The following is a 56328-nucleotide window of genomic DNA, read 5'->3' on the forward strand; positions in this document are numbered from 1 at the left end:
GGCCACGGAACCTCGGGGTCGGTGCCGAGAACTACGCTGACGTCATGACCTCGCAGCCTCCGCGGCGACCGGCCCCCTGGCAGCCCGACGCCCCTCCTGCGCCCACGCCCGCCGGCGTCCGGCCTCCTGGTCCGCCCGCGGGGTGGCCGGCAGCCCCGTATCCGGGCCACCCCGGTGGCCCGGCCCCGCAGCCGGGTTTCCCGGCGACGGCGCCGGTCACCTACGCGGAGTTCTACCGCACGCCCCGCAACCGCTGGTGGAAGGGATTCACCAGCATCCTCGTCCTCTGCGCCGCGGTGCTGCTGTTCTCGATCGTGCTGACCTTCGGCGCCATGGGGATCGACCTCGTCCTGGGCTCCACCACGATGGACGACCTCGCGAGCGGGCGGATCACCATGACGCCGGTGCTGCTGCTGGCCAGCAATCTCACGCTGGTCCTCTCGGCCGTCGTCGCCCTGCTCCTCCACCGGTACCTGCACCGGCAGCCGGTCGGTACCCTGCACTCGGTGCTGGGCCGCTTCCGCTGGGGCTGGTGCGGGCGGGCCGCCCTGGTGGTCGTCCCGCTGTTCGTGGCCTACGTGGGGCTCGTGGCGCTCGTCGAGGCGCCCGGCCCGCTCTCCCTGGACGCGACCGCGTGGGCCTTCCTCGCGGTCGTCCTGCTGACCACGCCCCTGCAGGCGGCGTCCGAGGAGTACATCTTCCGCGGCGTGATCCAGCGCGCGGCCGGGTCATGGGTCTCCGGGACCGTCCCGTCCCTCGTGGTCGGCACCGGCGTGAGCGCGGTGCTGTTCTCGATCGCGCACTTCGCCACCGACGTGTGGCTGATCGTCTACTACCTGGTCTTCGGGATCGCGATGTCGCTGCTGAGCCAGGCCACGGGCGGGCTCGAGGCCGCCTCGCTGGTGCACGCGGCGAACAACGTCATGCTCTTCCTGGTGGCCACCGCCGCGGGCCAGATGAGCGAGGGGCTCGACCGCTCGGCCGGTGCCGGCGGCCCGTTCATGCTGGTGCCGATGCTGGTCATCTCGGCCATCGCCGCGGTCCTGATCGTCCTCGCCCGCCGGCGCGGAGCGGCCCACCGGGCCGCCCCGCCGGCGACCGCCTGAGGCCGCGGTCCGGCGCACCGGCCGGGAGATGGCTGGGAGTTCGGGGGCGTCGCACGGTGGCCCGGACGGCCGGTCGATAGGCTCGGATCCGTGACCGGACTCCGTGGAGCGGCCCTGCTCGAAGTGCTCAGTGCCGCCGCCACCAACACCGGTGTGGCGCTGGTGGTGGCGGCCCTGCTCATCCGGTGCCTCTACCTCGGCTGGCACCGGACCGAGGCCCTGCACGTGCTCACGGACGGGGAGTCCTGCCTGCGCTGGCACACCACCCGCTACGAGATCCACGAGGAGCCGTGGCCGGACCCGCCGGCGCCCGTTCCCGCCCCGGGGGCCGAGGTGACGGTCTACTACCGCGTCCGCGATCCGCGCCGGTGGGCGCTCACGGCCCCGTACCGCATGACGCGGTGGCTGTTCTGGACCGGCGCCGTGCTCACGGTGGTCGGACTGCTCCTGCCCGCGCTGCTCGGCTGAGCGGTCAGCGCACGGCCCTGTTGCGTGCTGCCTTGTTGCGTCCGGACAGGCTCTCGGCCACGCCGATCAGCAGGACCGCGGCGATCACGGCCACGATGAAGCCCAGGACGTTGAGCTCGAAGATGTCGCCGGTGCCCAGCGCGCTGGCGATGACGCCGCCGATCACCGAGCCGGCCAGGCCCAGCAGCAGCGTGGCGATCAGGCTGAGGTTCTGCCTGCCGGGTTTGATGAGCCGGGCGAGGGCGCCGATGACGAGTCCGGCAACGATGAAGCCGATCATGGGGTCTTCCTTCTCAGGTCGGGGGTCCCGGCGGCGACGGGGGTTCTCCTGCAGTGCCGCACCCCGATACTACGCATACTGCCGATTCCTCCGCACGGGCCGGGACGGGCCGACCCCGCGGCGGGACGGTCCGGCGCACGTCCTCGATAACTCCCGGACCGGGCGATACGGTGAACGGCGTCACAGCCCAGCCCCGAGACCGGAGGTCGTCGTGAAGATTCGTGGAGCCGTCCTGGAGACCATGGAGGCCTCGGCCCCGTACGCCGAGTCGCAGCCGCTGCGCGTCGAGGAGCTCGAGCTCGGCGAGCCCGGGCCCACCGAGCTGCTCGTGCGGATCACCGCCGCCGGGGTGTGCCACTCCGACCTCTCCGTGGTCAACGGCAACCGGCCGCGGCCCCTGCCGATGCTGCTGGGGCACGAAGCGGCCGGCGTCGTCGAGCACGTGGGCGCCGACGTCACCGACCTGGCCGTGGGTCAGCACGTGGTGATGGCGTTCCTGCCGCGCTGCGGCGAGTGCGCCGCGTGCCGGACCGAGGGGCTGCTACCGTGCACGGTCGGGTCGAAGGCCAACGCCTCCGGCACCCTCATCGAGGGCTCCCAGCACCTCACCTCCGCGTCCCGTGGGAACGTCTACCACCACCTGGGGGTCTCCGGGTTCGCCACCCACGCCGTGGTGGACCGCCGCTCCGTGGTGCCCGTGGGCGAGGACGTCCCGGCCCCCATCGCGGCCGTCATGGGCTGCGCGGTGCTCACCGGGGGAGGGGCCGTCCTCAACGCGGCGCAGGCCACTCCCGACGACGCCGTGGCCGTGGTCGGTCTCGGCGGCGTGGGACTCGCCGCGGTGCTGGTCGCCAAGGCCGTGGGCTGCCGCCGGGTGATCGCCGTGGACGCGCTGACCGAGAAGCTGGAGCTGGCCAAGGAATTCGGCGCCGACGAGGCGCTCACCCCGGACGAGCTCGTGGCGCTCGAGGACAAGCCCCGCGTGGTGATCGAGGCCGCCGGGCACCCGCGGGCGTTCGAGACCGCGTTCAACGCCACCGCCGTGGGCGGGGTGACCGTCACCGTGGGCCTGCCGGCACCCGGCGCGATGTCCCAGATCGAGCCGCTGAAGATCACCGCCGAGGCCCGCCAGATCATCGGCAGCTACCTCGGCTCCGCCGTGCCGGCCGTGGACATCCCCAAGTACGAGCAGATGTGGCGGGACGGCGCGCTGCCGCTGGAGAAGCTGATCACCTCGCACATCACGCTGGAGCAGATCAACGAGGCGATGGACGAGCTGGACGCGGGGCGGGCGGTGCGGCAGGTGATCGAATTCTGAACCTCGCCGTCCGCACCTCTAACTGAGCGGCGCTACCGTGCTCGCTGCGGAAAACACCGTGGTGGGCATTGGGCGCCGCAGTTTCCAGACGATCGACATGGGCTTGGATCCTTCGTGCGATACGTAGTCGACAGGACCCAAAAACACATATGGCGAGGTGCCCGCCTCCTGCGTCGGAGATTCGCGGACGAACAGCATGATGTGGCTGTCTTGCGCGGTGTGGTGCTGATACCGCTGTCCCGCTGCGGACTCCGGAGTGGTCTGGTTCTGCGACTCCCAGTGGAAGAGCGTCTCAGAGATCGCATAGTCCTTATACATGGTGTTGGGCGAGAAGTCCTTCTCCGACTTGTGGAGCGTGACGAGAAGCGCCTCACAGCGGGATGACGGAATCCAGGACACTCCTTCGCGCACGGTGCCGGGAGTGCGTTGTCCCTCTTCCCCCATGCCCAAACCGGCCAGAAGCTCTTCCCGGGTGTAGTGCGCATGGGTTTGCAGGGGGATGTCGGCATACCCATTACCCAGCGGTCGCGGTAGGTTGCGCGCGTTGTCAGCGGTGACGTCGATGAGCTGCGTCAGCTCGTTCCGCAGGATGGCGTGGGATCGCAGCAGATGGAGACCGATTTCCAGGTCGCCCGGCCCGCCGCTTTTCGGGCCTTGCGGCCAGAAGGAGTAGTAAAGCATGCGTGCCATTCGCTGCTCCCTGAGCGGCAGAGACAATACCGGCGGTGCAGCCAATTGAAGTAGGAGCTCATAGGACCGGAGGCGGGCAGGGTCATCCACATTGAGAAATGCCTTGGCGCGCTGCAACAAAGTAAGGACTTCAACCTCCTGATCTGCGGTGGGCCACAGCACATCGGGGACCAATCCACCGGCACGACGGAGGGTGTTCCAGGTTGTCGGCCGACCATCGAACTTGTTTCTCCGGTAGATGTCCGAGGCCTCCGAGAGGGAATCCGTCAGGTACTGACGCAGGGTGTACGACTCAGGCGCCGGTTGCTGCGCTGCCAGGTCCTTAATCTCGTCAATCACCTGCCTTGTGGTTAGGCGTAGCTGCCGCTTGACGTTGTTGAGCACCACGGACTGGGCGACCGTATCGAAGACGATCTGCGTGCCAGAGGGGAGAAAGGAAAAGCCGTCTTCCAAGTCCTTGGCCAGACGCGTCCGGCTCGACCCCGTTACGGCTCGGTATTTAAGATCGAATCGGAACTCTCGGTGCTGAAACCCAATGAAGTCCAAAACGGTCAGTACCGGCTTGTCGGGAGCCAGTCGTAGACCACGTCCCAGTTGTTGCAGGAATAACGTGGAGGATTGCGTCGGTCGCAGCATGAGAATGGTATCGACTTGCGGAATATCGAGACCCTCATTGAACAGATCGACGGCAAAGACGGCGCGTACTTCTCCACGCTGCAGCGCCTTAAGCACAGACCGTCGCTCGTCGCTGGAACTCTCTCCAGACAGTGCCGCGGACGGCAGTCCGGACGCTGTGAACTTACGCGCCATGTACTCCGCATGTTTGACGGAGACGCAGAAGCCGATTGCTTTCATCCGGTGCGGATCGAGCACCTTGTCGTTGAGGGCCTGCAGGACCTTGGCCGTGCGTGCGTCATTGCCCGTGTACACGGCATCCAGTTCTTTGTCCTCGTACCGACCCCGCCGGAACTGAAGTGAAGACAGGTCGACGCCGTCTGAGACACCGAAGTAGTGGAACGGCGTCAGCAACTGCTGATCGAGGGCATCCCACAGGCGCAGTTCGCTGGCAATGCGGCCTCCAAAAAACTTCTCTGCGACGTTGACGCCGTCGCCGCGCTCTGGCGTAGCGGTGAGGCCGAGGAGTTCCTGAGGTTGGAAGTGCTCAATGATCTTGCGGTAGGTCGGAGCGTCGGCATGGTGGAACTCGTCGATGACCACCACGTCAAAGGACTCAGGCGCGAAGCGGTCCAGGCTCTTGGCATTGAGGGATTGAATCGACGCAAAGACGTGCTTGCCTCGTGCTGGCTGATAGCCGTCGACCATGAGTTCTCCGAAAGCGCCGTCACGCAGCACCGTGGCATAGGTCTGACGCGCCTGCTCGAGAATCTCTCGGCGGTGAGCCACAAAAAGCAGCGAGAGCTCGTTGAGGGCGCCTGCCTGTAGCCGACGATAGTCCAAGGCTGCGACGATGGTTTTCCCCGTGCCTGTCGCGGCGACCACGAGATTCCGGTGGCGGTCGTGAATGATACGCTCGGCCTCCAACTCCTGGAGCATTTGAGCTTGGTAGGGGTAGGGCTGGACATCCAGGTGCGCGATGGACACGTCCGAAGACATCCGCCCGCCGCCTTCAGCGAGGGCCCTCGCGAGACGCTCGCTGTCGTCGTCCGGGTTGTATTGCTCAAAGCTCTCCGACGCCCAGTAGCTTTCGAAGGTCGCCTCGAACTTTTGGAGGAGCGCCGGCGTCGCGACGGAGGAGAGGCGCACGTTCCACTCGAGGCCGTCGAGCATGGCGGCGTGCGACAGGTTCGAACTACCGACATAGGCCGTGCTGAAGCCGGTCTTGCGGTGAAACATCCACGCCTTAGCGTGGAGCCGCGTATTGCGGGTCTCGTAGCTGACACGAACTTCCGCGCCGTACTTGCGCGCCAGCGCGTTGATTGCCTTGGCATCGCTGGCACCCATGTAGACCGTGGTGAGTACCCGGAAAGGAACGCCACGGTCCTTCAAATCCTGCAGCTCCTTGTCCATGACGTGGAGCCCAGACCACTTCACAAAGGCGATCAGGAGATCCACCCGGTCGGCGCTTTCTAGCTCCTTCGCGATTTCCCGGCCCACTTGTGGCTCGTGGGGAGTGTTGGTGAGCAGTGCCGCGTCTGACAGGGGCGTTGCTGGCCTCTGCAAAGGCTTGCCGGCCTTTTGGGAGACGGCAATCAATTGGCGAGGACCTGGGGCAATGTAGAATGCTCCATCCGCTCCTTGGTCAAAAAGTTCAAGAATGCGATTCGCCTCGTCGACGCGATGCCCTGCTGGAACAGACTGCAGGTGCCTATGAATGCGATGCGCCAGGTAGCGGCTCAAGACATGGGGACTGTCCGCATCATCGACATCGTCGAGCGTCACCCTTTCGGGCGCCAACGTCGCTAGTTGCTGAGTAAGCTGCTCATCCTCGAGATGCTCGTACAAACCGGGTAAGAGTCGCTCGTTGGTAGTGGAGGGGATTGGGCGCATAGGCGCAGCCTAGATGCGATACATGGTCTGACTCCGTCGAGGACAGGCCTTCGAGTGTCGCGGCTACGGTGCCCGAACGGAATCTGGGAATTGCTCCAGTTCTGGTTTCCAGGGCCGGGTGATGTGCGTTGAGCGCTCATCCCGTAGTCGGGACGAGTCTGGGCACTTCCACCTATGCCATCCTGCAGATCGAGTCCGTAGCCAGTACGCACGGATGGCCACGCTCTAGGGCCACCGTGGAGGAATGTCCCCATAAGTGCGATCACGCACGGGGCGACACGTCACCGCTATTTGCAGTCGTAATGCGAAGATAGGAACACGCCCCCGACGGCGCCTCACCCCCCATTCTGGAGGCCCCCGATGCTTTTCGGACTTTTTTCCCGTGCCCGCACTGCTATTTCCTTATCGCCCGCTGCCGGTGGCCCGCACCGGGCGACCGCCGCCTCCGTGGTTGTGGCAGGACTGCTCCTCGCTGGTGGCGTGATGCCTGCAGAAGCCGCGGGTACCTACAGCGCCCCGTTGCGCACCGCGGTGAAGTCCCTGCCGGTGGCTGCGGAGAACAACGCCGGTTACGACCGGGATCGTCAGTTCGGGGACTGGAACGACGCGAACCGCGACTGCCAGAACACCCGGGCCGAGGTGCTGCAGAACGAGTCCAAGGTCAAAACCAGCTTCACCACCGCTAAGCGCTGCACCGTCAAGGGCGGGCGCTGGGTCACTACCTGGGACGGGCGCGTGCACACCTCAGCCACCACCGTGCAGATTGACCACACCGTCCCCGTCCACGAAGCGTGGGGCTCCGGGGCCCGGTACTGGACGAAGTCCAAGCGCGTGGCGTTCTACAACGACCTCGGGGACCACCGGGCCCTGAGCGCACAGACCTCCAAGCTCAACTCGGCCAAGCAGGCCCGCGGCCCCGAGGCCTGGATGCCGCCCAAGCACCGCTGCGCCTACATCGGGGAGTGGGTGGCAGTGAAGATCCGGTGGGGCCTCAAGGTAGACAGCGCCGAGAAGGCTGCACTGGCGCGGATTGCAGGCTCCTGCCCCAACGTCACTCTCACCGTCAGAAAAGCCTGATCGGCGAATGATGGCCGTTTCTGGGCGCCCTTCTCGCTGATTATCGGCGCGCTGGACACCTGCGTACCCAACACGGTGGAGCACCGGCGGAAGGCTGGGACGGTTCTCTTGGCCGCTTCGGCGAAGCGACCACCGCTGTATGGCATGGCCTGGAATCATGATCTCCACGACCACCCCGACCTCGAACACCCAGGAGAGCCCCATGGACGCCGTCGTCCTCGAACGCCAGCACGAGATCCAGGTCCGGCCCGTCCCCACGCTGCGCCCGGTGGGCCCAGGTGAGGTGCGCATCGGCGTGCACACCGTGGGCATCTGCGGCAGCGACATCCACTACTTCACGCACGGCCGGATCGGGCCCTACGTCGTCGAGGCCCCGATGGTCCTCGGGCATGAAGCCTCCGGCACGGTGCTGGAGGTGGGGGAGGGCGTGGACCACCTGGCCGTGGGGGACCGGGTCTGCATGGAGCCGGGCATCCCCAATCCGCGCTCGCGCGCCGCGCGGCTGGGCATGTACAACGTGGACCCGGACGTGCAGTTCTGGGCCACGCCCCCGGTGGACGGCTGCCTGCAGCCCGAGATCATCCACCCCGCCGACTTCACCTACCGGCTGCCCGAGCAGCTCTCGCTGGAGGAGGGCGCCCTGATCGAGCCCTTCGCGGTGGCGGTGCACGCGGTGACCAAGGCCGGCCTGTCGCCGGGCGACGTCGCGGTGGTGGTGGGCGCCGGCACCATCGGGGTGCTCACCGCCATCGCCGCCGCCGCGAGCGGGGCGTCCCGGGTGTACATCTCGGACGTGGCCCCGGAGAAGTTCGCCAAGATCGAGGCGTATCCGACCATCCACGCCGTGGACGTCTCCCGCCAGGACCTCCGCGAGGTGGTGCGCGAGGCCACCGACGGCTGGGGCGCGGACGTGGTCTTCGAGGCCAGCGGCAGCCCGCACGCGTTCGGCGACCTGTGGGAGATCCCCGCACCGGGCGGGACCGTGGTGCTGATCGGCATCCCGGTGGACCCGGTGCCGCTGGACGTCGCCGCCGCCCAGGCCCGGGAGCTGCGGATCGAGACCGTGTTCCGCTACGCCAACTCCTACCAGCGGGCCATCGAGCTCGCCGCGTCCCCGGCGGTGGACCTGGGCGCCCTGATCAGCGCCACGTATCCGTTCGAGGAGTCCGTGGCCGCCTTCGAGCGCGGCGCCGAGGGGCGGCCCACCGACACGAAGATCCAGATCCGGGTGGCCGGAGCCTGACCGTGGCTGCCGCCGCACGGAGCACGACGACGGAGGACCCCACCTCCCCGGTCCGGGAGCTGGTGATCCCGGACCCGTCGAGCTCCGTGCGGTGGCACGAGCACGACTGGCCCCACCCGCTGGCCCGCTGGCACTACCACCCCGAGGTGGAGGTGCACCTGATCCGGGAGTCCTCCGGGACGGTCATGGCCGGCGACTGGGCCGGGCCCTTCGGCCCCGGCCACCTCAGCATCATGGGCTCCCGCCTGCCCCACAACTGGATCTCCCACCCCAACGCGTTCTCGAGGCTGTTCGCCAAGGCCACCGGTGTGGGCTTCAACCGCACGGGCACCCGGATGCGGCTCACCGAGGCCTGCCGGCTGCTGCGCGGCACCGACCTGCCGGTCTCGGACATCTGCTACCGGGTGGGCTTCACCAACCTGTCCAACATCAACCGGCACTTCCGCGCCACCACGGGCACCACTCCGTCCCGGTACCGGCGGCTCGACGAGGTGTGAACCGAGCGGGGGCGTCGACGTCACGACTGCTCGTCGCACCGATGGCCGCGCCGCCAGACGGCACGCACCTGAAGGTCGTCATCGAGGGCCACCAGGTCGGCACGGGCCCCTGGGACCAGGCTGCCGAGGTCGTTTCGTCCGAGCAGGCGGGCCGGTGCTGCAGTCACCGCCGTGAGCGCCTCCTCGAGGGGGATGCCGACCTCGTGGACGGCGTACCGCACGGCCCGGTCCAGGGTCAGGGTGCTGCCGGCGATGGTGTCCTTGCCGGCCAGCGTCGCGCGGCCGTCGCGGACCTGTACCTGCAGCGGACCCAATCGGTACGCCCCGTCGGGTGCGCCCGCGGCCGCCATCGCGTCGGTGACCAGGACGAACCGGCCGGCTGCCTGCTCCATCGCCGTCCGCAGCACGGCCGGGTGCACGTGCACGCCGTCCGCGATCAGCTCGACCACGACCCGCTCCGACCGCAGCAGGGCCAGGGCGAGCCCGGGTTCGCGATGGTGGACGGCCCGCTCGGCGTTGAACAGATGGGTGGCCACGCTGACGCCGCTGCGGATGGCCTCGGACGCCTGGGCGTACGTCGCATCGCTGTGGCCCGCGGCGGCCACCACTCCGCGGCGGGTCAGCTCACGGACGGTGTCCAGGGCCCCGGGCCGCTCCGTGGCCAGGGTGACCATCCGCACGGCGCCCCGTCCCGCGTCGAGGACGCGTTCGACCTCGGCCCACACCGGGTCCCGCAGCAGCGTGGTGTCGTGGGCGCCGCAGTGGAGCTCCGACAACCACGGTCCCTCCAGGTGGATGCCGGCCAGCTCGTCCTCCTGGACCAGCCCGGCCAGGGACACCACCTGCTGCTCGAGCGCCTCGACCGTGTCAGTGACCAGGCTGGCCACGGAGGTGGTGGTCCCGTGCCGGCGGTGGGTGCGCAGCGCGGTCACCGCGGCGTCCGGCCCGTCGGTGTAGGCCGCGCCGCCTCCACCGTGCTGGTGCACGTCGACGAAGCCCGGCACCAGGGTGAGGCCGTCCAGGTGCTGGGCACGGTTCGGCGGAGTGCCGGCGCCTGTGCCCGTGATCCGCCCGGACGCGAACGAGATCCAGCCGGGCCGCAGGACGCCGTGGTCGTCCAGTACACGGTCCGCGGACAGGACCGCGGTGCCGTTGCTGCTCCCGGCCCGTGTCACAGGCCCTGCCAGGCGGGCTTGTTGCGGTAGGCGTCGCGGTAGTAGGCGGAGAGCTGCAGCCGGGAGGCCGCGGCCTCGTCCACGATCGCCGTGACGTGGGGGTGCAGTTGCAGGGCACTGCCCGGCCACATGGCCGTGACCGGTCCCTCCACCACCTGGTGGAGGGCCTCGGCCTTGGCACGTCCGCTGGCCAGCAGCACGAGGTGGCGTGCCTGCAGGATCGTGCCGATGCCCTGGGTGAGGCAGTGGTGTGGCACGGAGCCGATGTCGTCGCCGAAGTACCGGGCGTTGTCGCGCCGGGTCTGATCCGTGAGGGTCTTGATCCGGGTGCGCGCACCGAGGGAGGATCCGGGTTCGTTGAAGGCGATGTGGCCGTCCGAACCGACCCCGAGGATCTGCAGGTCGATGCCGCCGGCGTCCTGGATGGACCGTTCGTAGTCGGCGCACGCCCCGGGCAGGTCCGCGGCGAGGCCGTCCGGCCCCTGCACCCGCTCGCTGCGCAGATCGGTCGGCGTGACCACCTCGGTCTCGATCACGGTGCGGTATCGCTGCGGATGGTCCGCCGGGAGGCCGACGTACTCGTCCAGCAGGAACCCGCGGCACTGCGCGAGGGAGAGTTCATCGGTGGCGACCCGCCGGGCCAGTTCCCGGTACAGCTCCGACGGGCTGGACCCGGTGGCCAGGCCCAGTACCGCGTCCGGCTTCCTCTGCACGAGCGCACTGATGGCGTCGGCGGACACTTCTCCGACCGCGGCGGCGTCCGACACGATGACGACTTCCATAACGTTTCCCCTCACATGCTGCTTCGACGGACGCGCCCGGGTCAGTCCCGGGTTCCCACGGTGCTGGTCTCCGCCTGGGGGTTCGACGCGGCCTCACGTCCGTGGCGCAGCGACAGGAGTCCGCCGACGACCAGGCAGACGATCACGCCCGCCAGCGGGTACCACTGCCAGGCGAGCAGGACGTGCGGGACACCGTCCACGGCGAGCACCCACTTCTCCAGCACGAACAGGGTCATGGTCGTCGCCGCCGCGCAGACGAAGGCCACGTTGGCGTCCAGGGCACGGGCCCGCTTGTTGACCAGGCCGAGCACGAACGAACCGAGCAGAGCCCCGTAGGTGATGCCGGCGATCCCGAGCGCCAGGACCACGATGCTGCCCGAGTCGTCCTTGAAGAACGCCGCGGGAGCGATGAAGGCCAGGCCCCAGCCGACGGTGGCCCAGCGGCCGACCCGGAGTCCCTCACGGTCGGTGAGCGGGGTCTTCTTGAGCTGGGCGTAGACGTCGGTGACGGTGGAGGACGACAGCGCGCTGAGCGAGGACGACAGGGTGCTCATGGCGGCGGCGAGGATGGCGGCCAGGAGCAGGCCAGAGACCCCGGCCGGAAGGCCCTCCACGATGAACCTCGGGAACACCTCGTCGTTGCGGGTCAGGCCCAGCTGCTCGGGCGACTGCTGGTCGAAGAAGCCCCACAGCGCCAGGCCGACCGCCAGGAAGACGGCGAACTGGAAGAAGACCACCACCCCGGAGACGATGATCGCCTTCTGGGCCTCCGCCTTGCTGCGGCAGGCCAGCAACCGCTGCACGATGATCTGGTCGGCGCCGTGCGAGGCCATCGAGAAGATGGCGCCCCCGATGACCGACGGGATGAAGGTGGAGGCGTCGGTGAAGGGGTTGCCGGAGAGGACGAACATCTGGAGCTTGTCGGCGCCGGCCGCGTCACGGAGCCAGGTGAGCCCCATGCCGCTGGTGATCACGGCGATGGTGAGCAGGCCGCCGAACACGTACAGCAGCATCTGGACCACGTCGACCCAGACGACGGCGCGGATCCCGCCGATGAACGTGTAGGCGATCGTCACCACCGACAGGACCACGATGATCGTGAAGTAGCTGGTGTCGAGGCCGATGCCGTCGAAGATCAGCTTGAGCGGGATCGCGGCGGCCAGCACCCGGATCCCGTCCGCCAGGAGACGGGTGAACAGGAACGTGATGCCGGCGGTGGTCTGGGTGCTGCGGCCGAATCGTTTGCCCAGGTAGGCGTAGGCGGTGACCATCTCCCCGTCGTAGTAGCGCGGCAGCATCAGGTACGCCACCAGGATCCGGCCGAGCAGGTAGCCGAGGGCGACCTGGAGGAACGACACGTTGCCCAGGTAGCTCATCACCGGGATGCCGACCACGGTCAGCGCACTGGTCTCGGTGGCGACGATGGAGAGGCAGACGGCCCACCAGGGCAGGTTGCGCCCGCCCAGGAAGTAGTCGCTCAGGCCTTTCTGCTTGCCACTGAGCTTGAGTCCCAGGGCGGCGGTCGCGACCAGATAGAGGGCGATGACGGCCAGGTCCAGTACGTGCAGCATCACAGGTCTCCTTCGACTGATGTGGAGGGCTCGGGCCGAGTGGTCACCCGGAGTCGGTGGGGCAGGTGGGGCCGCGGTTCCGGCAGGATCAGCGGCCGTCTTCCCGGGGTGAGGCGACCGGCAGGTGTGGCACGGGACGCGCCCGTGCAGCTGGCCACGGTGGCGGGCAGGCCGTGCCAGGTGAGCCAGCCGAGCAGTGCCATCAGGGCGGCTTCCTTGGCGTCCCCGGGCAGGCCCGTGCTGTCGATCGGCTCCAGGACGACGCCGTCCCCCAGCGCTCGCCGCAGCTCGGTCATGAGCGCCGGGTTGTGGGTGCCTCCGCCCGAGACCACGGCACGGGTGACGCCGTGCCGGTGGCACTCCGCGGCCACCGTGAGCGCGGTCAGTCGCGTCACCGTGGCGATGACGTCGTGCGGGTCGAGGCCGGGACGGCTCGCCAGGGCGCGGTCGAGGTGCCCGGCGTGGAAGAGCTCCTTCCCGGTGGACTTGGGTGCGGGCTGTCGGTAGTAGGGCTCCGCAAGCAGGTCTTCGAGGAGCGGCTCGACGACGCGTCCCCGGCCGGCCAGGGCCCCGTCGCGGTCGATGCCGCGTGGGTCCCCGGTGATGCGCCGGGCCATGACGTCGATCAGTGCGTTGGCCGGGCCGGTGTCGTAGGCCACCGGGGGCGAACCGGGAGACAGGACCGTGATGTTGGCGATCCCACCGAGGTTCACCGCCGCGGTGGCTTCCGAGGCGTCCGCGAACAGCAGGGAGTCGAGCATGCTGGCCAGTGGGGCTCCCTGGCCGCCGGCGGCGACGTCACGGGCGCGCACGTCGGAGAGCACCGGGCACCCGGTGCGCTCCGCGATCCAGGCCGGCTGCCCGACCTGCAGGGTCCCCCGCACCACCCCGTCGGACAGGAGGTGCTGGACGGTCTGGCCGTGGGAGACGACCAGGTCGCAGTCGACCCGGTTGGCGTCGAGGATCCCCTGCACGGCGTCGGCGCTGAGGACGCCGAGCCGGCTGTCGACGTCGGCCACCAGGCTCAGGGGCACGGAGCCCAGCTCGAGCAGGCGCAGCAGGTCGCGGCCGAGGTCGGAGGGAAAGGGGACCTCGCCGTGGTCGAGCAGGTCCATGACCAGCTCGTCCCCGTCCTCCCCGCGGATCACGGAGAAGTCCACCAGTGCGACGTCCAGGGCGTCGGCGGAGGTCCCGGTCATCAGCCCGGTCACGATCATGACTGCTCACCCACCACGTGGCCCAGGTGCCCGCGGGCCGCCTCCAGGCGCGCCGCGGCCTCTGCGGCGGGCACCTGGAGCAGCAGGGCGGCGATCGCCGTCTTCGCGTGCCCGGACGCCTCGGCCAGGGCCCGGTCCGCTGCCTCGGACGACGCGCCGGTTGCCTCGACGACGATGCGGCGGGCCCGCTCCCGCAGCTTCTCGTTGGTGGCCACGACGTCGACCATCAGGGTGCCGTGCACCTTGCCCAGCTCGATCATCGTGATGGTCGAGAGCATGTTCAGCACCCGCTTCTGCGCCGTGCCGGCCTTGAGCCGGGTGGACCCGGTCACGAACTCCGGGCCGGTCAGCGTTTCGATCGGCTGGTCCACGGCCTCCGCGAGAGCCGTGCGGGCGTTGTTCGTGAGGCCCGCGGTGAACGCGCCCGCGGCACGGGCGGCCTCCATCCCGCCCAGCACATAGGGCGTCCGGCCCGAGGCGCTGATCCCGACCACCACGTCGTCCGGGCCGACGCGGGCCGCCCGGACGTCGCGGGCGCCGGCGTCACGGTCGTCCTCGGCGCCCTCGGCCGCCCGGGTGAGGGCGTCGTGCCCACCGGCGATGAGCGCGCGGACGACATCGGGGCCGACCCCGAAGGTCGGCAGGCACTCCGCGGCGTCCAGGACCGCGAGCCGGCCAGGGGTTCCCGCGCCCTGGTAGACCAGCCGTCCACCCGCACGCAGCCTCGACACGATGACTGTCAGGGCGGCGGTGATCTGTTCGGCGGCGGCCTCGACCGCCTCCGAGACGATGCGGTCGTTGGCGAGCTGGGCGGCCACCAGGTCAGCCGTCCCGAGCTCCTCCAGTCGCACCCCGGGTCGGGACGTCTCGGTGTCCAAGGCGGCCAGGTCTTCTCGGGGCCGTGGCGTGGGTGTCATCTCACGTCTCCTTCGTCGTGCCCGCAGGAAAGCATCCGGCGGTGCGGCAGGTCGGGGTCGGCGGCGATCAGATAGCCACCGCTGAGGGCATCGCCGTCGGCCGGCCGGCGGCTGATCCCAGGCAGCATCTGGTCCAGGTGCCGATCGAGGGGGTCGGTCAGCACCGGTCCGGCGTTCAGGAGCCCACCCGTCGTGGCGAGCTGCACCGGAGGGTCCAGGTGCGCGATGCGGACGGCTGCGGCCACCGACAGCGCGAGCTCGCGGGCCGCCTCGTCGCAGATCTTCTGAGACGCGTCGTCCCCGGACCGGGCCGCGGCGAACACGTCGCGGGCGAACGATGCGACCACGCGCGCGGGGTTTTCCGAGGCGTGCACCGTACGGGGCACCCGGCGCGGATCGCCCCATCGGGCGACTGTGCGGTCGAGCAGGACAGGGCTGCCGCCCCGGCCGTCGGCCTGTCGCAGCGCCTCGTCCAGCCCGGCGCGTCCGATGGCGTAGCCGCTGCCGGCGTCCCCGAGCAGGTAACCCCATCCGTCGACGAGGCTGTACGTGCCGTCGGCGGTCACGGCCAGGACGCTGACGCCGGTGCCCGCGGCGAGGACCACCCCCGCCTGCCCGGAGAGTGCGCCCGCGTGCGAGGTGATGGCGTCGCTCGTCACGATGACCTCCGCGCCGGGATACCGCGCGGCGAGCCCGGCTCGCAACAGGGGCGCGTGCTCGGCGGCGCTCAGGAGTCCTGCCAGGCCGGCCACCACCGTGTCCACAGGGCGTCCAGGGCAGGGGTGCGAGCTGCCTGATGCATCGGTGGCCTGTGCCATCCGCGACAGCGCCTGGTCGACGCCGCCCGGGTCGGCGATTCCTGACGCCCCGGGGGCCTCGCCGTGCCCGACCCGGTCGCCGTCGACCCACAGGCCCATCCGGCAGCCGGTCTTCCCGGCGTCGAAGACCAGCACGGTGCTCATCCGGTGGTCTCCTGCACGGGCGCAGCGGTCCGAGGCACCGTGAGCTCGGTGCGGATCTGGTACCGGTCGCCGCGGTAGATCGACCGCACGAACTCCACCACCGTGCCGTCCGCCGCCCACGAGGTCCGCTCGAACAGCAGCGCCGGTGAGTGGAGCGGAACACCCAGTTCTCGTGACTCCTCCTCGTCGGTCACCGTGGGCTGGATGGTCTGCACCCCGCGCGCGATGACTACGCCGTACCGCAGCCTCAGCAGTTCGTAGTAGGAGGCGTCCTCGAGATCGTCGACCGTCAGGCCGGGTACGACCGACTCCGGGACGTACAGCGTCTCGATGGACATCGGCTCCTCGTCGGCCAGCCGCAATCGGGTGGCGTGTACGACGTCGGCCGACGGCGAGACCTCCAGGCGTCGGCCGATCCGAGCCCCCGCCGCGCGGCGCTCGAAGGCCAGCATCCGGCTTCCCGGGCGCAGCCCCCGGGACAGCATGTCCTGTGTGAACGAGGTCGCGGCCAGTGCCGTGTCGAGCTTGGGGCCGACCGCGAAGACACCGGACCCCGGTCGCCGGCGCACCAGTCCGCCGGCCACCAGTTCGTCCGTGGCCCGGCGCAACGTCATCCGCGACACCCCCAGCTCCTGGGCCAGGTCGCGTTCGGTCGGCAGCTGTTCGCCGGCCGCCATGGAGTCGAGACGGTCCAACAGGTGGTCGCGGATCATGTGGTACTTGGTCACACCAGCCATTGAGCCAGCATCAGCCTCAAATAACAAGACCTTTGGTCTAAAAATATGGCCCACTGGTCGAGAAACATGACTGGACACTGTCGCTCATGAGGCCGTGGAGCGGCGCTCCTGCCGGCGGACCTGGTTCGGTGCGCCAGGTCCTCCGCGCCGGTGCGAGGATGGTCCGCATGTACTGGCGTCCGCGGAACCCGAACCGCTCGACCGACCGGCCGGGCCCGCGCCGGCTGCCCCGGCGGCTCGTGCAGCTCTACGCCGGCCTGGTGCTCTACGGCATCACCATGGCGCTGTTCGTGCGGGCGGAGCTCGGCGTCATCCCGTGGGACGTGCTCCACCAGGGGCTCTCCCGGCAGCTCGGGGTGAGCATGGGCACGGTCGTCATCGCCGTGAGCCTGCTGCTGCTCCTGCTGTGGATCCCGCTGCGCGAACGGCCCGGCATCGGCACCGTCAGCAACGCGGTGGTGGTGGGGCTGGTGCTCGACGCGACCCTGGCGGTGCTGCCCCCGGTCGAGTCGCTGCCGCTGCGGGTGTTGTTCGTGCTCGCCGGCGTGCTCCTCAACGCCGTGGCGACCGCCGCCTACATCGGCGTGCACCTGGGGCCCGGCCCGCGGGACGGACTGATGACCGGCCTGGTGCGGCGCACCGGAGGATCGGTGCTGATCGTGCGCACCTCGATCGAGGTGACCGTGGTGCTCGCCGGGTGGCTGCTCGGCGGCACCGTGGGCCTGGCCACGGTGCTCTACGCGCTGGCCATCGGACCGCTGGTCCAGGTGCTGATGCCCCGGATGAGCGTCCAGCTGGGCCGCTGACGTCGCCGCCCGAGTCGCAGGGACCGCGGCCCCTGTCGGTGCCGCGGTCCGGGGCGCCGGACCTACGGTGCCGAACGGACGATCCCCGCAAAGGGTGGCGGAGGATCGCCGTGGGGAACAGAATGGCCCTGCCGCCGGGGAACTGCCCCGGCCGCGCCTCGTCCGTGGGGGAACGGAGACGCACCATGCACCCAGGAACTCGATCACTCGCGCGCCGCAGCCCGTGGCCTGCCCGCCGGGGGCGCCTCACAGGGGCTCTCCTGGCGCTGCTCCTCGCACTGGCTGGTTCCGGCGCGGCCACCGCGGCGCCGTCCTCCGCCGTCGAGGCCACCGATCCGGCGGTCATCCGCCTCCAGGCTGATCTGCAGGTCCTGGCCGCCCAGGTGCCGGGGGAGCTGGGGCTCGTGCTCCTCGACCCGGCCGGTGCGGAGGTGGTGTCCCGCAACCCGGACCGCTCCTTCACCAGCGCCAGCCTGTACAAGCTCTTCCTGGCCCATGCGGTCCTCGACCGGGTGGACCAGGGCCAGATCGCGCTGACGGACACCGTGCCGGGCACGACCTTCACGGTCCGGGAGGCCGTGGAGCGGATGATCACCTGGTCGGACAACGTCTCCGGCGCCGCCCTCGGGCGATGGCTGGGGTGGCACGAGGTCCAGGCGTTCGCCCAGGGGCAGAGCTTCGAGTCCACGACCTACGACCCCGACACCGGGGTGGCGGGGACCGTGGCCATGACCACCACGCCGGACGACGTCGCCGACTTCCTCGACCGGCTGCGGACGGGCGAGCTGCTCGCCGAGCCGTCGACCACCCTGCTGCTCGGCTTCCTCACGGCCCAGGAGCTGGACTACGCCCTGTCCACGGGACTGTCCCCGGACGTGGAGTTCGCGCACAAGACCGGCCTGCTGATCCAGGTCTCGCACGACGCCGGGCTCGTCCGGCTGAACGGCAAGGAGTACGTGGTGGCCGTGCTGACGGACGGCTGGTCCGGCTACGACGACGCCAGGCCCTGGTTCCGGACGGCCGGGCAGGCGATCGACGCCTACGTGCACGCGGCCACGGTCTGACCTGTCCCCGTCCGGCGCTCGCCGGATGCGGCGGCGCTCGACCGGCACCCCGGCCCGTCGCCGGGCCGGGTGGGCGTGACCGCAGGCCCGCCCGCGACAGCCGGGGCGGTCTCAGCCGCGACGGATCCTGGGCGCCGGGGTGGTGCCGCAGGTCGCCGCCCGGAGCGCCGACGGCAGGACGCGGTCCGGCTGCAGGATCTGCTGCGGGCCCCCGGCGCGCAGCCACTCCCGCAGGGCGTGGAACCGGCGGTGGTCCTCCAGGCCGCTGAACCACGCGAGCGGGCCGATCTGATCGTTGGGGCCGTCGCGGCGGGCCACGGCGGCCACGCAGGCCAGTTCGCACCGTCCCAGGCAGGGTGAGTTGATGAGCACGGCCCCGGGGGTGGCCCTGATGGTCGAAACGATCTGCTGCTCGTGGTCCTCTCCGTCGGCCAGGCGGCGCAGGCCTGCGCAGCGGGATCCGGTGCACCAGGCGAGCACCGGTCCGCTGGCGTCGGCCGGGGTCCTGTTCTTCAGCGCCCTCCGGGGGCGGGCTGTGCGGCGTGACATGGGTGGCTCCTTCCGAGGCCGTGGCGGCCGGTGGTCACCTGGTGGGCGCCCGTCGTCGTGGTCCGGCTGACGGGCGCCCCTGTCAGGAACGCGTCGGCTCAGTGGTCGTGACCCTCGTGGGCGTCCCCTGCGTGGTCGTGGTCCTCGTGCCCGACCTCCGCGGTGGCGGGGGACTCGGGCTCGCCGTCGACCACGGCGATCTCGGTGGGCGTCTCGGGCAGGTCGAAGCTGTCCACCACGGTGCCGGCGGCGATGTCCACCACGTGCAGCTTCTGCGCCGCGGCGTCGGTGACGTAGGCGCGGTCCCCGGCGACCTTGACGGCCGGGCCGGGCTCCTGCCACTCCTCGGGCTCCTCCCAGGGCTCGACGACGGCGACCTCGTGCAGCACGTCCCCGGTGTCGGCGTCGAGGATGTTCAGCTGCCCGTCGTAGGTGAGCACGAGGGCCTCGCCCTCGGGCCCGCGGGCCAGGGAGCGGAACCAGTAGGCCGAGCCGACGTCGACCGTGCGGATCTCATCGGTGCGGGTGTCGATCAGCCCGATCCGGGTGGGGCGCTCCTGCTCGGCGTCCGCGTCGGTCTTGTAGTCGGCCAGCACGACCGGGGAGCCGTGGGAGCCGAACTGGTTGCCCGAGCGCTGGTAGTCCTCCTGGACGGCGACCTTGTGGAAGGCGCCGTCGCGGTAGACCACCGGGCCGTTCTCGCAGCCCAGGGAGATCACGTCGCCCTGCGCGGTGGGGGCGGCCGCGGCCTCGCCGTGCACCCCGGGGCAGTCGGTGGTCTCGGCCACGACCTCGCCCGCGGGCGTCACGACCTGGACGGTGTCGCGGCTCTCCTCGGTGCCCTGGGTGAGCAGCAGGTTCCCGTCCGTCAGCGGTACGGCCACGCCGTGGTGGGCCGCCTCGGTGGCGTGGCGCTCCACCTCGCCGTCCTCCACGGAGCCGTCGGAGAAGGCGGTGGAGTCCAGGACCTGGATGGCTCCGCTGCCGTCGGCGAACAGCGCGGTCTTCCCCTCGTGCACCACCACGTGCGCGGCCTCGGGGGCCTCGAGGGTGGTGTCCGTGAGGGCGGGGGCCTGCTCGTAGTAGTGGGAGTGGCCGCCGTGGGCCTGGTCGATCAGCCCGGTGTCGAAGAGCCGGAAGACGTCGCTGTCGCTGACCAGCACGTGCCGGCCGTCCCCGGCGTTGTTCAGCCGCAGGAAGCCCTCGTGCTCGGTGGTCCCGAGGATCTCCCCGGACTCGGCGTCGAGGGTCATCAGGCCGCCGTCGTAGCTCAGCACCACGCGGGGCGTGAGGGAGGCGACCTCCTGGCGTTCCGCCGAACCGCCCGAGGCGGACGGGGAGCTCGAGGCCTCGGCCGGGGTCGTCGCGGCGGCGGAGTTCTCGGCGGCGGGCTCGGCCTCGGCCGTGCCGGGGGAGCAGGCGGACAGCGCCAGCGCGGCGACGACGAGTCCGGAGAAGGTCAGGGTGCGGGACGATGTGTGCATGCTCGAACCATAGACGAGAATGATACCCATTCTCAATAAACATCGACGACGGATCGAGGCCGGTCGGCGTGCCGTTGTAAACTGCGAATGATAATCATTACTGTGAGACAGTTGACGAGTGCGACCCGAGGAGAGAGCGTGCGCAGTGCCGCCCGTGTGGAGGTGGGGGACCTCGAGGTCTCCGTGGCCGGACAGCCGTTGCTGCACCGAGTGGACCTCCGGGTGCAGCCCGGGCAGCGGGTGGCCCTGCTCGGGGCCTCGGGCTCGGGCAAGTCCCTGACGGTGCTGGCGCTGCTGGGACTGCTGGGGCCCCAGTTCCGCGTGCAGGGCACGCTGCGGGTCGACGGCCGTGAGCTGCCCTGGCGCCAGGCGCCGGGCCGGCGCCCCGGCATGGCGGCGGTCTTCCAGGACTCCCAGGCCGCGCTGAACCCCGTGGTGCGCCTGGACCGGCAGCTGCTGCCCGCCGTGGCCCGCCGCCGCCGGACCGGTGCGGCGGAGGCCGGCCGGGTCGTGGCGGAGCTGCTCCGCGAGGTCGGCTTCGAGGACCCCGAGCGGATCCTGCACGCCCATCCCTCCCAGCTCTCGGGCGGGCAGCGGCAGCGCGTGTGCCTGGCCCTGGCCATGGCCGCGTCACCGGACCTGCTGGTGGCCGACGAACCCACCACGGCCCTGGACATGATCAGTCAGCGCCAGGTCGTCGAGGCCCTGCGCCGCTGCACGGGGCCGGGGCGCAGCGCGCTGCTGTTCATCACCCACGACCTCGCGGTCGCCGCCGACCTCTGCGACGCGGTCGTGGTCCTGGAGCAGGGGCGGGTCGTGGAGGCCGGCCCGATGCAGCAGGTGCTCCGATCGCCCCGGGCGGCGTTCACCGCGGCCCTGGTCGCGGCCGCCCGCGCCGGCCTCCGGCCCGCCGCGGCCCCGCAGGAGCGGAACCTCCGCCCCGGTCTCCGACCCGTCGTGGCCCCGCAGGAGCCAGAACTCCGCACCGGCTCCCGGCCCGTCGCCGCACCGCTGGGCGCGGCCTCGTGACCCGGCCGGCAGGGCCGACGACGCTGCGCGGCACCGGACTCACCCGGACCTACCGGACCCGCTCCGGGGAGGTGACCGCGGTGTCCGGGGTCGACCTCGAGGTGCGCGAGGGCGAGGCGCTGGGCGTGGTGGGCCCCTCCGGATCGGGCAAGTCCACGCTGCTGTCCCTGCTCCTGGCCGTGGAGCGCCCGGACCGGGGTGAGGTCCTCTTCGACGACATGCCCCTGATCGGCCGGCAACGGATCCGGCGGGCCCGGCAGGCCGTGCAGTACGTTCCGCAGGATCCGGCGTCGAGCCTCGATCCGCGGCGCAGCGTCGAGCGCCAGCTGCTCGAACCGCTCCGGCGCTTCCGCGTCCCCGGCGACCACCAGCGCCTGGTCCGGGACGCCCTGGAGCAGGTCGGCCTCGGCGCCGAGCACCTGGACAGACGCGCCCACGAACTCTCCGGCGGCCAGGCCCAGCGCGTGGCCATCGCCCGGGCGCTGGTGACCCGCCCCCGGATCCTGCTGGCCGACGAGGCGGTCAGCGGCCTCGACCTGCCGCTGCGCAACCAGGTGCTGGAGCTGCTGCAGGACCAGCACGTCCGCAGAGGTCTGGGGCTGCTGTTCATCTCCCACGACCTCACCGCGGTCCGTTCCCTGTGCGAGCGCGCCCTGGTGCTCGACCGCGGACGGGTGGTGGAGGAGAGCCCGGCCGGCCGGCTCCTCGAGAGCCCCCGGCACCCGATCACCCAGGAGCTGGTGGACGCCGTCCCGCGGCTGCCCGCCTGAGCCCCCGTGCCCTGCCGGCCGTCACCTCGTGGGTCCCGCTGACCCCGCTCGCCCTGCTCCTCGCCGCCGCCCCGCCGCGGGTCCTGCCCGCGCTCCGCGCCCCTCAGCTGTCCGCTTCCCCGACCACCGCACGATCCACCGACCACCACGCCGAAAGGGCTTCCTGATGCCTCCTCGCTCCTCCGTTCCCACCCCCTGCCCCTCCCGCCGGGCCACCGGTCTCGGGCTGGCCGCCGTGAGCCTGCTGCTGCTCACCGGCTGCTTCGCCGATGGCTCCGGCGGGTCGTCCGCGGAGGGTGCCGGTGCCTCCTCCGACGCCCGGGTCGCACTCGCCATGCTCCAGCCGCCGCGCTCGGGGCTGTCCCCGCTCAGCGACGACGCGTTCAAGCTCTCCCGCTGGTCCACCGCCGAGACCCTGGTCCGGCTGGACGAGGCCGGGGACGCCCAGCCGATGCTGGCCACCGCGTGGGAGCAGGTCGACGACACCACCTGGTCCTTCACGATCCGCGACGGGGTCACCTTCCACGACGGCACCGAGCTCACCGCCGAGAACGTCGCCGCCTCCCTGGACCGGGCCGTGACGGCCGAGCCGGCCCCGCGCATTCTCGACGGGGTGGAGATGTCCGTGGCGGCGGAGGGCGACACCGTGCGGGTCACCACCGCCGAGACCGACCCGCTGGTCCCGCAGCGCCTGTCCAGCCCGCAGCTGTCCGTCCTCGCCCCGGCCGCCTACGAAGGGACCGCGGTGGACCCGGTGGGCCACGGCACCGGGCCGTTCGAGCTCACCGCGGTCGACGGCACCTCCGGCGCCACCCTGGAGCGCTACGAGGACCACTGGGACGGCGCCGCGGCCGCGGCCGGCATCGACGTGTCCTTCGTGCCCGACGGCACCGCCCGGGCGGCCGCGTTGCGCACCGGGGAGGCCGACGTCGTCGAGGCCGTGCCGGTGGGCCAGGCCGCCCAGGTCGAGGAGGACCTCCTGGAGGAGGTGCCGATGCCGCGCACGAACACCCTGTACCTCAATACCGAGGACGGCCCGTTCGCCGATCCCGCCCTGCGGGCGGCGGCGCGGGAGGCCCTCGACCCGCAGGGCGTCGTGGACGGGGTCTACGAGGGCCGGGCCGACGTGGCCGCCGGCCTGCTCGGCCCCGCGCTTCCCTACGCGGCGGCCGGCCGGGACACCGACGAGTACCGGCAGGTCCTGGAGGGCCGGGCGCAGGCCGCGGACCCGCAGGGCCGGAGGATCACCATCGGCACCTTCACCGACCGGGCCGAGCTGCCCGAGGTGGCCGTCCAGCTCCAGCAGCAGCTGAAGGCGGCCGGGTTCGAGGTCGAGCTGGAGGTGCGCGAGTACCAGTACATCGAGACCGACGCCCTGGACGGGGCCTTCGACGCCTTCATCCTCTCGCGGGCCACGGTGCTCGACTCGGGCGACCCGGTGGCCTACATGGTCAGCGACTTCGGCTGCGAGGGCTCGTTCAACATCTCCCAGTTCTGCTCCGAGACCGTCGACGACGCCCTCGCCGCGGCCGAGCGGACCGCGCCGGGTGAGGAGCGCCAGCGGGCGATCATGGCCGCCGAGGCGGCGATCCTCGCCGAGGACGCCGCGATCCCCATGCTCCACGAGCGGGTCATCCAGGGCGAGCAGAGCGGCGTGGCGGGCGCGGTGCGCGACCCGCGCGAACGCGAGCTGATCACCGCCGAGACCACCGTCGCCGAGTGAGCCGACGGGGATGGGCGGCGGCCCTGCTCTCCCGCGCGGCGGCCTTCGCCGCCGTGGTCGTGCTGATCGGCGCCCTGCCGTGGCTGTCGGGCAACAGCCCGGAGTACACGGTCCTGCGCGCCCGCTACGCCGACCGGCCGGCCACCCCCGAGGTGCTCGCCCAGATCCGCACCGAGCTGGGCCTGGACGGTGGCCCGGTGGCCGTCTTCGCCGACTGGGCCTCCGGAGTGCTCACCGGGGACTTCGGGACCTCCTGGATCAGCGGCCGCCCGGTCCTGCCCGGGGTCCTGGACGCCCTCGGCGTCTCCCTGACCCTGATGGGCGCCGCGCTGGCCGTCGCGCTGGTCGTGGCCGCTCTGGCGTGCGTCCCCACCGTGGTGAACGGGCTGGCCGGGCGCCCCTCCCGCGGGGCCGGGGCGGCGGCGGCCGCGCTGACCGCGCTGCCGGAGTTCCTGCTGGCCTCCGTGCTGCTGGTCGTCGTGGCGGTGTGGTGGGGCTGGCTGCCGCCCTACGGGTGGGCCGGCCCCGAGCACGTGGTGCTGCCGGCCCTGGCCCTGGGCCTGCCGGCGGGCGGGCTGATCGGGCGGCTGCTCAGCACCGCCCTGGCCGGAGCCTTCACCGAGCGCTGGGTGCACACCTGGGCCGTGGCCGGGCACTCCCGGGCCCGGATCGCCGCGGCCGCCGCGCGCCGGGCGCTGCCCGGGGTGATCGGGCAGATCGCCCTCGTCGTCGTCGGGCTCACCGGCGGCGCCGTGCCGGTCGAGGAGGTCTTCGCGATCCCCGGTCTGGGCCGGACCCTGCTTGGGGCCGCCGCCTCCCAGGACATCCCCGCCCTGCAGGCCGGGGTCCTGCTGCTGCTCGTCCTCGCCGCGGTCCTGGGCGCCCTGGCCGCCCTGATCCGCCGGTCGCTGCTGGGCCCGGCCGCCCGGTCCGGGGACCTGCCCGTCCCCGGGCCCCCGGCGGGCCGGGGGCGGTCGTGGTGGGTGGTCCCGCTCGTCTCGGGGGCCCTGCTGCTGACCCTGGTCGTGGCCGGGCTGTTCCGGGACCCCTACACCTCCGCCCACGCCCGGCTCGAGGCGCCCTCCTGGGCGCTGCCGCTGGGGGCCGACGCCTCCGGGCGGGACGTGCTGGCCCGGGTGGGCCACGGTGCCCTGGACACCCTGGGCCTGGCCCTGCTCGTGGTCGCCGCCTGCCTGGTCATCGGCCTCGTCGTCGGAACGGCCGGGGTGTGGTCCACCGGCCCGGTGGAGGTCACCAACGCGGCGCCGCCGATCATCGCCGGCATTCTCGTCGTGGCGGTGGCCGGCCCCTCGGCGGCCGGAGCCGCCCTGGCCGTCACCCTGGTCAGCTGGGCGCCCTTGGCCGCCCACACCGCCGCCCTCGTCGCCGAGATCTCGGCCCGGCCCTACGTCCGGGTGCTGCCCCTGCTCGGCGCGGGCCGGGCCCGCATCCTGGCCGGCACCGTCCTGCCCACCCTGCTGCCGGAGGTGACCCGGCACGCGATCCTGCGCCTGCCCGGCACCGCCCTGGCCATCGCCGGCCTCGGCTTCCTCGGCCTGGGGCAGCAGCCGCCGGCCCCGGAGTGGGGGCTGCTGCTGGCCGAGGGCATCGGCTACGTCGAGCGCGCCCCCTGGACGGTACTCGGTCCCGCCGCCGCCCTGGTGCTCGCCTCCGTGCTGGCCGTCTCCCTCTCCAGCGCCGACGTCGCGAGACGGGCGACCCATGACGGGGTGGGAACCGCCGCCACGGTTCCCGATCCGGACCCCGGCCGGGAGCTCGTGGGTTCCGCCGCGCCGGCGGGGTCGTCGGGCGGCTGAGCGCACCGGGGCCGCCGTGCCTGGGGGCACGGTGCCGGGCCTGCCGGTGCGTGCGGTGGGTCCGGCGTCCTGACGGCCGGCACCGGCGGCTCACGACGGGCGGGCTCACCGGGTCGCGGCATCCCGCCGACGACGAACGGCCGCTGCCGGACCGAGGTCCGGCAGCGGCCGTTCGTCGTCGTGAGGTTCCCCGGCTCAGCCCTGACGGGCCTTCATCCGCGGGTTCTTCTTGTTGATCACGAAGGTGCGGCCGCGGCGGCGGACCACCTGGGCGCCGGGGACCTTCTTCAGGGCGCGCAGCGAGTTGCGTACTTTCATTCGTTCCTCCTGGTGGTGCTGGTGGTGGTGCTGGTGGTCGGTCCGGTGGCGGGGTCCGGCACGGGCCCCTCGCGGTCAGTTCGGCGAGCTGATGCCGAACGGGTCGGTCAGTCCGGTGATCCCGGACCGCAGCTCCTCCTCCGTGAGCTGGCACGCGGTGAGCAGCGCGGTCATCTCGGCCGCGTCCAGGTCCGCGCCGGTGGCGGCCAGCACCGTGGCGTGCTCGGCTGGGCCGGCCGGCACCAGGTCCGCGCCGGCAGCGTCCGTGCCGGCCCCGTGCGCATCACGGAACCCGGGCCGGGGCTCCACCGGCCACGGCCCGGCGTTCTCCAGCCAGACCCGCGGACCGATCCCCTGGACGAGGATGCGGTGCTCCGGGACCACCGCCAGGCAGACGTGCCCGCGCAGCCAGCAGCAGCCCGCGGCCAGGGCGGACAGCGCGTGCCGGAAGCGCTCCGGGTGCAGCGGGCGCTCCACCCGGTGCACCACGGTGCTGAACGGTGAGGACGGCGCGCCCCGGGGCGGTTCCAGGCATCCGGAGGCAGCGCGGTGCAGGGCCTCGGCGGGACGGTGCCGTCCCGGGCGGACCTCCGCACCGTGCTCGACGACGTCCGCGTGCCGGGCCAGCTCCCGCAGCAGCTGGACGCCGCGGGCGCGCTGCTCGGCGTCGACGGGCACCAGGTCGGGGTCCGCCAGCAGCACCGTGTCGGCGAAGGCCAGCTCCTCGACGAGGAACTCCCCGCAGGTGCGCTCGTCCCCGTCCACGGCGGTGCAGCCAGCCTCCGCGAGGGTCTGTCCGTCCCAGATCCGGTCCTCCACCGCGGCCGGGGAGCAGGCGAGCACCGCCGACTCCACGACCGGCGGCCGGTCCAGCAGGTGCTGCAGGGCGCGGGTCGCCGTGGCGGCCGGCACCCCCGGCGACAGGCCCACGACCACGTGCTCCGCCCCGGCCTCCTGCAGGCGCGCGAGGGCCGGGACGAGGTCGAGGCGGACGGCGCAGCTGGGGCAGCCGTGCTCCAGCGGGGTCGTCTCCCGCTGGGCGGCGAAGCCCGGCCGGAGCGTCCGGCGGACCACCGTGCCGTCGTCGAGCAGGTCCTGCAGCACCACCACGGCGCGGGGGAGGGCCTCCGCGAGGGACGCGCAGGCACGCCCGCGGCTGAGGGCGTCCAGGGAACTGACCGTGACAAGGCGCATGCCCGCCACCTTACATAAGAACCATTCTCAAACAAAGGAGACCTGCCGGTCGCCGGCGAATTGACCATCGTTCTCATTTTCTTGAGAATGGGTCTCATGAAACTGCGATCCACGCCGGCGGCCCCGGCTCCGGGGAACGGCCCGGCCATCCGCACGGAGGGCCTCACCGTGGCGTTCGGCGCCACGCCGGTGTTGCGCGGGGTGGACCTGTCCGTGGCCGACGGCGAGGCCGTCGCCCTGATGGGCGGCAACGGCTCGGGCAAGTCGACGTTCCTCAAGGCCCTGCTCGGCATCGTGCCCGTCGCGTCCGGTGAGGCCCGGCTGTTCGGCGCCGACGTCACCGCCCGCCGGACCGTGCCGTGGTCGAGCATCGGCTACGTCCCGCAGCGCGTCGGCGTCGGCGCCGGGGTGCCGGCCACGGCGCTGGAGGTCGTGTCCGCGGGGCTGACGGGCCACCGGCGGCTGCGCCCGGGCGCCGGCGCCCGGCGGGTCTGCCTCGACGCGCTCGAGCAGGTCGGCCTGGCCGACCGGGCGCGCGAGAGCGTGGCGATCTTCTCCGGCGGCCAGCAGCAGCGGGTGCTCATCGCCCGGGCGCTCGTGCGGCGCCCACGGCTGCTGCTGCTGGACGAGCCGCTGTCCGGGGTGGACCAGGTCTCCAAGGAGGCCATGGCCCGCATCCTGGCGCGGCTGCAGGCCGACGGCACCACGCTGCTCGTCGTGCTGCACGAGCTCGGCGAGCTGGCCCCGCTGCTGGACCGCGCCGTGGTGCTGCGCCACGGGCACATCGTCCACGACGGCAGCCCCCCGCGGCCGGCCCCGGGGCACGACGCCCCCGACCACGAGCACCTGCACCCGCACGGGGACGAGCCCGCCGCCGTTCCCGCCGCCCCCGATCTCCACGGAAAGCCGCAGCGACCATGATCGAGACCTTCACCGCCATGCTGGCCAGTCCCCTGATGCAGCGCGGCCTGCTGATCGCCGTGCTGGTCGGGGTGTCCGCGCCGGTGATCGGCACCTACCTCGTGCAGCGGCGCCTGGCCCTGCTCGGGGACGGCATCGGCCACGTGGCCCTCACCGGGGTGGCCATGGGCTGGCTGGCCGGCTCCGCGGCCGGGCTCACCGCGCACGACGCCCTGGCCGTGCCCGGGGCGGTGGTCGCGGCCGTCGTGGGCGCGGTGCTCATCGAGGTCATGCGCACCCGGGGGCGCACCAGCGGCGACGTCGCGCTGGCCCTGCTGTTCTACGGCGGCATCGCCGGCGGAGTGCTGCTGATCGGGCTGGCCGGCGGGACCTCGGCGAACCTCACCGGCTACCTCTTCGGCTCCATCGCCACGGTCACCACCCTGGACGTCTGGCTCACCGCCGGACTGGCCGCGGTGGTCCTCGGCGTCGGGCTGGGCCTGCGCCCGGCCCTGTTCTCCCTGTGCCACGACGAGGAGTTCGCCCTCGCCACGGGGCTGCCGGTCCGGGCCCTGAACATCCTGGTGGCCGTCATGGCCGCCCTCACCGTCTCCGTGTCGATGCGCGTGGTCGGCGTCCTGCTGGTCTCCGCGGTGATGATCGTGCCGGTCGCCGTCGCCCAGCTGCTCACCCGCTCGTTCGCCGGCACCATGGGCACGGCCATGGCCGTGGGGGCCGCGGTGTGCGTGACGGGCCTGTCCATCACCTACTTCCAGCCCCTGTCCCCGGGCGCCATGATCGTGGTGCTGGCCATCGGCTGCTACGTGCTCGCCCTGCTCGTCCGCCCCCTCCTGGGGCGCGTGCGGCCCCACGGCGGGCCCCACGGTGCTGAGGGCGCCCACCACGCCGAGGACGACCTCCAGCTGAGAGGAGCATGACCATGTCCCGGACCACCCGGCAGCGCTCCGCCCTGACCGAGCTGCTCGACCGCACCCCCGAGTTCCGCTCCGCCCAGCAGCTCCACGCCATGCTGGCGGAGGAGGGCGAGTCGGTCTCCCTCGCCACCGTCTACCGCAACCTCAGCGCCCTGGCCGAGGCCGGGGAGGTGGACGCTCTCGCCGCCCCCGGTGGCGAGATGCGGTACCGCCGCTGCGCCCGCACCGAGCACCACCACCACCTGGTGTGCCGCCGCTGCGGGCACACCGTGGAGGTGGCCGAGACGTCGGTGGAGCGGTGGGCCGCCCAGGCAGCCCGCCGGCACGGCTTCACCGACGTCTCCCACGCGATCGAGCTGCACGGGGTCTGCGACGCCTGTCGGTCGGCTGGGCGCTGAGCCTCCCACCTGCGGTGAATTGACAACCGTTCTCACTTTTCACGAGAATCGTTCTCATGATCCCGTCTCGCGCCCTCATCGCCCCGCTCTCCCTGGCTGCCGCCCTCGCGCTGTCCTCGTGCGCCGCCGACTCCGCCGACCCGTCGGCGGCCACCGCCGGCGGTGGATCGGGGGAGGCGCTGACCGTGCAGGCGTCCTTCTATCCGCTGCAGTACGTCACCGAGCGCGTCGGCGGGGACCTCGTGCAGGTGGAGTCGCTCACTCCGGCCGGGGCCGAGCCGCACGACCTGGAGCTGTCCCCCGCGGCGGTCGACGGGCTGCGCACCGCGGACGCGGTGGTCTACCTCTCCGGGTTCCAGCCGGCGGTCGACGACGCCGTGGCCCAGGCGGCCCCCGAGCACGCCCTCGACGCGGCGCACGCAGGGGTGGAGGGCGAGGAGGCCCACTCGGTGGAGGAGCACGGGGCCGCGGAGGACTCCCACAGCGCAGAGGCCCATGGTGCCGACGCCCACGGCGAGGAGGGGCACGCCGAGGAGGCCGGAGGTGACGGCCACGACCACGGCGGGGAGGACCCGCACTTCTGGCTGGACCCCGAGCGGCTCGCCGCGGTCGCCACGGAGGTCTCCCACGAGCTGGCCGAGGTCGACCCGGACAACGCCGCCACCTACGAGTCCAACGCCGAGCAGCTGACCACGGAGCTGGCCGCCCTGGACGAGGAGTTCACCGAGGGACTGACCACCTGCCAGCGGGACACCATCGTGGTCTCCCACGAGGCCTACGGGTTCCTGGCGGACAAGTACGGCCTCGAGCAGGTGGGCATCGCCGGGCTCGACCCCGAGACCGAGCCCTCCCCGGCCCGGCTGGCCGAGATCGGCGAGGTCGTCGAGGCCGAGGGCGTCACCACGGTGTTCTCGGAGTCCCTGGTCAACCCGAAGGTCGCCGAGACCCTGGCGGCCGAGCACGGGATCGAGACCGCGGTGCTGGACCCGGTGGAGGCCCAGGCCGACGAGAACGCCGACTACCAGCAGGTCATGCGGGACAACCTCGAGGCGCTGCGCACCGCGCTGGACTGCGCGTAGGCGGCGGCGCTCCGCGCGGGTCCGGTCCGCGACCGCTCCCCGGCGGCGTAGCGTAGGACGTCCGGGATCGGCCAGCACACGGCCGTCCCGCCGAACGCCGAACGCCAAGGAGACAACGCCCGTGGAACCCCTGCCGCTGGAGCCCCTCACCCGATTCCTCGCCGTGGACCGCGCCGAGGACCTCTCCGGGCTGGCCTCGCGGATCCCCGGCTCGGGCTTCCTGTGCTTCTACCCCAACGACGAGGAGTACGCCGGCTTCGTCGACGGGACCGGGCGGCTCTGGCTGCGCGGCGACGACGCCAGCCCCGCCCGGGAGCTGCTGGAGGTGCTCGAGCCGCCGTTCCGCATCGCCTATCCGGTGGCCCCGGCCGTCACCGGCGACGAGGAGGCGGTGGTCGCCGCCGGGGTGCTGCAGACCCCCGAGGAGCTGGAGGACTACCGGACCCGCTTCGCCGACCTGGAGGGCGGCGTGGACCTCGACCACCAGGCCCACGCCGTGGACGCGAACGGCCAGCACTGGACCCTGATGGTCGGGCCCGACCCCGCGACGGTGCTCGCCCTGTGCGTCGGCCGCGACGAGGACGGCAACCCGTTCTCGGAGCAGATCCCCTTCGACGCCGAGTCCCTGCCGCTGCCGATCACCGTCGTCGAGCTCGACTGAGCACCGCCCTCCGGGCGAGACCGGGACAAGGAGCACCCGCCATGGCCCTCGACCGCGCCAGCGCGACCTTCCTGCAGGAGCTGGCCGACGCCACCCCGCCGGGCACCCCGCCGATGTGGGAGATGACCCCGGCGCAGGCCCGCGCCACCGGTGCGGACCGGCGCGCCCGCTACGGCCCCGGCCCGGACATGCACCGGGTCGAGGAGCACGTCCTGGACGGGCACGACGGCAGCGCCTTCCGGGTGCGCGTCCTCGTTCCCGACGCGTCCCCGGCCGCGGTGCTGGTCCACCTGCACGGCGGCGGCTGGGTCCTCGGGGGCATCGACGGCTACGACACGCTGGGGCGGCTGCTCGCCGCACGGTCCGGTGCGGCCGTCGTGCTGGTGGAGTACCGCAAGGCCCCGGAGCACCCGTTCCCCACCCCGGTGGAGGACAGCTGGACGGCCCTGCAGTGGGCCGCCGAGCACCGGGAGGCGATCGCCGGAGCCCCGGTGCCGCTGTTCGTGGCCGGGGACAGCGCCGGCGGCAACCTGGCGGCGGTGCTCACCCACCGGGCCCGCGACCGCCGCGGCCCGGAGCTGGCCGGGCAGGTCCTCGTGTACCCCGTCACCGACGCAGACCTGACCCGGCCCTCCTACCGGGAGCCGGAGCACCAGGCCTTCCTCCCCGCCGAGTCCATGCGCTGGTTCTGGGAGCACTACGTCCCCGAGGAGAGCGCTCGCGGACACCCCGAGGCCTCACCGCTGCGCGCCGGATCCCTGGGCGGCCTGCCGCCGGCCCTGGTCCTCACCGCGGAGCACGACGTGCTCCGCGACGAGGGCGAGGCCTACGCCCGGCGGCTCGCCGCGGAGGGCGTGAGCGTGGTGCACCACCGCTGGCCCGGCCAGATGCACGCCTTCTTCTCCCAGGTCAACATCCTCCCGGCCAGCGCGGAGGCCCTCGATCTCGTCGCGGCCCATCTGCGGGAGCGAACCACGCCGTAGCGGCGGGCCGTGCGGCGCCGATCCGCACCCGGCACCGTGCGATGTGAACGTCTTTTAATCGTTCGCGGGTACGCTGTCAAATATGTCGAACATCGGGCGTTTACTGGACATCGAATCCATCCGTCTCGACGAGTCGGTGGACGACTGGCGTGCCGCCATCACGTGTGCCGGCGGGCTGCTCGAGCGGCAGGGGGCGATCAGCGACGAGTACACCCGGGCCATGATCGCCGGCGTCGAGGAGAACGGCCCGTACATCGTCGTCGCCCCCGGGTTCGCCTTCGCCCACGCCCGGCCCTCGGAGGCCGTGCACCGCACGGCGATGTCCTGGGTCCGGCTGGCCCACCCGGTCGAGTTCGGGCACGCGTCCAACGACCCCGTGACCCTCGTCGTCGCCCTCTCCGCGAAGGACCAGAAGGAGCACCTGCAGGCCATGCGGCAGCTGGCCACCCTCCTCGCCTCGCCGGGGACCCGGACGACCCTGGACCGGGCGGCGACGCCCGAGGAGGTGCTCGCCCTGCTCACGGAGGACGCCCCGGCGTCCCGCCCGGGGGCGGCGGCGACCGGATCGGCGTCCTCGTCGACGGCGGAGGCGGCACCGGCCGCACCGGCCGAGCCGGCGCCCGCGGTGACGGAGGCGGCCACCGAACCGGCGACCGAGCCGGTCACGGAGAGCCGCAACAAGATCCTCACCGTCTGCGGCAACGGGCTGGGCACGAGCCTGTTCCTGAAGAACACCCTGGAGCAGGTGCTCGACCGCTGGGGCTGGAGCCCCTATCTCACGGTCGAGGCCACCGACACCATCTCCGCCCGCGGCAAGGCCAAGGAGGCCGACGTCATCCTCACCTCCGGGGAGATCGCCCGCGCCCTGGGGGACGTGGGCGTGCCTGTCAAGGTGATCGAGAACTTCACCAGCACCACCGAGCTCGACGCCGCCATGCGCGAGCTCTACGACGTCTAGGAGCAGGTACCCATGAACTGGCTCGTCAGCATCCCCGAGTTCCTGGTCAGCGAGATCCTGGCCGTCCCCGCGTTCCTCATCGGCATCATCACCGCGGTCGGCCTGGTGGCCCTGCGCAAGAGCACCGGGCAGGTCATCGGCGGCGCCATCAAGGCGACCCTCGGCTTCCTGCTCATCGGCGCCGGCGCCACCCTCGTGGTGGCCTCCCTGGAGCCGCTGGGCGTCATGATCCTGGGCGCCACCGGCGCCCAGGGCGTCATCCCCACCAACGAGGCCATCGCCGGGATCGCCCAGGCCGAGTACGGGGCCCAGGTGGCGTGGCTGATGATCCTCGGTTTCGCCGTCAGCCTCGTGCTCGCCCGGTTCACCCCGCTGCGCTACGTCTTCCTGACCGGGCACCACGTCCTGTTCATGGCGACGCTGCTGACCATCATCCTGGCCACCGCCGGCTACGACGGCTGGGTGACCGTGTCCCTGGGGGCCCTGCTGCTGGGCATCCTGATGGTGTCCCTGCCGGCCCTGGTCCACCCGTGGACCCGCCGGATCACCGGCGACGACAGCGTGGCCATGGGCCACTTCGGCACCGCCGGGTACATCGCCGCCGGCGCGGTGGGACAGGTGGTGGGCAAGAACAGCCGCTCCACCGAGGACGCGAAGCTGCCGGAGGGACTGCGCTTCCTGCGCGACTCCATGGTGGCCACCGCACTGTCCATGGCCATGATGTACGTGGTCCTCGCCGTGCTCTTCCTGGTCCGGGCGGGGTCCGAGGAGGCCTTCACCGCCTTCGAGGGCGGCGCCACCGGCGTGGGCAACTACATCATGATGTCGATCACCCAGGGGCTGCAGTTCGGCGTGGCGGTGGCCGTGATCCTCTTCGGCGTGCGCACCATCCTGGGCGAGCTGGTCCCGGCGTTCCAGGGCATCGCGGCCAGGGTCGTCCCCGGGGCGATCCCGGCCCTGGACGCCCCGATCGTCTTCCCCTACGCGCAGAACGCCGTGCTGCTGGGCTTCATCGCCAGCTTCGTGGGAGGCCTGATCGGGCTGTTCGTGCTCTCCGTGTGGCTCAACCCCGCCATCGGCGTGGCCCTGATCCTCCCGGGCCTCGTCCCGCACTTCTTCACCGGCGGCGCGGCCGGCGTCTACGGCAACGCGACCGGCGGGCGCCGCGGGGCGCTCGCCGGCGGCTTCGTCAACGGCCTGCTCATCACGTTCCTGCCCGCGTTCCTGCTGTCCGTCCTGGGCACCTTCGGCTCCGAGAACACCACGTTCGGCGACGCCGACTTCGGCTGGTTCGGCATCGCCGTCGGCTCCGCGGCCAAGATCGGGTCCGTCGGCGGCATCGTGGTGATCCTGCTGATCGGCCTCGCGGTGCTGGGGCTGGCCGTCCTGGTGCAGCGCCGGGTGGTCGACGCCGGGTGGGACCCGTCTCCGGGCCGCGTCTGGCCGGGCGCGGCGGGTGAGCGGGAGACCGCGGCGGTGGCCGCCTCCGGCCCCACCCTCGCGCACCCCAAGATCGCCCCGCCGAAGGGCGCCCCCGCACCCCCGCCGCCGCCGAGCTGAGCCGGCGGCCCCCGGGCGTCGTGCGAGCCGGGTGCGCTGCGAGCGGGGTGCGCTGCGAGCCTGGTGCGCAGCGGGGTGGGCGGCTCAGGAGTTGTGACCGCGGGCGGCCACGCTCCAGCGCTCCAGGAGCTCGCCGTCGCGCACCACGGCCACGTCGTCGACGAGGTTCATCGTGATGCACACGTGGTTGGGGACCACCCGCAGCCGGTCCCCGAGGGCGGGCAGCGGGCGGTCCTCGGGCCACACGACCGTGGCGTGGTGCTCGGACAGCGCGGTGATCCGCGCGTCCGGGTGGTCGAGCAGCCGCCCGTGGCCGGTGGCCCAGGCCGGCCGGTCGGTGCCGAGGACCTTGCTGCCGGCGTCGAGCACGATCCGCCGCGGGACCCCGTGGCCGCCCTCGTGCCGGCTGACCACGGTCGAGGCCACGGTGAGGGCCACGTCCTCCCAGGCGCACCGGCCCAGCTCCAGCTGCTGGGCGTCGCCGAAGACGTAGACGCCCGGGCGCGCCTCGGTAGCGGCGGAGCCCTCGGTCAGCAGCGCCGAGGGGGTGGAGCCGCCGCTGCGGCGCAGCACCTCGAATCCGCCGTCCCGCATCTTCTGGGAGGCCCGCTCCAGGGCCTGCTGCTCCTGGGCGGCGGCCTCGGCCGGCATGCCCGGGGCGTAGCTGTGGCCGGGGAAGGTGAAGACTCCCTCCACGCGCAGCCCGGCCCGGAGCGCGGCGCGGGCCACGTCCGCGGCGGCGTCGGGGCGGACCCCGCTGCGGTGGTGGCCGCTGTCGATCTCCACGAGCACGGCGACGTCCTCGGCCGCGTCCCCGAGCTGCTCGCCCATGGCCGCGGCGGCCTCCGCGGAGTCCACGCCGGCGCTGATCCGCGCCGTGGCGCTCAGCCGGCGCAGACGCTCCGCCTGTCGCGGCCCCACCCACAGCGGATAGGCGAGGAACAGGTCCTGCGCCCCGTGGGCGGCGAAGACCTCGGCCTCCCCGATCGTGGCCACGGTCAGGCCCGCCGCGCCCGCGGCCAGCTGCAGCGCCGCGATCTCCGGGACCTTGTGCGTCTTGGCGTGCGGGCGCAGGGCCAGCCCCTTCGCCCGCATCGCCGCGGCCATCCGCTCGATGTTGCGCCCGAGCACGTCCCGGTCGATCAGGACGTCCGGGGTGTCGACGGCTTCGGGAATGCGGTCCATGGGGCTCCTCGCCGGTGCAGCGCTCGGGTGGGTCCCGCCCATCGTAGGTCCGCGGCCGGCCCGCGGCTCAGACGAGCAGCCGGCCGAGGCCCGGCCCCAGCAGCAGGAGCGTGGGGACGACCACGAGCGCGGCGGCCGCCCCGATCACCCCCGCGGTCCGCCCGGGGGGCAGCGGGGGCATCGCCAGGCGCAGGATGCGGTCCCGGGCCTCGTCGGCCAGCGTCCGTCCCGGGTCCGCGGCGGACGGGTGCACCGGTCCACCCTCCCCTGCGGCGTGGAACGCCAGTCCCGGCCCGCCGGCGCTGACCAGCGCGATGGCCCGTGCCAGCACGTCGTCGTCGACGGAGCGCCGTGCGTGGTCGTCCGCGAGCATCTCCACGAGCAGCCCGACCTCGCGCTGGGCGCGGCGGGCGATCGGGAACCAGGGCAGCGAGGACTTCCAGGCCCGGAACAGGACCAGCACGATGTCGTGGCGCTGATGGGCGTGGGCCCGCTCGTGCTCGACGACGGCGGACAGCTCGTCCTCCTCCAGCAGCGAGACCAGTCCCACGGAGAGCACGGTCAGCGTGGTGAACGCCCCCGGCAGGCAGTAGGCCACCGGGGCCGGGTCGTCGAGCAGCCGGGTGCCCGGTGCGTCCGGCAGAGGAGTGCTGAGCAGCAGGACCAGCTGGGCGTGGCGGCGGCGTTCGCGCTCGGCCCGCAGCACGGTGACGAGCAGGTTCAGCAGCAGGTGCCCGCCCAGCAGCAGCGCGCCCGCGAGCGCGAGGACCTGGAGCGGCCCGAAGGCCCGTCCGAGGTCGTGGCCCTGGAACTGTGCGGAGAGGCTGATCCCGCTGCTCACCAGGTCCGGGCCGAACGGGGCCAGTCCGAACGTGACGAGGGCGCCGAGCATCGACAGCCCGCCGGCCAGGGCGACCGCCTGCCACAGCACCAGCGCCGTGGCGGGCGCTCGGGCGGGCCACCGTGCCCGGGCCAGCAGGACCGGGACGGGCCAGGCCAGGGCCACGGCGAGCGCCGCGAGCACCAGCGAGGTGGCGACCACGCGGTCAGCTGCCGCCGAGCAGACGGCGCAGGGTCTGGGCCTCCTCGGGGCTGACCTGCCCGACGAAGCGCTCGAGGACGGCGGTGCGGTCGTCCGAGGAGCCGAGCACCTCGTGCATGAGGTTGGCCATGTGCTCCTCGCGCGAGGCCGCCGCGCGGTACCGGTGCGGCCGGAAGGCGCGGTCACGCTGGACGAAGCCCTTGCGCTCGAGCCGGGAGAGGACGGTGAGCACGGTGGTGGCGGCGCGCGGGCGGGAGCCGTCCCCGGCGTCGGGGAGGCGGTCCTGCAGGTCGTAGGCGGACAGGGGCGCGGCGGCCTGCCAGAGGATCTCCATGATGGATCGCTCCAGTTCGCCGAGGGGAGCCGCGCGCTTGGGGTCGTTTCGTGCCACGGCCCGATTGTAGCGCGGACCGCCGGATGTTCTACAGTGTGTAGAAGTAGTTCTACGCTCCGTAGAAAAGTTGGGGGAAGCAGCCGATGGATCCTCTGGAGATCGCCCGCTGGCAGTTCGGGATCACCACCGTCTACCACTTCGTCATGGTCCCGCTCACGCTCGGGCTCGGACTGCTGGTGGCGCTCATGCAGACGATGTGGGTGCGCACCGGCGACGAGCGCTGGCTGCGGATGACCCGGTTCTGGGGCAAGCTCTACCTGATCAACTTCATCATGGGCGTGGCCACCGGGCTGGTGCAGGAGTTCCAGTTCGGCATGGCCTGGAGCGAGTACTCCCGGTTCGTGGGCGACGTCTTCGGCGCCCCGCTGGCGATGGAGGGGCTGCTCGCGTTCTTCTTCGAGTCCACCTTCCTGGGCCTGTGGATCTTCGGCTGGGACCGGCTGCCGAAGAAGGTGCACCTCGCCACCCTGTGGACCGCCGTGCTCGGCTCCGTGGTCTCGGCGTTCTTCATCATCGTCGCCAACTCCTGGATGCAGCACCCGGTGGGCGTGGAGCTGGTCGACGGCCGCCCGGTGATGAACGACGTCTGGGCGGTGCTGACCAACAACACGGCCCTGGTGGCCTACGCGCACACGCTCGCCGGCGCCGTGGCCGTGGGCGCCGCCTTCCTGGTGGGCATCGCCTGGTACCAGCTGTGGCAGCGCCGCCGGGACGGCATCGACACCGTGGACGAGCACGGCGCCGTGGTGGTGGGGGAGCGGGCCGACATCCCCGGACGGGACCGCACCGACCACGGCGTGTGGCTGTCCAGCCTGCGGATCGGGGCGGTCGTGGCCGTGCTCGGCTTCGGCGCCGTGGCCGCCAGCGGTGACGTGCAGGGCAAGCTGATGTTCGAGCAGCAGCCGCTGAAGATGGCCGCCGCCGAGGCCGCCTGCCACGACGGTACGAGCTTCTCCGTGCTGGCGGTCGGCCCGCTCGGCGGCCAGGACTGCGACGAGGTGGTCAACGTCGTCGAGATCCCCGGGCTGCTGTCCTTCCTGGCCCACGGGGACTTCGACACCGAGGTCAAGGGCGTCAACACCCTGATCCCGGAGTACGAGGCCGCCTACGGCACCCATCTGCCGGACGACCCCATGTACGGCGAGCGCGCCGGGCAGGAGATCGACTACCTGCCGCTGATGGAGGTCACCTACTGGGGCTTCCGCCTGATGATCGGCTTCGGGGTGCTGGCCGCCGCCTTCGCCGCCCTGACGCTGTGGATCACCCGGAAGGGCACCGTGCCCGCCTCCAAGCCGATGATGTGGGTCGCCGTGGCCTCCATCCTCGCGCCGTTCGGCGCCAACATCGCCGGGTGGGTGTTCACGGAGATGGGCCGGCAGCCCTTCGTGGTGGCGCCCAACCCCAACCCCAGCGGCGTGGACGGGGTGTACATGTACACCGCCGCGGCCGTCTCCCCGGGGATCAGCGGGCAGGAGGTGATCTTCTCGCTGGCCGTGCTGGGGCTGATCTATGCCGTGCTGCTCGTGGTGGAGGTCATGCTCCTGGTCCGTTACGTGCGCGGCGGGGTCGCCTCCGCGATGCCGGAGCTGGCGCACGACGACCACGACGACCACGGGCAGGGCCACGACGGCGCCCGCGGCCGGGGCGACGACGTGCTCGCCTTCGCCTACTGACCCCGGCGCCCTGCCGCCCCGGCCCCGACGCACCGACCCTGACACGCGCGCCCGCCCGGCGCAGAAAGCCTGCCGACATGGACGTCCTCCCCACCCTCTGGTTCATCGCCATCGCCGTGCTGTGGACCGGGTTCCTGCTCCTCGACGGCTTCGACCTCGGCGTGGGCATGCTCATGCTCACCAGCACCCGGGACGAGCGCGAGCGCCGCCAGATGCTCAACACCATCGGCCCGGTCTGGGACGGCAACGAGGTGTGGCTGATCACCGCGGCGGCCGGGCTCTTCGCGGCCTTCCCGCTCTGGTACGCCTCGCTGTTCTCCGCCCTGTACCTCCCGCTGGTGTTCGTGCTCGTGGGGCTGATCTTCCGTGCGGTGTCGATCGAGTACCGCGGCAAGGGGCACAGCGACCGGTGGCGGCGGTGGGCCGACCGGGGTCTGGGCACCGGCTCCTTCCTGGCCGCCTTCGGCCTCGGAGCCGCCCTGGCCCTGACCACCACGGGCCTGCCGATCGACGCCAACGGCGACCGCGTGGGCGGCGCCTTCGCCTGGTTCACCCCCTACGCGCTGCTCGGCGGCCTCGCCTCGGTGGGCTTCTGCCTGGTCCACGCCGCCGCCTTCCTCGGGCTGAAGACCGACGGACCCGTGCGGCGGCGCGCCCAGCGCCTGCTGGTGCGCTCCGGGCTGCCCGCGCTGCTCCCGCTCACCGGCTGGGTGGTGGCGGTGCAGCTGCTCAACGGCGGGTCCTGGACCTGGCTGCTCGTGGGGGGTGCCGTCGTGGCGGGCCTCTTCGGCTGGGCCAGCGCCCGCCTGGGCCATGAGGGGCGGGCCTTCGCCGGGACGTCGGCCGTGCTCGTCCTCGGTGTCGGATCGATCTTCGCCAACGTCTACCCCGTGGTGCTGCCCTCCACGCTGGACCCCGCCTGGCACCTGACGGTCGCCAACGCCTCCAACAGCGACTACACGCTGGGGGTGCTGACCGTGGTGGCCGGCCTCGGCCTGCCCCTCGTGCTGCTCTACCAGGGCTGGAGCTACTGGGTCTTCCGCCGCCGCCTGACCACCGACCACCTGCCCGCGGCCCACGCGGTGCGGGCGGCCGTGGCCCCACCGGCCGGCGCCGCGTCGCCCGGCACCACGTCCCGGGAGCACCGGCCGGCCGGCGGCCCCGAGGACGCGCGCCCGGCATGAGACGACCTCCTCTCGGCCCGGGCGCAGCCGCGGCCGTGCTCGTCCTCGGCGTCCTGGCGGCCCTCAAGGCGCTGGGCCTGGTGCTGCTGGCCGAGGCGGTGGCCCGCGGCGTCGTCGGGGTGCTCGATGACCATCCCGACGCCTGGCGGGGCGCCCTCGTCCTCGGCGTCCTCGCGGGGCTCCTGCGGGCCGCGACCACGTGGGCGGGCCAGTACGTCGCCGTCCGCGCCGCGGGAGAGGCCAAGCGCGGCCTGCGCCGGGAGCTGGCCCGCCGGGTCCTCGCCGGCGGCGGCCACGACGTCGGGGCCACCACCGTCGTCGGGACGGTCGGGCTCGACGCCCTGGACGACTACTACGCGCGCGTGCTGCCCGCAGTGGTCACGGCCGCCACCGTGCCGCTGCTGGTGGGTCTGCGCATCCTGTCCGCCGACTGGGTGAGCGCGCTGATCGTGGTGCTCACCGTGCCCCTGGTGCCGCTGTTCATGGCCCTGGTCGGTCTGCACACCCAGGACCGGGTCGACGAGTCCTCCGCCGTGCTGCAGCGCCTCTCCCACCACCTCGTGGAGCTCGCCCGGGGTCTGCCCGTGCTCGTGGGCCTCGGCCGGGTGCAGGAGCAGGCCGCCGCCCTGCGGGAGGTCTCCGAACGGCACCGGGAGACCACCCTGCTCACCCTGCGCACCGCCTTCCTCTCCTCGCTCGTGCTCGAGCTGATCTCCACCCTCTCGGTCGCCGTCGTCGCCGTCTTCGTGGGGGTCCGGCTGGTGCACGGCGACCTGGACCTGCTGACCGGGCTCGTCGCGCTCCTGCTCGCCCCCGAGTGCTTCGCGCCCTTCCGGGACCTCGGCGCCGCCTTCCACGCCTCCCAGGACGGGCGGGCCGCCCTGCGCCGCGCGGACGAGATCGTCGCCGAGCCGGTGCCCGAGGACGTCCGCCGGGCAGGGCCCGCACCGTCCGTCCCCGGCCCGCCGGCCCTCCGGATCCGCGGTCTGGGCGTGCACCACCCCGGCCGTCCCGTGCCCGCCCTGTCCGGGATCGACGTCGAGCTCCCCGGCGGGTCGGTGCTCAGCGTGGAGGGACCCAGCGGCAGCGGGAAGTCCACCCTGCTCGGCGTGCTCGCCGGCACCGTGCCGGCCCGGTCCGGCAGCGTGGAGGGCGTCGACCCGTCCGCCGTGGCCTGGGTACCCCAGCACGTGCACACCGTGGCCGGGACCGTGCTGGACGAGGTGCTGCTCCACGCCGAGAGCGAGGCCGCCGCCCGGGAGGCCCTCGCCCGGGTCGATCTCGCCCGGCTGTCCGGGGCGGACCCGGACCGGCTCAGCCCCGGGGAGCTGCGCCGGCTGGGCCTCGCCCGCGGGCTGGCCCGTGTGGCCGCCGGCGCCCGGCTGCTGCTGCTGGACGAGCCGACCGCCCACCTCGACCCCGCCGGCGCCCGCCGCGTCGAGGCGCTCGTCGACGAGCTGCGCGGCCGGGTCACCGTGGTCCTGGCCTCCCACGAGACGGAGGTGACCGCGCTCGCGGACCAGCAGCTCCTGCTCGGGGCCGCGGCCGCGCCCCGCGCCGCGGGCGGCTCCGGCGCATCGCCGGCTCCGGGGACCGCCGCCCCGTCCCGGACCGACGATCCGCTTCCCGCACCGGGGACGGCGCCGCCGGCGGCCCCCGGCGAGGGGCCGCACGACGCCCTGCGGGAGCTGGCGGCGTTCCTGGCCCCGGCCCCGTGGCGGACCGCCGGCGCGGTGGCCCTGGGCACCGCCGCGGCCCTGTTCGCCGCCGGGCTCACCACGCTCTCGGGCTGGCTGATCGTGCGCGCCGGCGAGCAGCCCGGGATCATGTACCTGATGGTCGCCATCGTCGGCGTCCGCTTCTTCGGCATCGGCCGCGCCGTGCTGCGCTACGCCGAGCGGCTGCTCAGCCATGACGCGGTGCTCGCCTCGACCACCGAGCTGCGGGCCCGGGTCTGGGCGGGACTGGCCGTGCGCGGGGTCGCCTCCCGCAGCCTCGCGACCGGCGGCGCCGCCCTGGACCACCTCGTCGCCACCGCCGACCGGGTGCGCGACCTCGTGCCCCGCGTCGTGCTGCCGCCGCTGGTCGGGGTCGGCACCGCGGCCGGCGCGGGGATCACGGTCGCGGCCCTGCACCCCGGCGCGCTGCCCGCCCTGGCCGTCGCGCTCGTCGGCGGTCTGCTCGTCGGGCCGCTCCTGGCGCTGCTGGCCGACCGTTCCGCCGCCCGCGGCGCCACCGTGCTGCGCTCCGGGGTGCTCCGCCGGTTCGCCGCGATGGTGGCCGCCGCGGACGAGCTGCGGGCCAACGGGCGCGCCGCGGCGATGCTCTCCGAGCTCGCGGCCCTGGAGCAGGACGCCGAGCGCGCCGCCCGCCGCAGCGCCTGGGCGCTGGGCCTGGGCAGCGCCACGGCGGTGCTGGCCTGCTCGGTGTCGTCCGTGCTGATGCTCGCGGCCACCGCGGACCCGGCGCGCGAGGGCGTCCTGGCCGGGCCCGTGGTCGCGGCCCTCGTGCTGCTGCCCCTGGGGCTGCTCGAGCCGATGCTCGGCGCGGTGGACGCGGCGCAGCAGTGGCCGGCGCTCTCGGCGTCGCTGCGCAAGCTCCGCCCGCTCACCGCGGCGGCCCGCGAGGCGGCCGACGACGATCCCGGCCTCCCGGACGGGACGGGGACCGCGCCGCCGGCCGTCCACGAACTCGCCCTGCACGGACTCGCAGTCACCTGGCCCGGGGCGCCCGCCCCGGCGTTCCGCGGGCTCGAGGCCTCCGTGCGGCGCGGGCAGTGGCTCGTGGTCGAAGGACCCTCCGGGGCGGGGAAGTCGACCCTGCTCGCCGCGCTGCTCGGCCACCTCCCGGCGGCCGAGGGCTGGTGGTCCGTCGACGGCACCGACAGCCGGGAGCTCGACGCCGCCGGGCTGCGGCGCAGCGTGGCCTGGTGCCCGCAGGAGGCGCACCTGTTCGACTCCACCCTGCGCGGCAACCTGCTGCTGGCCCGCGACCGCGAGGACCGGCCGTCCGACGCGGAGCTCCGCGCCGTCCTGGAGCGGGTGGGCCTGGGCCCCTTCCTGGCCGAGCTGCCGGAGGGACTCGGCACCCGGGTCGGTCCCGGCGGGGCCCACCTGTCCGGGGGCCAGCGGCAGCGCGTGGCGGTGGCCCGGGCCCTGCTCACCCGCGCCGGCGTGGTCCTGCTCGACGAGCCCACGGCCCACCTGGACGCTCCCGCGGCGCGGTCGCTGCTGGCCGACCTGCGGCAGGGGCTGGCCGACCGCGTCGTCGTCCTCGTCACCCACCACCTCGCCGAGGCGGCCGCCGAGACGGACGCCCGGCTGCGGCTGCCGGGCACCCACTCTGCGCGGACACCGGAGCCGACGGCCGCCCAGGCGGTGCCGGCCGCCGGCTGACAGCCGGGGGGCCGGTCCTGCGCCGGCGTCAGGCGGCGGGCACGAGGTCCGCGCGGTCGGTGAACTCCAAGCCGTGCGCCTCGCTCACCGAGCGGTGGGTCACGTGGCCGGCCATGGTGTTCAGCCCGGCGGCCAGGGCGGGGTCGGCCGCCAGGGCCGCGGTGACGCCCTGGTCGGCCAGGGCCTCGGCGTAGCGCAGCGTGACGTTGGTCAGCGCGTAGGTCGAGGTGTTCGGCACCGCCCCGGGCATGTTCGCCACGCAGTAGAAGATGGTGTCGTGCACCGGGAAGACCGGGTCCTGGTGGGTGGTCGGCCGGCTGCCCTCGAAGCACCCGCCCTGGTCCACGGCGATGTCCACCAGCACGCTGCCCGGCTTCATGGCCGCGACCATGGCGTCGGTGACCAGCTTCGGGGCCTTGGCCCCGGGGATCAGCACCGAGCCGATGACCAGGTCCGCCTCGGTGACCGACCGCTCGATCTCGAGCCTGTTGGAGGTGACCGTGCGCAGCCGCCCGGCGTACCGGTCGTCGAGCTCGCGCAGGCGGTCCACGTTCACGTCCAGGACGGTGACCTCCGCGCCCAGTCCCACGGCCATCGCCGCGGCGTTGGTGCCGGCCACCCCGGCGCCGATCACGGTGACCTTGGCCGGGCGCACGCCGGGCACCCCGCCCAGCAGCACGCCCTTGCCCCCGGCAGGGGCGGTCAGGGCGGCGGCCCCGGCCTGCACGGACAGCCGACCGGCGACCTCGCTCATCGGGGCCAGCAGCGGCAGCCGCCCGTCGGCGGTCTGGACGGTCTCGTAGGCGATGGCGGTGACCCCGGACTCCAGCAGCGCCGCGGTGAGCTCGGGCTCGGCGGCCAGGTGCAGGTAGGCGAACAGCACCAGACCCTGCCGGAACCGGTGGTACTCGGAGGCCACGGGCTCCTTGACCTTCAGCACCAGGTCGGCGCGGGCCCACAGCTCGTCGGCGTCGGTCACGAGCTCGGCCCCGGCCGCGGTGTAGTCCGCGTCGGGGATGCCCGAGCCGGTGCCGGCGCCGGTCTCCACGAGGACGGTGTGGCCGTGGGCGACCAGTTCGTGGACCCCGGAGGCGGTGATGGCCACGCGGCGCTCGTTGTTCTTCACTTCGCGGGGGACGGAGACGATCATCGGGGGCCTTCTTCCGCAGGAACCGTAGACTGGGTGACAACAAACTACGGTTTTCGGCTGGGTCGGTGGGGTTTTTCGACGATTCTTCGGCGATCGGCGCAGAACTGGAGGAATGATGGCGGATGTGACGCGCGACACGCGGCGTTCACTGCAGGATCTGCGCCCGGGCCCCGAGCTGGACGAGCTGGACCGGCGGCTGCTGGCGCTGCTGCGGGAGAACGCCCGGATGACCAACCAGGCGCTCAGCGAGGCTCTCGGGGTCGCCCCGTCCACCTGTCTGGCCCGGATGAAGAACCTGCAGCGGACCGGGGTGATCCGCCGGTTCACCGTGGAGGTGGAGCCGCGGGCGATCGGGCGCAGCATCGAGGCGCTGATCAGCGTGCGGCTGCGCCCCGGCGCCCGGCACCTCATGTCGGCGTTCGGGGAGGGGCTCAGGTCGGTGCCGGAGGTCTCCCAGTTCTTCTTCCTGGCCGGCGCCGACGACTTCCTCATCCACGTCACCGCCCGGGACACCGACCACATCCGCCAGTTCGTCCTGGAGCACCTGTCCTCCAACCAGGCGGTGGCCGCCACGCAGACCAGTCTGGTGTTCGAGCACGTCCAGGGGTCGGTGGAGCCCTGAGCCGCCGGCCCCGGCGGCGCCGCTCAGAGGGCCTGCACGAGGACGAGCACCGCGCCGGCGGTGGAGGCCGCCAGCCCCACCCGGCGCACGAGGGCCTTGTCCAGGCGCCCGTTCACGACACCGGAGAGGGCGAAGCCGAGCAGCATGGCCGGGAGCAGCACGGCGGCGAACCGCAGGATCTCCCCGTCGATGGAGCCCACCGCGGTCAGCGCCGTGAGAGACATCAGGGCGCCGACCAGGAAGAAGGCGCTCATGGTGCCGCGCATGCGGGCGGGGGAGGAGCCGTGCCAGACGAGCGCCATGGGCGGGCCGCCGATGGACGTGGCCGTGCCCATCAGCCCGGAGGCGGCCCCGGCGGCGGCGACGGCCGCCGGGCGCGGCCGGGGCTGCCAGCCGCAGACGCTGAGCAGCACGGCCAGCAGGACCGTGCCCGCCAGCGTGAGCGCCAGGGCCTGCGGGGGGAGTGCCGCCACCAGCAGGGCGCCCGCCGCCGTGCCCGGCACGCGTCCGAGCAGTGCCCAGCCCGTGCCCCGGAGGTCCACCGAGGTGCGGTCGCGCAGCACGCCGAGCACGGTGAGCCCCGCCGCGAGCAGCACGATGGAGCCGGGCAGCAGGCTGGGGTCCAGCAGGGCGATCACCGGGGCGGCGAGCATGCCGAGGCCGAAGCCGATCGCGCCCTGGAGGCAGGATGCCACGCACACCACGAGAGCCACCAGGGCGAGCTCCAAGCCGGTCATCGGTCACCTTCCGGTCACAGGGCGTCGGACGCAGTGTGGCGCCGTCGTGCACTCCACTCTGGCAGTGATGCGTGTTTCGCGCAATTGTGCACCCGGTCTACCCGCTCGTTTTCGCGAGTATCGGCGGAGGTGCGCGCAAGTTCGGGCGCGTGTCCTGCGTGCTTGCAGGTCTCCAGTGACTCGAGGGGCCGACGGCGCAGCGCTTCGCCGTGGTCCATTTCACCGACATGTGTTGCGCGAATCACGCAGATGTGCCAGCATCCTACTCAGATCGCGCAAACAGGTGACCGGCATCACGTCGACACGGCCTGGTCGCGCACCATCTGAGATCACCCGTACGGCGGCCTCCGGCCGCGCCGGCACGCGGTGTCGTTCCCCAAGGAGGCGGACCATGTCGACGAAAACACCCACTGCTCCGGTCACTGCGCAGCAGCCCTACCCGGAACAGCACGCGCTGCCCCGCGGACTGGGGCTCGTCACCTCCATCGGTCCCGGTCTCGTCCTGGCCATGACCTTCCTGGGCACCGGAGACCTCGTCAGCTCCTCGGTCTCCGGCGCCAACTACGGCTACGCGCTGCTCTGGACGCTGGTGCTCTCGCTGATCGCCCGCGCCTTCATCATCTCGTCGATCGCCAAGTACACGCTGATGAACCGGTTCGGGGACACCCAGATCCTCGAGGGCTTCCACCGGATCCTGCCCTGGCTGCCGGGGCTCATGGCCACGGTGGCGCTGATCGCCGGTTTCGTCATCCAGGCGACCTTCCTCAAGGCCTCCGCGATCGGTCTGTACCAGCTGACCGGCGGCAGCTGGGGCGGCACCTGGGGCAACTTCGTGTGCGCCCTGGTGGTCATGGCCGTGACCCTGTTCATGGTGACCCGGAAGCGCGCCTTCGTCATCCTCGAGTACTTCGCCCGCATCGCGACGGTCGCCATGATCCTGGCGTTCGTCTACGCCCTGGTGCAGCTGGGGCACATGGACGTCGGCGGCTTCTTCCGCGGCATGGCCTTCGAGATGCCGCCGAACTCGGCGGACAGCGCCTTCGCGCCGATCGTGGTGGCCAGCGCGACCATCGGCACGATCGCCGGCAACATGCCGAACATGCTCTACTCCGGGTTCATGAAGGACAAGGGCTGGGTGGGGCCGCGCTACCGCCGCATCCAGCAGCTGGACCTCATCGCCGGCATGGCCCCGCTGCTCGTGATCAATCTCCTCTTCTGGATCGTGGCCGCCGAGTTCTCCCGCGACAACCCCGGCTTCGTGATCAACACGGAGGCCGACCTGTCCGAGATGATGGGCGTCATCGTGGGCCCCCTCGGCCCGGCGCTGCTGTGGCTGTGCATCCTGCTGGCCGCCATGACCAGCTTCCCGCCGCAGTCCCGCGGCTTCGCGCAGCTGGCCGTCAACGGCATCCACCTGAGCACCCGCAAGGGCAAGAAGTGGCTGGGCCGCGACGAGCAGGACCCGCTGTTCAAGCGCATCCAGATCGGCGGCTTCATCGTCCTGCCGCTGCTGGCCTCCCTCCCCGCCGCGCCGAACCTGATCGCCCTGAACATCGTGGGCACCAGCGTCGCCACCGTGATGAGCCTGCCCTTCATCGTGGTCGGCATCCTGGTGCTGACCAGCAGCAAGAAGTTCATGGCCGACTACGCCGTGAACAAGTGGTGGCAGACCGCGCTGCTGGCGGTCCTGGGGATCATCGCCGTCGTGGTGGGCTTCCAGATCGCGATGAACATCCCGGACATGTTCGCCACGGCCTTCTCGGGCGAGTAGCGCTCCTCCCGCCGGACCTCCCGCACGGCGGGAGGTCCGGCGCTCGTTCCACCGGCACCGACCAGAAGAGGACATTCCCTGCCATGAGCACCACGACCGGCACCTACGACACCATCACCACCGACGGGCGGCTGCGCACCGAGGGAGACCTCGCCTACGCCTATCTGCCCGCTCCCACGGTGCAGAGCCACGCGGCCAACCTCATGACGCTGCCCGACGGACGCCTGGGCTGTGTCTGGTTCGGCGGCACCCAGGAGGGCGTGCCGGACATCAGCGTCTGGTTCTCCACGCTCGCCCCAGGAGCCGAGGCGTGGTCCGCGCCGCGGCAGCTCTCCGACGACCCCACCCGCTCCGAGCAGAACCCCATCCTCTTCCCCACCCCCGACGGCGACCTGTGGCTGCTCTACACCGCCCAGCACGCCGGCAACCAGGACACCGCCGAGGTCCGGCGCCGGATCTCCTCCGACAGCGGCGAGACCTGGGGCCCGGTGGAGACGCTGTTCCCGCCGAGCGAGGCCGGCGGGGTCTTCGTCCGCCAGCCCCCGGTGGTGCTCTCCTCCGGCCGGTGGATCATCCCGGTCTTCCGCTGCCTGTCGGTGCCCGGGCGCAAGTGGGTGGGCGACCACGACGACAGCGCCGTGATGATCTCCGACGACCGCGGGGCCACCTGGCGCCAGGTGCTGCTGCCGGGCAGCACCGGGTGCGTGCACATGAACGTGCAGGAGCTCGGCGACGGCACGCTGCTGGCCCTGTTCCGCAGCCGCTGGGCGGACGCTATCTATGCGTCGCGCTCCCGCGACGGCGGGCAGGCCTGGGACGAGCCCACCCCCACGGAGCTGCCGAACAACAACTCCTCCATCCAGTACGTCCGCCTGGCCGACGGCCGGCTGGCGCTGGTCTACAACCACCGCCGGGCCGAGGCGTCGACCGAGCGCCGCCTGTCCCTCTACGACGAGATCGACGACGACGGGCTGGCGCCCGAGCAGGCCGCGGCCGTCGAGCCCGTGCCGGTGGACGGCGAGCGCACCGCCTTCTGGGGCACGCCCCGGGCCCCCATGACCCTGGCGCTCTCGGACGACGACGGACGCAGCTGGCAAGTGCTGCGCGACCTGGACGTGGGGGACGGGTACTGCCTGTCCAACAACTCGCGGGAGGGGCTGAACCGGGAGTTCTCCTACCCGAGCATCCACCAGGGACCCGACGGGGCGCTGCACATCGCCTACACCTACTTCCGGCAGGCCATCAAGTACGTCCGCGTGGACCTCGGCCGGAGCGAGCCGTGACCGCCCCGCACGCCCTGGTCACGGGGTGCAGCTCCGGGATCGGCCGCGCCGTCGCCCAGGCGCTGCTCGACGACGGCTGGCGGGTGACCGGGCTCAGCCGACGCCGCCCGGACCTGGCCGGGGACCTCACCTGGCTGCCCGCGGACCTCTCCCGCACCGAGCAGCTGCGCGCGGTCGTCGAGGGCGTCGACGACCTCACCGCGGTGGTGCACGCCGCGGGGTTCCAGCGCGCCCAGCCGCTGGGACGGCTCGAGGACGGCGCCCTGCGCGAGATGCTCGCCGTCCACGTGGAGGCGGCCGCCACCCTGGTGGACGCGCTGAGCGGGCGGATCGCCGAGGGCGGCCGGGTCGTGCTCGTCGGCAGCCGCACCGCCACCGGGGCTGCCGGCAAGAGCCAGTACGCGGCGACCAAGGCGGCTCTGGTCGGCATGGCCCGCAGCTGGGCGATGGAGCTGGCGCCCCGGCGGATCACCGTCAACGTCGTCGCCCCCGGGCCCACGGACACCCCCATGCTCCACGACCCGGGGCGCGCGGCCGTGCCCCCGGCCGTGCCCCCGCTCGGGGAGCTGGTCGATCCGGCCGACGTCGCGGCTCTGACCGGGTTCCTGCTGGGTCCGCACGGCCGGTCGATCACCGGGCAGGTGCTCACCGTGTGCGGCGGGGCCTCCCTGTAGACCTGGTGCCGGGAACGGCAGGACGCCCCACACCGTGCGGTGTGGGGCGTCCTGCCGTTCCCGGGGCATCCCCACGCCGGCCCCGGGATCCCGGAGGGGCCGGCGTGGGGCGCGGTCAGCTGCCGCGGGCCTGGTCCAGGTGCTGCCGGGCGGCCTGCTCGAGGTGGGTCAGGTCCGAGGCGATCGTGACGAAGGTGAAGCCCTGCGCGATGCGCTGCCGGGCGATCTCGCCGCCGGGGGTGTGGATCGCCGGGATCTTGCCGGCCGCGCGGGCCGCGGTGAGCACCCGGTCGATCGCCGCGTCGAAGACCTCCTTGACGTCCGGGTCGTTGGGGAACCTCCCGCCCACGGCCAGGCACAGGTCCGACGGCCCGACATAGACGCCGTCCACGCCCTCCACCGCGCAGATCTCCTCCACGTTCTCCAGCCCCTGCGGCGTCTCGATCATCACGAGCACCAGCACGGCCGCGTCCGACTCCGCCGGGACGGGGCCCACGCGCAGCCCCGAGCGCATCGGGCCGTACGAGCGGGACCCCGCCCCCGGATAGCGGGCCGCGCGCACCGCGGCCGCGGCCTGCTCGGCGGTGTCCACCATCGGGACGATCACGCCGCGGGCTCCCGCGTCGAGGGCCTGGCCGATGACCGCCGGGTCGTTGGCCTCGACCCGGACGATGCCGGCGGGGCCGTGCCCGGCGTCGATCGCCATGAGGTTGTGCAGGATCCCCGAGTAGCCCATGAGGCCGTGCTGGCCGTCGAGGGCGATGTAGTCGTAGCCGGTCATGGCCAGGCGCTCGTTGGAGATCGGGGAGTCGAGCACCGACCAGTACCCCAGGGTCACCTCCTTGCTCTTGGCCTTGCGGATGACATCGGTCGCGGGATGGGTCACGTCGGTGCCTGTCTTTCGTCTCGATCGGTTCTCGGTGTCCGGGGCGCTGAGGAGCCGTACGCCGCCGGGGTGTGCGCGGTGTGCGCCGTGCTCAGCGGTTGTAGGCGGGCATCGGGCCGCGCAGGGACGCCCCCACGCGCTCGCAGGCCTCGAGGACGGAGGCGTCGAGCGGGCCCCGGGCCAGCACGTCCAGGTTGGCCGTCAGCTGGTGCGGCTTGGAGCCGCCGAGCAGCACGGAGCCCGTGGCCGGCCGCGAGACGAGCCAGCGCAGTGCGAGCTCGATCAGCGGCATGCCGGCGTCCTCGGCGATCCCGGTCAGCTCCCCGATCGCGGCGAAGAGCTGCTCGTCCCAGTACCTCTCGCGGTACATCTCGGCGAGGCGGGAGTCCTGGAAGCGGCCGTCCTGCGGGGCCGAGTCGAAGCGGTGCCTGCCCGTGAGCAGCCCCCCGCCGAGCGGGTTGTACACCATGGTGTGCAGACCGGTGGTCCGCGCGAACTCGACGTACTCCTCCTCGATCCGCCGTGCCAGGAGGTTGTAGAGCTGCTGGGCGACGACCGGGCGCGGCGCGCCGTTGCGGTCGGCGGCCGCGTTGACCTCGGCGATCTGCCACGCCGCGAAGTTCGAGACCCCGAGGGCGCCGATCCGGCCCTCGTCGACGAGGGCCGCGACGGTCTGCAGGGTCTCGTCCAGGCCGGCCTGCCGGTCGGGCTGGTGCAGGTAGAAGAGGTCCACGCGCTCCGCCCCGAGGCGCCGCAGGCTGCCCTCGAGCGAGCGCCGGAGGCCCTGCTCGGACAGCGGGGAGTGCTCGCCGGCGTCCGGGTGGGGCATGCCCGCCTTGGTCGCGAGCACCACCTGGTCGAGGCGTCCGGCCAGCAGCTCCCCGAGCATCGTCTCCGTGGCCCCTCCGGCGTAGCCGTTGGCGGTGTCCACGGCGTTGATGCCGGCCTCGAGAGCGGTGTCCAGCATGGCGGCGGCGGCCTCGCGGCCGACGGTGTCGCCGAAGGTCATGGTGCCCAGCACCAGCGTGGACATCGGCCGGTCGATGCCGGTGAGGTGGACGGTCTCCATGGTGGTTCTTCTCCCTCGGGTGGGCGGTGCTGCACGACTCGATTGTTGCGTCTTTCACGGTGCCATGGTTGCGCGAAGTGCGCAACTGGTTTAGCGTGAAACGCGCAAAGACGATTGATCCGACGGACGGAGGGAGTGGCATGCGCGTCCTGGCCCTGGCCGACGACCTGTCCGGCGCCAACGAGGTCGCCGCGGTCCTGGCGGCACTGCCGCAGCACACGGACGGCGACCCGGTCCGCCCCGCGCCGTCCGTGTCCACCACCGTGCGCGTCTCGCCCCGGCCGGCAGCCTCCGACGACGCCGCGGTCACCGTGGTCAACACCGACAACCGGCGTGGCACGCCCTCCCAGGCCGCGGGCCGCCTGCGCGCGGTCCTCGCCGCGGATCCCACCGGCCCCGGGCGGACGCTGTTCCTGAAGTTCGACTCGTTGCTGCGCGGCCACATCGGGGCGCAGCTGCAGGCTGTTCCGGGCGCCGCCCCGGTGCTGTTCTGCCCGGCCGTTCCCGAACTGGGCCGCACGGTCCGGGACGGGGTGCTGCACGTGGACGGCACGCCCCTGGCCGAGACCGGGCTCTGGGCGGCCGAGCGGCAGGCGCCGGCGCGCACCGTCGCCGCGCAGCTGGCCCCGGCGCCGACCCGTCTCCTGGACCTCGGCACGATCCGGGGCGCCGGGCTGGCAAAGGCGCTGGCGCGGGCGGCCGCGGACGGCGCGGTGGCCGTCTGTGACGCAGAGTCCGCCGGGGATCTCGAGCGGATCGCCGCCGCCGGTCTGGCGCAGGGCTTCGTCCTGGCCGGTGCCGCCGGGCTGGCCGCGGCTCTGGGGCGGCAGCTCGGCCCCCGGGAGTCCGGGCCGCTCGAATCGCTCGGGCCGCACGAGCCACCGCAGCCGTGCCGGGCCGACGTGCTGATCGTGCTCGGCACCGCCAGTGCGGCCGCGCGCCGGCAGGCCGAGCAGCTCGCCGCCGCCGGTGTGCCCGTCCGCCGGCTGCGTCCGGAACAGATCCACGGATTTGCGCTCGAGCACCGGGGCACGGTCGCCGTGACCGTGGACGCCGCCGTGGATCCCACCATCTCGGACGCGCTCACCGCCGCGCTCACCGCGCTGGTGGAGCGTCACCACGCGGACCGGCACCTGGTGCTGAGCGGCGGGGAGACGGCCCAGGCCGTCCTGGCCGCCCTGGACGTCACCGAGCTCGTCCCGCTGCTCCAAGCCCATCCCGGTGCGGTGGTCAGCGTCGCTGCCGACGGCCGCCTCGTCACCACCCGCCCCGGCAGCTACGGGGCGCCCGACAGCCTGCTCCGGATCCTCACCGCCATGCACTTCCTGCAGGACACCACCCGAAAGGTCCCATCATGAGTTCTCCGTCCATCGCCGTCGCCACCGGCCGCCTGCTCGACGACTCCGCCGTGAGCACCCCCTATGTCGCCGTCACCATGGGCGACGGCGCCGGGATCGGCCCCGAGGTCACCGTGGCCGCCGTGCTGGACGAGACGATCCTCGCCGAGTGTCGCCCGGTGGTGGTCGGTGACGCCTCCCGCCTGCGGGCCGCCGCCGAGACCATCGGCCGGACGATCGAGCTGCGCCGCATCGACGCGGTCGAGGACGCCGTCTTCGACGGCCGCACCGTCAACGTGTTCGACCTCGGGCTGCTGCCCGAGGACCTCCCCTGGGGCGAGCTGTCCCCGGTGGCCGGGGACGCGGCCTACCAGTACATCAAGGTGGCCTCCGAGCTCGCGATGGCCGGGAAGGTGCAGGCCATCTGCACCGCCCCGCTGAACAAGGAGGCGCTGCACGCCGGCGGGCACGTCTACCCCGGGCACACCGAGCTGCTGGCCGCCCTGACGGAGACCGAGGAGGTCTCCATGATGCTCTCCACCCCGAAGCTGCGCGTCATCCACGTCACCACGCACATCGGGCTCATCGACGCCGTGGCGAAGATCGAGCCCGGACTGGTGCAGCGCACCATCGAGCGCGGGCACGAGGCCCTCGTTCGCGCGGGCATCCCGCAGCCGCGGATCGGCGTGGCCGCCATCAACCCGCACGCTGGTGAGAACGGCCTGTTCGGCTACGACGAGGAGGCTCAGAAGATCGCCCCGGGCGTGGAGGCCGCCCGCGCCAACGGGGTGGACGCCGTGGGCCCGCTGCCCGCGGACACCCTGTTCTTCCTGGCCGGTCGCGGCGACTACGACCTGGTGGTGGCCATGTACCACGACCAGGGGCACGGGCCGGTGAAGGTCCTCGGGATCGAGGCCGGCGTGAACATCACCGTCGGGCTGCCGGTGATCCGCACCTCCGTGGACCACGGGACGGCGTTCGACATCGCGGGCAAGAACATCGCGGACTCTCGTAGCATGGTCGAGGCCCTGCACCAGGCCGCCGAGATGGCGACCCGCTGATCGGGCCGTCCCCGAGAACGAGCGGAGCCCCCATGACGATGCCGGCCAAGATCAGGCGGGAGAAGATCTACGACCTGGCGAAGACCAGCGGGCTGGCGTCGGTCGAGGAGCTCTCCGCGCGCTTCGAGGTCACGGCCTCCACCATCCGGCGCGACCTGGCCCTGCTCAACGAGCAGGGCCGGCTCGCCCGGACCTACGGCGGGGCGATGCCGCTGGATCCGCACCCGGAGGCGTCGCTGCGCCAGCGGGTCGGGGAGGCCTACGAGGAGAAGCAGTCCCTCGCCGGGTGGGCCGCGAAGCAGGTGCGGGCCGGTGAGCACGTCCTGCTCGACGGCGGTTCCACGGTCGGGGCGCTGGCGCACGAACTGCGCAGCCACCAGGACCTCGACGTCACCACGATCGGGATCAACACGCTGCAGGAGCTCAACGGCTGCCCCGGCATCCGGCTCTCCTGTCTGGGCGGGCAGCTCCGGGAGACCAGTCAGAGCTTCTACGGCCCGCTCACCGAGCTCGGCCTGGCCCGCATGACGTTCGACCGTGTCTTCCTCGGGGCCGACGCCGTCACGGCCGAGAACGGGATCTGCGAAGCGGACCACATGCAGACGCGGCTCAAGGAGCTCATGGCCGCCCGCAGCACCCACGTCTACGTGCTGGCCCACTCCGCGAAGATCGGCGCCCGCCCCTTCCACGCGTGGGCGGACCTGCCGCTGCCTTGGACGCTCGTGACGAACGCGGACGCCCCGGCTGACCAGGTGCAGCGGATGCGCGAGCGCGGGATCGCCGTGGAGCTCCTCGCCCCCGCCCGGGCCTGAGCGCCCGTCAGAGGGCCTGCACCAGGACGAGCACCGCGCCGGCGGTGGAGGCCGCCAGCCCCACCCGGCGCACGAGGACCTTGTCCAGGCGCCCGTTCACCACGCCCGAGGTGACGAAGCCGAGCAGCATGGCCGGGAGCAGCGCGGCGGCGAACAGCAGGACCTCCCGGTCGATGGAACCCACCGCCGTCAGCGCCGTGAGGGACACCAGGGCGCCGACCAGGAAGAAGGCGCTCATGGTGCCGCGGACCCGGGCCGGGGAGAAGCCGTGCCAGACCAGGGCCATGGGCGGGCCGCCGATGGCGGTGGCCGTGCCCATGAGTCCGGAGGCGGCCCCCGCGGCGGCGACCGCCGCCGGGCGCGGCCGGGGCTGCCAGCCGCAGATGCTGAGCAGCACGGCCAGCAGGACCGTGCCCGCCACCGCGAGGGCCAGGGCCTGCGGGGGCAGCGCCGCCACCAGCAGGGCCCCCGCCACCGTGCCCGGCACCATCCCGAGCAGCGCCCACCCGGTGCCGCGGAAGTCCACGGCGGTGCGGTCCCGCAGCACGCCGAAGACGGTGAGCCCCGCCGCGAGCAGCACGATGGAGCCGGGCAGCAGGCTGGGGTCCAGCAGGCTGATCACCGGGGCCGCGAGCATGCCGAGGCCGAACCCGATCGTGCCCTGGAGGCAGGACGCCAGGAACACCACGAAGGCGGCGAGGACGAGCTCCGGCCCGGTCACCGCTCGACCCCGATCACCGGACGGAGGCGCCGAGCACGTCGTCGGCCGGGGCGCCCGGTCGCCCGGCGCCCGGGGACCGCGGGATCAGCGCCACGGCCCCGGCGGCCACCAGGGCCACGGCGGCGAAGACGATGAAGTTCCACTGGAACGGCAGCGCCATCGCGCCGATCCAGCCGCCGATGAGCGGGCCGGAGATCGCCCCGATCCGGGCGAAGGACAGCGCCCAGCCGGTGGCGGTGGCCCGGGCGTAGGAGGGGTAGTAGTCGGCCACCCAGCCGGTGAGCACCAGCGAGGTGGAGATGGAGCCGATCCCGGCGAGGGCGACGAAGACGTAGTTGACCCAGATGCTGTTGGGGAACATCAGCAGCAGGATCCCCGCCCCGCCCAGCAGGTAGAAGGTCATCAGGATCAGCTTCTTGCCGTAGGCGTCGGCGGCGCGGCCCAGGGCGATGCCGCCGGCGGCGGAGGCGAGGCTGAAGACCACCAGGAACATCAGGGCCGGGCCCAGGGCGTAGCCGGCCGAGCGCATGATCGAGGGCAGCCAGGTGTTGAGCCC

At 72.8% G+C, this 56328-nt stretch carries 52 protein-coding genes (1 of these 52 only partly in view); 30 read left to right on the forward strand and 22 right to left on the reverse strand.

Annotated elements, in window-relative coordinates; genetic code table 11:
• Nucleotides 1-44 precede the first annotated feature (44 nt).
• Both PU704_RS12715 and PU704_RS12720 read left to right on the forward strand, forming a co-directional pair.
• Entirely contained in the window at nucleotides 45-1106 is a 1062-nt protein-coding gene (locus tag PU704_RS12715) for a CPBP family intramembrane glutamic endopeptidase (protein WP_277551607.1), read from the forward strand.
• 90 nt (nucleotides 1107-1196) lie between these two features.
• The gene (locus PU704_RS12720) at nucleotides 1197-1574 is read left to right on the forward strand and encodes a hypothetical protein (protein WP_139318395.1); all 378 of its coding nucleotides are present in this window, start codon (nucleotides 1197-1199) and stop codon (nucleotides 1572-1574) included.
• Between the two features lie 4 nt (nucleotides 1575-1578).
• Here the strand turns inward: PU704_RS12720 and PU704_RS12725 are convergent, their stop codons facing one another.
• Nucleotides 1579-1854 (reverse strand): GlsB/YeaQ/YmgE family stress response membrane protein, encoded by a 276-nt coding sequence (locus tag PU704_RS12725; RefSeq protein ID WP_075871158.1) that lies wholly within the window; start codon nucleotides 1852-1854, stop codon nucleotides 1579-1581.
• A 211-nt stretch (nucleotides 1855-2065) separates the two neighbouring features.
• Here PU704_RS12725 and PU704_RS12730 point away from each other — a divergent pair, with 211 nt between their 5' ends.
• Nucleotides 2066-3172: a zinc-binding dehydrogenase gene (locus tag PU704_RS12730; RefSeq protein WP_277551608.1), complete on the forward strand. Its 1107-nt coding sequence runs from the start codon at nucleotides 2066-2068 to the stop codon at nucleotides 3170-3172.
• Nucleotides 3173-3190: 18 nt separating this feature from the next.
• Here the strand turns inward: PU704_RS12730 and PU704_RS12735 are convergent, their stop codons facing one another.
• Complete coding sequence (locus tag PU704_RS12735; RefSeq protein ID WP_277551609.1) at nucleotides 3191-6370, reverse strand: DEAD/DEAH box helicase; 3180 nt, start codon at nucleotides 6368-6370, stop codon at nucleotides 3191-3193.
• 483 nt (nucleotides 6371-6853) lie between these two features.
• Between PU704_RS12735 and PU704_RS12740 the strand changes: the two genes are divergently transcribed.
• From PU704_RS12740 to PU704_RS12750, 3 genes are all read left to right on the forward strand, one after another.
• Nucleotides 6854-7447: an HNH endonuclease family protein gene (locus PU704_RS12740; RefSeq protein ID WP_277551610.1), complete on the forward strand. Its 594-nt coding sequence runs from the start codon at nucleotides 6854-6856 to the stop codon at nucleotides 7445-7447.
• Between the two features lie 157 nt (nucleotides 7448-7604).
• Complete coding sequence (locus tag PU704_RS12745; protein ID WP_277551611.1) at nucleotides 7605-8690, forward strand: NAD(P)-dependent alcohol dehydrogenase; 1086 nt, start codon at nucleotides 7605-7607, stop codon at nucleotides 8688-8690.
• A 2-nt stretch (nucleotides 8691-8692) separates the two neighbouring features.
• A complete protein-coding gene (locus PU704_RS12750) occupies nucleotides 8693-9187 on the forward strand; it encodes an AraC family transcriptional regulator (RefSeq protein ID WP_277551612.1) in 495 nt (164 codons plus the stop codon).
• Between the two features lie 20 nt (nucleotides 9188-9207).
• On the opposite strand, the gene nagA is transcribed toward PU704_RS12750, so the two are convergent.
• From nagA to PU704_RS12785, 7 genes are read right to left on the reverse strand one after another with little or no spacing between them, the layout of a single operon-like run.
• Nucleotides 9208-10362, reverse strand: a complete 1155-nt coding sequence (gene nagA / locus PU704_RS12755; protein ID WP_075871153.1) for an N-acetylglucosamine-6-phosphate deacetylase — start codon at nucleotides 10360-10362, stop codon at nucleotides 9208-9210.
• On the reverse strand, nucleotides 10359-11144 hold the full coding sequence (gene nagB / locus PU704_RS12760) for a glucosamine-6-phosphate deaminase (protein WP_075871152.1): 786 nt from the start codon (nucleotides 11142-11144) through the stop codon (nucleotides 10359-10361). The genes nagA and nagB overlap by 4 nt, the downstream gene beginning before the upstream one ends.
• A 41-nt stretch (nucleotides 11145-11185) precedes the next feature.
• Nucleotides 11186-12715 (reverse strand): sodium:solute symporter, encoded by a 1530-nt coding sequence (locus PU704_RS12765; RefSeq protein WP_277551613.1) that lies wholly within the window; start codon nucleotides 12713-12715, stop codon nucleotides 11186-11188.
• Nucleotides 12715-13932: an anhydro-N-acetylmuramic acid kinase gene (locus PU704_RS12770; protein WP_277551614.1), complete on the reverse strand. Its 1218-nt coding sequence runs from the start codon at nucleotides 13930-13932 to the stop codon at nucleotides 12715-12717. Before PU704_RS12770 ends, PU704_RS12765 begins: the two co-directional genes overlap by 1 nt.
• Entirely contained in the window at nucleotides 13929-14849 is a 921-nt protein-coding gene (murQ, locus tag PU704_RS12775; RefSeq protein WP_277551615.1) for an N-acetylmuramic acid 6-phosphate etherase, read from the reverse strand. The genes PU704_RS12770 and murQ overlap by 4 nt, the downstream gene beginning before the upstream one ends.
• Nucleotides 14846-15811 (reverse strand): N-acetylglucosamine kinase, encoded by a 966-nt coding sequence (locus PU704_RS12780; RefSeq protein WP_277551616.1) that lies wholly within the window; start codon nucleotides 15809-15811, stop codon nucleotides 14846-14848. The genes murQ and PU704_RS12780 overlap by 4 nt, the downstream gene beginning before the upstream one ends.
• The gene (locus tag PU704_RS12785; protein ID WP_277551617.1) at nucleotides 15808-16548 is read right to left on the reverse strand and encodes a GntR family transcriptional regulator; all 741 of its coding nucleotides are present in this window, start codon (nucleotides 16546-16548) and stop codon (nucleotides 15808-15810) included. The genes PU704_RS12780 and PU704_RS12785 overlap by 4 nt, the downstream gene beginning before the upstream one ends.
• A gap of 167 nt (nucleotides 16549-16715) precedes the next feature.
• Here PU704_RS12785 and yczE point away from each other — a divergent pair, with 167 nt between their 5' ends.
• Together yczE and PU704_RS12795 are read left to right on the forward strand one after the other, a co-directional pair.
• Nucleotides 16716-17354, forward strand: coding sequence for a membrane protein YczE (gene yczE, locus PU704_RS12790; RefSeq protein ID WP_277551618.1), 639 nt, complete (start codon nucleotides 16716-16718; stop codon nucleotides 17352-17354).
• A gap of 185 nt (nucleotides 17355-17539) precedes the next feature.
• Entirely contained in the window at nucleotides 17540-18418 is an 879-nt protein-coding gene (locus tag PU704_RS12795) for a serine hydrolase (RefSeq protein WP_277551619.1), read from the forward strand.
• 111 nt (nucleotides 18419-18529) lie between these two features.
• Here PU704_RS12795 and PU704_RS12800 read toward each other — a convergent pair whose 3' ends face one another.
• Entirely contained in the window at nucleotides 18530-18967 is a 438-nt protein-coding gene (locus PU704_RS12800) for a hypothetical protein (RefSeq protein ID WP_277551620.1), read from the reverse strand.
• Nucleotides 18968-19065: 98 nt separating this feature from the next.
• Nucleotides 19066-20451, reverse strand: a complete 1386-nt coding sequence (locus PU704_RS12805) for a hypothetical protein (RefSeq protein WP_277551621.1) — start codon at nucleotides 20449-20451, stop codon at nucleotides 19066-19068.
• A gap of 138 nt (nucleotides 20452-20589) precedes the next feature.
• Here PU704_RS12805 and PU704_RS12810 point away from each other — a divergent pair, with 138 nt between their 5' ends.
• The 4 genes from PU704_RS12810 to PU704_RS12825 all read left to right on the forward strand — a co-directional run bounded on the left by PU704_RS12810 (nucleotide 20590) and on the right by PU704_RS12825 (nucleotide 25790).
• Nucleotides 20590-21480 carry an ATP-binding cassette domain-containing protein gene (locus PU704_RS12810; protein WP_277551622.1) on the forward strand — a complete coding sequence of 297 codons (891 nt, stop codon included), beginning with the start codon at nucleotides 20590-20592 and terminating at the stop codon, nucleotides 21478-21480.
• Entirely contained in the window at nucleotides 21477-22250 is a 774-nt protein-coding gene (locus PU704_RS12815) for an ABC transporter ATP-binding protein (protein WP_277551623.1), read from the forward strand. Before PU704_RS12810 ends, PU704_RS12815 begins: the two co-directional genes overlap by 4 nt.
• A gap of 166 nt (nucleotides 22251-22416) precedes the next feature.
• Nucleotides 22417-23973: an ABC transporter substrate-binding protein gene (locus PU704_RS12820; protein WP_277551624.1), complete on the forward strand. Its 1557-nt coding sequence runs from the start codon at nucleotides 22417-22419 to the stop codon at nucleotides 23971-23973.
• Entirely contained in the window at nucleotides 23970-25790 is a 1821-nt protein-coding gene (locus PU704_RS12825) for an ABC transporter permease subunit (protein WP_277551625.1), read from the forward strand. The genes PU704_RS12820 and PU704_RS12825 overlap by 4 nt, the downstream gene beginning before the upstream one ends.
• Nucleotides 25791-25985: 195 nt before the next feature.
• Here PU704_RS12825 and ykgO read toward each other — a convergent pair whose 3' ends face one another.
• Together ykgO and PU704_RS12835 are read right to left on the reverse strand one after the other, a co-directional pair.
• The gene (gene ykgO / locus PU704_RS12830) at nucleotides 25986-26108 is read right to left on the reverse strand and encodes a type B 50S ribosomal protein L36 (RefSeq protein ID WP_026544400.1); all 123 of its coding nucleotides are present in this window, start codon (nucleotides 26106-26108) and stop codon (nucleotides 25986-25988) included.
• A gap of 75 nt (nucleotides 26109-26183) precedes the next feature.
• Complete coding sequence (locus tag PU704_RS12835; protein WP_075871143.1) at nucleotides 26184-27302, reverse strand: GTP-binding protein; 1119 nt, start codon at nucleotides 27300-27302, stop codon at nucleotides 26184-26186.
• Between the two features lie 96 nt (nucleotides 27303-27398).
• On the opposite strand from PU704_RS12835, the gene PU704_RS12840 reads away from it, so the two are divergent.
• The 8 genes from PU704_RS12840 (at nucleotide 27399) to PU704_RS12875 (ending at nucleotide 34776) form a co-directional block, all read left to right on the forward strand.
• Nucleotides 27399-28223: a metal ABC transporter ATP-binding protein gene (locus PU704_RS12840; RefSeq protein WP_047803262.1), complete on the forward strand. Its 825-nt coding sequence runs from the start codon at nucleotides 27399-27401 to the stop codon at nucleotides 28221-28223.
• Nucleotides 28220-29140 (forward strand): metal ABC transporter permease, encoded by a 921-nt coding sequence (locus PU704_RS12845; protein ID WP_075871141.1) that lies wholly within the window; start codon nucleotides 28220-28222, stop codon nucleotides 29138-29140. The genes PU704_RS12840 and PU704_RS12845 overlap by 4 nt, the downstream gene beginning before the upstream one ends.
• Before the next feature lie 2 nt (nucleotides 29141-29142).
• A complete protein-coding gene (locus PU704_RS12850) occupies nucleotides 29143-29535 on the forward strand; it encodes a Fur family transcriptional regulator (protein ID WP_369821345.1) in 393 nt (130 codons plus the stop codon).
• A 56-nt stretch (nucleotides 29536-29591) separates the two neighbouring features.
• The gene (locus PU704_RS12855) at nucleotides 29592-30614 is read left to right on the forward strand and encodes a metal ABC transporter substrate-binding protein (RefSeq protein ID WP_277551626.1); all 1023 of its coding nucleotides are present in this window, start codon (nucleotides 29592-29594) and stop codon (nucleotides 30612-30614) included.
• 121 nt (nucleotides 30615-30735) lie between these two features.
• Nucleotides 30736-31275: a hypothetical protein gene (locus tag PU704_RS12860; RefSeq protein WP_075871140.1), complete on the forward strand. Its 540-nt coding sequence runs from the start codon at nucleotides 30736-30738 to the stop codon at nucleotides 31273-31275.
• A gap of 41 nt (nucleotides 31276-31316) precedes the next feature.
• Nucleotides 31317-32258, forward strand: coding sequence for an alpha/beta hydrolase (locus tag PU704_RS12865; protein WP_277551627.1), 942 nt, complete (start codon nucleotides 31317-31319; stop codon nucleotides 32256-32258).
• A gap of 82 nt (nucleotides 32259-32340) precedes the next feature.
• Entirely contained in the window at nucleotides 32341-33216 is an 876-nt protein-coding gene (locus PU704_RS12870; protein ID WP_277551628.1) for a PTS sugar transporter subunit IIAB, read from the forward strand.
• Between the two features lie 12 nt (nucleotides 33217-33228).
• Nucleotides 33229-34776 carry a PTS ascorbate transporter subunit IIC gene (locus PU704_RS12875; RefSeq protein WP_277551629.1) on the forward strand — a complete coding sequence of 516 codons (1548 nt, stop codon included), beginning with the start codon at nucleotides 33229-33231 and terminating at the stop codon, nucleotides 34774-34776.
• 84 nt (nucleotides 34777-34860) lie between these two features.
• Here PU704_RS12875 and PU704_RS12880 read toward each other — a convergent pair whose 3' ends face one another.
• From PU704_RS12880 to PU704_RS12890, 3 genes are all read right to left on the reverse strand, one after another.
• Nucleotides 34861-35961: an alanine racemase gene (locus PU704_RS12880; RefSeq protein ID WP_277551630.1), complete on the reverse strand. Its 1101-nt coding sequence runs from the start codon at nucleotides 35959-35961 to the stop codon at nucleotides 34861-34863.
• Nucleotides 35962-36028: 67 nt separating this feature from the next.
• Nucleotides 36029-37003, reverse strand: coding sequence for a M56 family metallopeptidase (locus PU704_RS12885; protein ID WP_047803270.1), 975 nt, complete (start codon nucleotides 37001-37003; stop codon nucleotides 36029-36031).
• 4 nt (nucleotides 37004-37007) lie between these two features.
• Nucleotides 37008-37394 (reverse strand): BlaI/MecI/CopY family transcriptional regulator, encoded by a 387-nt coding sequence (locus PU704_RS12890; RefSeq protein WP_255396089.1) that lies wholly within the window; start codon nucleotides 37392-37394, stop codon nucleotides 37008-37010.
• A gap of 86 nt (nucleotides 37395-37480) precedes the next feature.
• Between PU704_RS12890 and PU704_RS12895 the strand changes: the two genes are divergently transcribed.
• From PU704_RS12895 to cydD, 3 genes are all read left to right on the forward strand, one after another.
• Nucleotides 37481-39070, forward strand: a complete 1590-nt coding sequence (locus tag PU704_RS12895) for a cytochrome ubiquinol oxidase subunit I (RefSeq protein ID WP_277551631.1) — start codon at nucleotides 37481-37483, stop codon at nucleotides 39068-39070.
• A 77-nt stretch (nucleotides 39071-39147) separates the two neighbouring features.
• Complete coding sequence (gene cydB, locus PU704_RS12900; RefSeq protein ID WP_277551632.1) at nucleotides 39148-40254, forward strand: cytochrome d ubiquinol oxidase subunit II; 1107 nt, start codon at nucleotides 39148-39150, stop codon at nucleotides 40252-40254.
• Nucleotides 40251-43649: a thiol reductant ABC exporter subunit CydD gene (cydD, locus tag PU704_RS12905; RefSeq protein WP_277551633.1), complete on the forward strand. Its 3399-nt coding sequence runs from the start codon at nucleotides 40251-40253 to the stop codon at nucleotides 43647-43649. The genes cydB and cydD overlap by 4 nt, the downstream gene beginning before the upstream one ends.
• Nucleotides 43650-43677: 28 nt before the next feature.
• On the opposite strand, the gene ald is transcribed toward cydD, so the two are convergent.
• Entirely contained in the window at nucleotides 43678-44799 is a 1122-nt protein-coding gene (gene ald, locus PU704_RS12910; protein WP_047803275.1) for an alanine dehydrogenase, read from the reverse strand.
• A gap of 115 nt (nucleotides 44800-44914) precedes the next feature.
• On the opposite strand from ald, the gene PU704_RS12915 reads away from it, so the two are divergent.
• Nucleotides 44915-45421 carry an Lrp/AsnC family transcriptional regulator gene (locus PU704_RS12915; protein WP_277551634.1) on the forward strand — a complete coding sequence of 169 codons (507 nt, stop codon included), beginning with the start codon at nucleotides 44915-44917 and terminating at the stop codon, nucleotides 45419-45421.
• A 23-nt stretch (nucleotides 45422-45444) separates the two neighbouring features.
• On the opposite strand, the gene PU704_RS12920 is transcribed toward PU704_RS12915, so the two are convergent.
• Complete coding sequence (locus PU704_RS12920) at nucleotides 45445-46158, reverse strand: sulfite exporter TauE/SafE family protein (RefSeq protein ID WP_277551635.1); 714 nt, start codon at nucleotides 46156-46158, stop codon at nucleotides 45445-45447.
• A gap of 391 nt (nucleotides 46159-46549) precedes the next feature.
• Here PU704_RS12920 and PU704_RS12925 point away from each other — a divergent pair, with 391 nt between their 5' ends.
• From PU704_RS12925 to PU704_RS12935, 3 genes are all read left to right on the forward strand, one after another.
• Nucleotides 46550-47929: an Nramp family divalent metal transporter gene (locus PU704_RS12925; RefSeq protein WP_277551636.1), complete on the forward strand. Its 1380-nt coding sequence runs from the start codon at nucleotides 46550-46552 to the stop codon at nucleotides 47927-47929.
• An 83-nt stretch (nucleotides 47930-48012) separates the two neighbouring features.
• Nucleotides 48013-49212 (forward strand): sialidase family protein, encoded by a 1200-nt coding sequence (locus tag PU704_RS12930; RefSeq protein ID WP_047803278.1) that lies wholly within the window; start codon nucleotides 48013-48015, stop codon nucleotides 49210-49212.
• Nucleotides 49209-49886 (forward strand): SDR family NAD(P)-dependent oxidoreductase, encoded by a 678-nt coding sequence (locus tag PU704_RS12935; RefSeq protein ID WP_047803279.1) that lies wholly within the window; start codon nucleotides 49209-49211, stop codon nucleotides 49884-49886. The genes PU704_RS12930 and PU704_RS12935 overlap by 4 nt, the downstream gene beginning before the upstream one ends.
• A 115-nt stretch (nucleotides 49887-50001) precedes the next feature.
• Here PU704_RS12935 and PU704_RS12940 read toward each other — a convergent pair whose 3' ends face one another.
• Nucleotides 50002-50772, reverse strand: coding sequence for an HpcH/HpaI aldolase family protein (locus PU704_RS12940; RefSeq protein ID WP_047803280.1), 771 nt, complete (start codon nucleotides 50770-50772; stop codon nucleotides 50002-50004).
• A gap of 91 nt (nucleotides 50773-50863) precedes the next feature.
• The gene (locus PU704_RS12945; protein WP_277551637.1) at nucleotides 50864-51841 is read right to left on the reverse strand and encodes an aldo/keto reductase; all 978 of its coding nucleotides are present in this window, start codon (nucleotides 51839-51841) and stop codon (nucleotides 50864-50866) included.
• Between the two features lie 140 nt (nucleotides 51842-51981).
• On the opposite strand from PU704_RS12945, the gene PU704_RS12950 reads away from it, so the two are divergent.
• The 3 genes from PU704_RS12950 to PU704_RS12960 are packed head-to-tail and all read left to right on the forward strand — an operon-like array spanning nucleotide 51982 to nucleotide 55051.
• Nucleotides 51982-53199: a four-carbon acid sugar kinase family protein gene (locus PU704_RS12950; protein ID WP_277551638.1), complete on the forward strand. Its 1218-nt coding sequence runs from the start codon at nucleotides 51982-51984 to the stop codon at nucleotides 53197-53199.
• Nucleotides 53196-54239 carry a 4-hydroxythreonine-4-phosphate dehydrogenase PdxA gene (gene pdxA / locus PU704_RS12955; protein ID WP_277551639.1) on the forward strand — a complete coding sequence of 348 codons (1044 nt, stop codon included), beginning with the start codon at nucleotides 53196-53198 and terminating at the stop codon, nucleotides 54237-54239. The genes PU704_RS12950 and pdxA overlap by 4 nt, the downstream gene beginning before the upstream one ends.
• A 32-nt stretch (nucleotides 54240-54271) precedes the next feature.
• Nucleotides 54272-55051 (forward strand): DeoR/GlpR family DNA-binding transcription regulator, encoded by a 780-nt coding sequence (locus tag PU704_RS12960; RefSeq protein ID WP_047803284.1) that lies wholly within the window; start codon nucleotides 54272-54274, stop codon nucleotides 55049-55051.
• Nucleotides 55052-55058: 7 nt separating this feature from the next.
• Here PU704_RS12960 and PU704_RS12965 read toward each other — a convergent pair whose 3' ends face one another.
• Both PU704_RS12965 and PU704_RS12970 read right to left on the reverse strand, forming a co-directional pair.
• Nucleotides 55059-55772, reverse strand: a complete 714-nt coding sequence (locus PU704_RS12965) for a sulfite exporter TauE/SafE family protein (RefSeq protein WP_075871129.1) — start codon at nucleotides 55770-55772, stop codon at nucleotides 55059-55061.
• 13 nt (nucleotides 55773-55785) lie between these two features.
• Nucleotides 55786-56328, reverse strand: the 3' end of a protein-coding gene (locus PU704_RS12970) for an MFS transporter (protein ID WP_277551640.1). It continues 807 nt past the right edge of the window; the window shows 543 of its 1350 coding nt (coding positions 808-1350); its start codon lies beyond the right edge, outside the window; its stop codon occupies nucleotides 55786-55788.

Source organism: Kocuria oceani (assembly GCF_029524215.1).
GTDB lineage: Bacteria > Actinomycetota > Actinomycetes > Actinomycetales > Micrococcaceae > Kocuria > Kocuria oceani.

Coding starts and splice junctions, on each gene's coding strand:
- PU704_RS12715 (WP_277551607.1), top strand. CDS start 45: ATGACCTCGCAGCCTCCGCGGCGACCGGCCCCCTGGCAGCCCGACGCC.
- PU704_RS12725 (WP_075871158.1), bottom strand. CDS start 1,854: ATGATCGGCTTCATCGTTGCCGGACTCGTCATCGGCGCCCTCGCCCGG.
- PU704_RS12735 (WP_277551609.1), bottom strand. CDS start 6,370: ATGCGCCCAATCCCCTCCACTACCAACGAGCGACTCTTACCCGGTTTG.
- PU704_RS12740 (WP_277551610.1), top strand. CDS start 6,854: ATGCCTGCAGAAGCCGCGGGTACCTACAGCGCCCCGTTGCGCACCGCG.
- PU704_RS12745 (WP_277551611.1), top strand. CDS start 7,605: ATGATCTCCACGACCACCCCGACCTCGAACACCCAGGAGAGCCCCATG.
- nagB (WP_075871152.1), bottom strand. CDS start 11,144: ATGGAAGTCGTCATCGTGTCGGACGCCGCCGCGGTCGGAGAAGTGTCC.
- PU704_RS12765 (WP_277551613.1), bottom strand. CDS start 12,715: ATGCTGCACGTACTGGACCTGGCCGTCATCGCCCTCTATCTGGTCGCG.
- PU704_RS12770 (WP_277551614.1), bottom strand. CDS start 13,932: ATGATCGTGACCGGGCTGATGACCGGGACCTCCGCCGACGCCCTGGAC.
- murQ (WP_277551615.1), bottom strand. CDS start 14,849: ATGACACCCACGCCACGGCCCCGAGAAGACCTGGCCGCCTTGGACACC.
- PU704_RS12780 (WP_277551616.1), bottom strand. CDS start 15,811: ATGAGCACCGTGCTGGTCTTCGACGCCGGGAAGACCGGCTGCCGGATG.
- PU704_RS12785 (WP_277551617.1), bottom strand. CDS start 16,548: ATGGCTGGTGTGACCAAGTACCACATGATCCGCGACCACCTGTTGGAC.
- yczE (WP_277551618.1), top strand. CDS start 16,716: ATGTACTGGCGTCCGCGGAACCCGAACCGCTCGACCGACCGGCCGGGC.
- PU704_RS12795 (WP_277551619.1), top strand. CDS start 17,540: ATGCACCCAGGAACTCGATCACTCGCGCGCCGCAGCCCGTGGCCTGCC.
- PU704_RS12800 (WP_277551620.1), bottom strand. CDS start 18,967: ATGTCACGCCGCACAGCCCGCCCCCGGAGGGCGCTGAAGAACAGGACC.
- PU704_RS12805 (WP_277551621.1), bottom strand. CDS start 20,451: ATGCACACATCGTCCCGCACCCTGACCTTCTCCGGACTCGTCGTCGCC.
- PU704_RS12820 (WP_277551624.1), top strand. CDS start 22,417: ATGCCTCCTCGCTCCTCCGTTCCCACCCCCTGCCCCTCCCGCCGGGCC.
- ykgO (WP_026544400.1), bottom strand. CDS start 26,108: ATGAAAGTACGCAACTCGCTGCGCGCCCTGAAGAAGGTCCCCGGCGCC.
- PU704_RS12835 (WP_075871143.1), bottom strand. CDS start 27,302: ATGCGCCTTGTCACGGTCAGTTCCCTGGACGCCCTCAGCCGCGGGCGT.
- PU704_RS12840 (WP_047803262.1), top strand. CDS start 27,399: ATGAAACTGCGATCCACGCCGGCGGCCCCGGCTCCGGGGAACGGCCCG.
- PU704_RS12845 (WP_075871141.1), top strand. CDS start 28,220: ATGATCGAGACCTTCACCGCCATGCTGGCCAGTCCCCTGATGCAGCGC.
- PU704_RS12850 (WP_369821345.1), top strand. CDS start 29,143: ATGTCCCGGACCACCCGGCAGCGCTCCGCCCTGACCGAGCTGCTCGAC.
- PU704_RS12855 (WP_277551626.1), top strand. CDS start 29,592: ATGATCCCGTCTCGCGCCCTCATCGCCCCGCTCTCCCTGGCTGCCGCC.
- PU704_RS12865 (WP_277551627.1), top strand. CDS start 31,317: ATGGCCCTCGACCGCGCCAGCGCGACCTTCCTGCAGGAGCTGGCCGAC.
- PU704_RS12870 (WP_277551628.1), top strand. CDS start 32,341: ATGTCGAACATCGGGCGTTTACTGGACATCGAATCCATCCGTCTCGAC.
- PU704_RS12875 (WP_277551629.1), top strand. CDS start 33,229: ATGAACTGGCTCGTCAGCATCCCCGAGTTCCTGGTCAGCGAGATCCTG.
- PU704_RS12880 (WP_277551630.1), bottom strand. CDS start 35,961: ATGGACCGCATTCCCGAAGCCGTCGACACCCCGGACGTCCTGATCGAC.
- PU704_RS12895 (WP_277551631.1), top strand. CDS start 37,481: ATGGATCCTCTGGAGATCGCCCGCTGGCAGTTCGGGATCACCACCGTC.
- cydB (WP_277551632.1), top strand. CDS start 39,148: ATGGACGTCCTCCCCACCCTCTGGTTCATCGCCATCGCCGTGCTGTGG.
- cydD (WP_277551633.1), top strand. CDS start 40,251: ATGAGACGACCTCCTCTCGGCCCGGGCGCAGCCGCGGCCGTGCTCGTC.
- ald (WP_047803275.1), bottom strand. CDS start 44,799: ATGATCGTCTCCGTCCCCCGCGAAGTGAAGAACAACGAGCGCCGCGTG.
- PU704_RS12915 (WP_277551634.1), top strand. CDS start 44,915: ATGGCGGATGTGACGCGCGACACGCGGCGTTCACTGCAGGATCTGCGC.
- PU704_RS12920 (WP_277551635.1), bottom strand. CDS start 46,158: ATGACCGGCTTGGAGCTCGCCCTGGTGGCTCTCGTGGTGTGCGTGGCA.
- PU704_RS12925 (WP_277551636.1), top strand. CDS start 46,550: ATGTCGACGAAAACACCCACTGCTCCGGTCACTGCGCAGCAGCCCTAC.
- PU704_RS12930 (WP_047803278.1), top strand. CDS start 48,013: ATGAGCACCACGACCGGCACCTACGACACCATCACCACCGACGGGCGG.
- PU704_RS12945 (WP_277551637.1), bottom strand. CDS start 51,841: ATGGAGACCGTCCACCTCACCGGCATCGACCGGCCGATGTCCACGCTG.
- PU704_RS12950 (WP_277551638.1), top strand. CDS start 51,982: ATGCGCGTCCTGGCCCTGGCCGACGACCTGTCCGGCGCCAACGAGGTC.
- pdxA (WP_277551639.1), top strand. CDS start 53,196: ATGAGTTCTCCGTCCATCGCCGTCGCCACCGGCCGCCTGCTCGACGAC.
- PU704_RS12960 (WP_047803284.1), top strand. CDS start 54,272: ATGACGATGCCGGCCAAGATCAGGCGGGAGAAGATCTACGACCTGGCG.